The sequence below is a fragment of the Prevotella sp. HJM029 genome (assembly GCF_000599605.1).
Lineage (GTDB): Bacteria > Bacteroidota > Bacteroidia > Bacteroidales > Bacteroidaceae > Prevotella.
Map to the genome: position 1 here is coordinate 30927 of NZ_KK082661.1, position 44988 is coordinate 75914.

General features: G+C 43.1%; 35 protein-coding genes, 1 tRNA gene and 4 pseudogenes. 17 read left to right on the forward strand and 23 right to left on the reverse strand.

What is annotated here, in order from left to right; genetic code table 11:
- Window positions 1–56 precede the first annotated feature (56 nt).
- The 5 genes from X919_RS0107390 to X919_RS0107410 form a co-directional block, all read right to left on the reverse strand.
- Window positions 57–509 carry a DUF1896 domain-containing protein gene (locus X919_RS0107390; protein WP_007366531.1) on the reverse strand — a complete coding sequence of 151 codons (453 nt, stop codon included), beginning with the start codon at window positions 507–509 and terminating at the stop codon, window positions 57–59.
- Between the two features lie 238 nt (window positions 510–747).
- On the reverse strand, window positions 748–2838 hold the full coding sequence (locus X919_RS0107395) for a type IA DNA topoisomerase (RefSeq protein WP_007366532.1): 2091 nt from the start codon (window positions 2836–2838) through the stop codon (window positions 748–750).
- 59 nt (window positions 2839–2897) lie between these two features.
- Complete coding sequence (locus X919_RS0107400) at window positions 2898–4475, reverse strand: DUF3945 domain-containing protein (RefSeq protein WP_007366533.1); 1578 nt, start codon at window positions 4473–4475, stop codon at window positions 2898–2900.
- Between the two features lie 19 nt (window positions 4476–4494).
- Window positions 4495–4845, reverse strand: coding sequence for a helix-turn-helix domain-containing protein (locus X919_RS0107405; protein WP_007366534.1), 351 nt, complete (start codon window positions 4843–4845; stop codon window positions 4495–4497).
- A gap of 3 nt (window positions 4846–4848) precedes the next feature.
- Window positions 4849–5241, reverse strand: coding sequence for a helix-turn-helix domain-containing protein (locus X919_RS0107410; RefSeq protein WP_014224631.1), 393 nt, complete (start codon window positions 5239–5241; stop codon window positions 4849–4851).
- Between the two features lie 250 nt (window positions 5242–5491).
- Between X919_RS0107410 and X919_RS0107415 the strand changes: the two genes are divergently transcribed.
- Window positions 5492–5785: a helix-turn-helix domain-containing protein gene (locus X919_RS0107415; protein ID WP_007366536.1), complete on the forward strand. Its 294-nt coding sequence runs from the start codon at window positions 5492–5494 to the stop codon at window positions 5783–5785.
- A 39-nt stretch (window positions 5786–5824) separates the two neighbouring features.
- Window positions 5825–6130 carry a helix-turn-helix domain-containing protein gene (locus X919_RS0107420; protein ID WP_014224629.1) on the forward strand — a complete coding sequence of 102 codons (306 nt, stop codon included), beginning with the start codon at window positions 5825–5827 and terminating at the stop codon, window positions 6128–6130.
- Between the two features lie 91 nt (window positions 6131–6221).
- On the opposite strand, the gene X919_RS0107425 is transcribed toward X919_RS0107420, so the two are convergent.
- Both X919_RS0107425 and X919_RS0107430 read right to left on the reverse strand, forming a co-directional pair.
- Window positions 6222–6584 (reverse strand): hypothetical protein, encoded by a 363-nt coding sequence (locus X919_RS0107425; protein ID WP_007366538.1) that lies wholly within the window; start codon window positions 6582–6584, stop codon window positions 6222–6224.
- A 13-nt stretch (window positions 6585–6597) separates the two neighbouring features.
- The gene (locus tag X919_RS0107430; RefSeq protein WP_007366539.1) at window positions 6598–7833 is read right to left on the reverse strand and encodes a site-specific integrase; all 1236 of its coding nucleotides are present in this window, start codon (window positions 7831–7833) and stop codon (window positions 6598–6600) included.
- 328 nt (window positions 7834–8161) lie between these two features.
- Here X919_RS0107430 and X919_RS17240 point away from each other — a divergent pair.
- Both X919_RS17240 and X919_RS15080 read left to right on the forward strand, forming a co-directional pair.
- A pseudogene (locus X919_RS17240) lies at window positions 8162–8227 on the forward strand (hypothetical protein); the annotation flags it as partial.
- A 9-nt stretch (window positions 8228–8236) separates the two neighbouring features.
- Complete coding sequence (locus X919_RS15080; RefSeq protein WP_253270114.1) at window positions 8237–8527, forward strand: ATP-binding protein; 291 nt, start codon at window positions 8237–8239, stop codon at window positions 8525–8527.
- A gap of 23 nt (window positions 8528–8550) precedes the next feature.
- Here X919_RS15080 and X919_RS15085 read toward each other — a convergent pair whose 3' ends face one another.
- Together X919_RS15085 and X919_RS17245 are read right to left on the reverse strand one after the other, a co-directional pair.
- A complete protein-coding gene (locus tag X919_RS15085; protein WP_253270108.1) occupies window positions 8551–10668 on the reverse strand; it encodes a S8 family serine peptidase in 2118 nt (705 codons plus the stop codon).
- A 12-nt stretch (window positions 10669–10680) separates the two neighbouring features.
- Window positions 10681–11136, reverse strand: a complete 456-nt coding sequence (locus tag X919_RS17245; protein WP_253270109.1) for a hypothetical protein — start codon at window positions 11134–11136, stop codon at window positions 10681–10683.
- A 554-nt stretch (window positions 11137–11690) separates the two neighbouring features.
- Between X919_RS17245 and X919_RS0107445 the strand changes: the two genes are divergently transcribed.
- The 8 genes from X919_RS0107445 (at window position 11691) to X919_RS0107480 (ending at window position 26515) form a co-directional block, all read left to right on the forward strand.
- Window positions 11691–12914 carry a site-specific integrase gene (locus tag X919_RS0107445; RefSeq protein WP_028899573.1) on the forward strand — a complete coding sequence of 408 codons (1224 nt, stop codon included), beginning with the start codon at window positions 11691–11693 and terminating at the stop codon, window positions 12912–12914.
- Window positions 12915–13277: 363 nt separating this feature from the next.
- Window positions 13278–15779 (forward strand): phosphoadenosine phosphosulfate reductase domain-containing protein, encoded by a 2502-nt coding sequence (locus X919_RS0107450; protein WP_028899574.1) that lies wholly within the window; start codon window positions 13278–13280, stop codon window positions 15777–15779.
- A 218-nt stretch (window positions 15780–15997) separates the two neighbouring features.
- Complete coding sequence (locus tag X919_RS17250; protein WP_253270110.1) at window positions 15998–16216, forward strand: hypothetical protein; 219 nt, start codon at window positions 15998–16000, stop codon at window positions 16214–16216.
- A gap of 16 nt (window positions 16217–16232) precedes the next feature.
- Entirely contained in the window at window positions 16233–19634 is a 3402-nt protein-coding gene (locus X919_RS0107460; protein ID WP_028899576.1) for a hypothetical protein, read from the forward strand.
- Between the two features lie 16 nt (window positions 19635–19650).
- Window positions 19651–22047 carry a BREX-4 system phosphatase PglZ gene (pglZ, locus tag X919_RS0107465; RefSeq protein ID WP_253270111.1) on the forward strand — a complete coding sequence of 799 codons (2397 nt, stop codon included), beginning with the start codon at window positions 19651–19653 and terminating at the stop codon, window positions 22045–22047.
- A gap of 13 nt (window positions 22048–22060) precedes the next feature.
- On the forward strand, window positions 22061–23524 hold the full coding sequence (gene brxL, locus X919_RS0107470; RefSeq protein ID WP_028899578.1) for a BREX system Lon protease-like protein BrxL: 1464 nt from the start codon (window positions 22061–22063) through the stop codon (window positions 23522–23524).
- Between the two features lie 3 nt (window positions 23525–23527).
- Window positions 23528–24994, forward strand: coding sequence for a DNA-directed RNA polymerase subunit alpha C-terminal domain-containing protein (locus tag X919_RS0107475; RefSeq protein WP_028899579.1), 1467 nt, complete (start codon window positions 23528–23530; stop codon window positions 24992–24994).
- Between the two features lie 63 nt (window positions 24995–25057).
- The gene (locus X919_RS0107480) at window positions 25058–26515 is read left to right on the forward strand and encodes an RNA-binding domain-containing protein (RefSeq protein ID WP_028899580.1); all 1458 of its coding nucleotides are present in this window, start codon (window positions 25058–25060) and stop codon (window positions 26513–26515) included.
- Between the two features lie 58 nt (window positions 26516–26573).
- Here the strand turns inward: X919_RS0107480 and X919_RS0107485 are convergent, their stop codons facing one another.
- From X919_RS0107485 to X919_RS16100, 3 genes and pseudogenes are all read right to left on the reverse strand, one after another.
- Window positions 26574–27221 carry a hypothetical protein gene (locus tag X919_RS0107485; RefSeq protein WP_028899581.1) on the reverse strand — a complete coding sequence of 216 codons (648 nt, stop codon included), beginning with the start codon at window positions 27219–27221 and terminating at the stop codon, window positions 26574–26576.
- A gap of 2 nt (window positions 27222–27223) precedes the next feature.
- A pseudogene (locus tag X919_RS15090) lies at window positions 27224–27895 on the reverse strand (relaxase/mobilization nuclease domain-containing protein); the annotation flags it as partial.
- A 281-nt stretch (window positions 27896–28176) separates the two neighbouring features.
- Window positions 28177–28635: pseudogene (locus tag X919_RS16100) on the reverse strand (DUF6078 family protein).
- Between the two features lie 416 nt (window positions 28636–29051).
- On the opposite strand from X919_RS16100, the gene X919_RS0107500 reads away from it, so the two are divergent.
- The 3 genes from X919_RS0107500 to X919_RS0107510 are packed head-to-tail and all read left to right on the forward strand — an operon-like array spanning window position 29052 to window position 30225.
- The gene (locus tag X919_RS0107500) at window positions 29052–29333 is read left to right on the forward strand and encodes a hypothetical protein (protein ID WP_028899583.1); all 282 of its coding nucleotides are present in this window, start codon (window positions 29052–29054) and stop codon (window positions 29331–29333) included.
- Between the two features lie 25 nt (window positions 29334–29358).
- A complete protein-coding gene (locus tag X919_RS0107505) occupies window positions 29359–29619 on the forward strand; it encodes a hypothetical protein (protein ID WP_028899584.1) in 261 nt (86 codons plus the stop codon).
- Between the two features lie 42 nt (window positions 29620–29661).
- Window positions 29662–30225, forward strand: a complete 564-nt coding sequence (locus tag X919_RS0107510; protein WP_253270112.1) for a hypothetical protein — start codon at window positions 29662–29664, stop codon at window positions 30223–30225.
- Here X919_RS0107510 and X919_RS15095 read toward each other — a convergent pair.
- The 4 genes and pseudogenes from X919_RS15095 to X919_RS0107535 all read right to left on the reverse strand — a co-directional run.
- Window positions 30226–30654: pseudogene (locus X919_RS15095) on the reverse strand (hypothetical protein); the annotation flags it as partial. It abuts the gene before it with no gap.
- A 4-nt stretch (window positions 30655–30658) separates the two neighbouring features.
- The gene (locus tag X919_RS0107525; RefSeq protein ID WP_028899587.1) at window positions 30659–30952 is read right to left on the reverse strand and encodes a helix-turn-helix domain-containing protein; all 294 of its coding nucleotides are present in this window, start codon (window positions 30950–30952) and stop codon (window positions 30659–30661) included.
- A 124-nt stretch (window positions 30953–31076) separates the two neighbouring features.
- Window positions 31077–31997: a hypothetical protein gene (locus X919_RS0107530; RefSeq protein WP_028899588.1), complete on the reverse strand. Its 921-nt coding sequence runs from the start codon at window positions 31995–31997 to the stop codon at window positions 31077–31079.
- A gap of 233 nt (window positions 31998–32230) precedes the next feature.
- A tRNA-Leu gene (locus tag X919_RS0107535) sits at window positions 32231–32315 on the reverse strand.
- Between the two features lie 744 nt (window positions 32316–33059).
- Between X919_RS0107535 and X919_RS0107540 the strand changes: the two genes are divergently transcribed.
- The gene (locus tag X919_RS0107540) at window positions 33060–34181 is read left to right on the forward strand and encodes a mannose-1-phosphate guanylyltransferase (protein ID WP_081759440.1); all 1122 of its coding nucleotides are present in this window, start codon (window positions 33060–33062) and stop codon (window positions 34179–34181) included.
- A gap of 245 nt (window positions 34182–34426) precedes the next feature.
- On the opposite strand, the gene rnr is transcribed toward X919_RS0107540, so the two are convergent.
- Window positions 34427–36622 (reverse strand): ribonuclease R, encoded by a 2196-nt coding sequence (gene rnr / locus X919_RS0107545; protein WP_028899590.1) that lies wholly within the window; start codon window positions 36620–36622, stop codon window positions 34427–34429.
- 151 nt (window positions 36623–36773) lie between these two features.
- On the opposite strand from rnr, the gene X919_RS0107550 reads away from it, so the two are divergent.
- The gene (locus X919_RS0107550; protein WP_028899591.1) at window positions 36774–36983 is read left to right on the forward strand and encodes a hypothetical protein; all 210 of its coding nucleotides are present in this window, start codon (window positions 36774–36776) and stop codon (window positions 36981–36983) included.
- 845 nt (window positions 36984–37828) lie between these two features.
- On the opposite strand, the gene X919_RS0107555 is transcribed toward X919_RS0107550, so the two are convergent.
- The 6 genes from X919_RS0107555 to X919_RS0107580 form a co-directional block, all read right to left on the reverse strand.
- The gene (locus X919_RS0107555; RefSeq protein WP_028899592.1) at window positions 37829–40432 is read right to left on the reverse strand and encodes a transglutaminase-like domain-containing protein; all 2604 of its coding nucleotides are present in this window, start codon (window positions 40430–40432) and stop codon (window positions 37829–37831) included.
- A gap of 61 nt (window positions 40433–40493) precedes the next feature.
- On the reverse strand, window positions 40494–41255 hold the full coding sequence (locus X919_RS0107560) for a copper homeostasis protein CutC (RefSeq protein ID WP_028899593.1): 762 nt from the start codon (window positions 41253–41255) through the stop codon (window positions 40494–40496).
- Between the two features lie 303 nt (window positions 41256–41558).
- Complete coding sequence (locus X919_RS0107565; protein WP_028899594.1) at window positions 41559–42638, reverse strand: relaxase/mobilization nuclease domain-containing protein; 1080 nt, start codon at window positions 42636–42638, stop codon at window positions 41559–41561.
- Window positions 42622–43053 carry a plasmid mobilization protein gene (locus X919_RS0107570; RefSeq protein WP_028899595.1) on the reverse strand — a complete coding sequence of 144 codons (432 nt, stop codon included), beginning with the start codon at window positions 43051–43053 and terminating at the stop codon, window positions 42622–42624. Before X919_RS0107570 ends, X919_RS0107565 begins: the two co-directional genes overlap by 17 nt.
- A gap of 361 nt (window positions 43054–43414) precedes the next feature.
- The gene (locus X919_RS0107575) at window positions 43415–43876 is read right to left on the reverse strand and encodes a DUF3408 domain-containing protein (protein ID WP_028899596.1); all 462 of its coding nucleotides are present in this window, start codon (window positions 43874–43876) and stop codon (window positions 43415–43417) included.
- Window positions 43877–43880: 4 nt separating this feature from the next.
- Window positions 43881–44837 (reverse strand): toprim domain-containing protein, encoded by a 957-nt coding sequence (locus X919_RS0107580; protein WP_028899597.1) that lies wholly within the window; start codon window positions 44835–44837, stop codon window positions 43881–43883.
- Window positions 44838–44988: the final 151 nt, after the last annotated feature.

The window sequence follows — 44988 nt, forward strand, 5'->3', positions numbered from 1 at the left end:
CAAGGATGAATGCCGTCCGTATCGCCTCGATGTTGTCCCGCAGCCGTTGTTTGCGGTTAAACGCCATATTCCCCGATATAAAGGACGGCGGCTCCCGTCAGCTCCGTGTAGAGCAGGTCGTATTCGGGCGACAGGGCGAAATTGTCGTCCGAAAGGTCATAGGCGGAGAATACGTTGCCGACCGGCGGCAGCAACTTTCGGATGAAGGCTTCGCGTTTCTTTCCCGGCACTTCGTCGGCAAACTCGTTTTCCACGACTTCGCGGAGGATGGCGTACTTGGAATAGCGAAGCCCCCGCAGGAGCGTGTCCATCGCCAACTCCTGCGCCCCTTCGGGCGGATAGCCTTCGAGCCGCGCACGCTCATACGTTTCGGCGGCACGGTCGGCACGCTCCCGGATGAAGGCATCGTCGGAAGCCTGTTCAAACCTGTTCGTGCGGAGGTAGTCCAGCAGGTACAGACCGTAATAGGAAAAGTCGGTCTGACCCTCGTTTTTCTTCTTGTTGTTCATTACTTTGGAATTTAGTGGATTGATAATGACGGGGATAGTCGTCTGAAAAGGAGAAAGAAAAGGCACTCGGTATCCCTCCGAGTGCCACCACTAAATCCAAAGTATGAGTGTAATCCGGTATCGAAGAACAATTCATTACTCTGAACAAGTGGCAAAGGTAGTGCAAATCGAAGACAATACGAAATAAACCCGTTTATTTCTATTGTTGAGGTGCAGCCTACTTTCTCAAAAGTTAATACTATTTCTTCCGTCCTGAAAATTTCCTGCTCGTGTTCCTTTCGGGGAACACGAAAGTCGTGTTATAGTCCCCGTCAAAGGCGACTATGGCGTCGAAGCTCTTGCCCTGCTTGCTCTTGAAGCCTTTGAGCAGCTTCGTATGCCCGTCGGTGAGCAGGTCTTTGATCTCGTCATCGGAAAGGGTGCGGTTCGCTTTCAGGCGGAACACGGGCAGCCCGCACTCCGCGTTGTCGCAGCGTACCACCTTGCCGTAGAACTGCATGCTGCCCGTCCCGCACTTGGGACACTTGCAGCCGGAATCCCTGCGGGCGAACAGTTTGTCGCACGAGAGCAGTTCGGAGGTGATTTCGCGTGTGTACGCCTCTATCTCCCTGCGGAAGGTTTCGGCGGGCATTTCCCCGCGCTCGATGCGTGCCAGATTCTTCTCCCATTCGCCCGTCATGGTTACGTCGGCGATGCGCATCGTCTTCACGACCGAATAGAGGGCAAGCCCTTTTTCAGTCGGCACAAGCGATTTCTTGCAGCGTTCCATGTAGCCGCGCTTGAAGAGCGTTTCGATAATCGCCGCACGGGTGGCGGGCGTGCCGATGCCGCAGTCCTTCAACGCCTGACGGAGTGCATCGTCCTCTATGTCCTTGCCCGCCGTTTCCATTGCCGACAACAGTGTCGCTTCTGTATGCAGCGGCTTGGGTTTGGTCTTTCCCTCCGTGATGGAGCAGCCTTTCAGCGTCAGCGTGTCGCCTTCCCGCCAATCGGGGATGGAGGTTTCTTCCTTGTCCTCCACGCTATAGACGGCACGCCATCCGGCTTGCCTGATGACGCTGCCTTTCACCGTGAACTCCACTCCGGCACACTCCGCCGTGACGGTGGCGGTGTCCTTGACGCATTTTTCGGAGAAAGCCTCGATCATGCGTCCGGCAACCATCTGATAGACGGTGCTGTCCTCTTTGGAGAGGAATAGTGGCTTCTCGCCCGTGACGAGCAGGGCGTGGTGGTCCGTCACCTTGCCGCCGTCCACGCTTCTGCGTGTCGGGACGCATTTCGGCTGCACCTTGCCTTTCCATTCGGGCAAAGCCCCGATGAAGGCGAGCAGCTTGGGGATTTCGGCGAACACGTCTTCGGGTATGTAGCGGCTTCCGGTTCGCGGATAGGTGATGAGCTTCTTCTCGTAAAGCTTCTGCGCGATTTCAAGCGTCTGTTCCGCCGTGAAGCCGTGCTTGGCGTTGGCTTCCTTCTGGAGCGTCGTCAGGTCGTACAGCAGCGGTGTTTCCTCCGTCTTCTCCTTGCGTTCGGCTTTCGTGACGGTGGCTGTGCCTGCCGACTTCACCTTATTATATAGTTCCGTCGCAGGCTCTTTCTCTTTCCACTTTTCGGAAGAGGAAAACTTCACCGTTCCTTCATCGCAGCCGTCCGTTGCGATATGGAGCTGCCAGAAGGCTTCGGGCGTGAAGCGGCGGTTCTCCCAATAGCGTGCGCACACCATCGCCAACGTGGGTGTCTGCACCCGCCCGATGGAGTACGTGCCGTGTCCGGCGGCGATGGAGAGTGCCTGCGTGCCGTTGATGCCCACGAGCCAGTCTGATTCGCTCCGCGCTTTGGCGGCAAGATAGAGGTTGTCGTATTTGCCGCCCGCTTCGAGGTTGCGCAGTCCCTCGCGGATAGCCTTGTCGGTAAGCGAGCTTATCCAGAGGCGGACGAACGGGGTGGTGCATCCGGTATAATGGTAGAGGTAGCGGAAGATAAGCTCACCCTCGCGCCCTGCATCGGTCGCCACGATGATCTGTTCGCTTTCCTTGAATAGCCGGGCAACGGTCTTGATCTGCGCCACCACGCCGCTGTCGGGCTTGTAGCCCTTCTCCGTCTTTACCTGACGGGGGACGAGCGTGAAGGTGTCGGGAATGACGGGCAGATTGTCACGGACGAAACCGCGTATGCCGTAGCCGTCGGGCATGGCAAGCTGCACAAGGTGTCCGAACGCCCAAGTCACGGCGTAGCCGCCTCCCTCGAAATATCCTTCCTCTCTCTTTGTCGCGCCCACGATACGGGCGATCTCACGTGCCACAGACGGCTTTTCTGCAATGATTGTCTTCATATTCTTCTGTCGTTTTGAATTTTACAAATGTTACTTCGGATTTAGTGGCGGACACGGGATTACATCTTCATGCCCTTGTTGTTTCTTTTCTGCTGCTGTTGCTGTGCGGTGTCCTTCGGGGCGGTCTGTCCCTTCCGCAACGGCTCTTTCAGGTTCTTGGTAGCCTCGTTGGTCTTGCCCTCGCTGTTCACCGCCACCTGCGTGCGGCTCTCGTTGGAAGGGGCGACCTTCTGCGCGTTGTCGGGGTTGGTGTCGTAGCGGTACGGGCGTCCCTTCTCCGGGTTGAACTTGATGTACATCGTGGCGTGGAAGCCCTGCTTGTCGGTCACGTTCTCTAATTTCACGGCTTTGCCAGCCACGTAGTCGGCTTTCTGCTGTTCGGTGAAGTCCACGCCGCTCCATTTGCTGATGGGGCGGATGCTGCCGTCGGCGTTCGTCCACGTGTTGCGGCGTTGCTCCTTGTTCGTGCCTCCGGCATTCTCCGTACCCTGCGCCTGTCCCTGTGCGGGGGTGTTCTTCGTTTCCTGCGTCCGGGCGGTACGGGGCGACCTGCCGGTTCCCGGCACGAACTCCACGCCGCGCTGCTCCACGTTCACTTGCAGGGTGGTGACGAACTTCCTGCCGTCCTTGCGCTCGATGAGCTTGTCGCGCACGGGCAGCCCGGCACGCAGCATGTCCTGCTCCTGCTTGGTGATTTCCGTCTTGCCGATGCGTTCCGGTATGCGCACCTTGTTCGTCGGGACATCCGTGATTTCGTTCGTCTTGCGGTCAATACTGACGAACGAGGGGATGATCTCGCCCGTTTCCCTGTCCACGAGGTCCACGACCCTGCCGAGGTTGCCTGTTTCGCGCAGGTTCTTCCGGTCGTCGTCGGAGAACTTGTGTTCCTTGTACTCGTCGAGCTTCTGCTCCTTGCGGATGAAGTGCGGCACAAGGCTGACATTGCCCTCGCCGTCCTTCTTGAAGGAGAGGCGGGCGTCCAGCTCGAAAGCCTCTCCGCCGAAATTGGGCGACACCCTCACCAAGTCGGACTTGCCGTAGTTGAGCATTCTGTTAAGGTCGCCCGACTTTTCAAGGTCGTCGCGCTTCACGCCCCATTTCTCCTCCAACTCCTGCCAGTTGATCTTGCTCTCGTCGATGGGCTGGTAGCCCCGGTTGCCCTGCGTCTGCTGCGGGCTTTCCTGATTCTGTTCGTTTTTCTGTTCCATCTCTTCCTGTTTTTTAGGTTCGTCATCTTGTTTCTGTTCCGGTTGTTCCTGCTTTTCGGCGGACTGCTCCTCCTGTACTTTCTTTTCGTAGCCGGAGGTGTCCACCTTGTGGGGCGCAAGCAGTTCCTTGTTGCCGTCGGGGTCTTTCAGCAAGTCCTTGATAACCTCCAGCAGCTTGTCGGCTTGGTCCGCCGCGACACGGTAGAAACCGAAGCGGCTGGGTTCCTTGCACTGCCGGAAGAAGTTCTTGAAGAAGTTGTCCAGCACGTCGCCGTGCCGGTCGAATTGCAGGAAACTCTGCGCGTTCTCCGCTTTCGCGGGGATGCGCTTGGGGGAGCCGTCGGCGTTCAGCCCGGCTACCACGCTGATTTCGCCCGTCTTCTCGTCACGGACAACCAGCACGTCCTTTTCGTCTTTTTTCTTTGCCATCTGAAAAATGTTTTAATGGTTATTTTTGAAAGAAATTATGGATACGGGCCTTGTAGAAGGCTATATCTTCCTTGCGGAAGTCCTTTACATGTTCGGAGAGGAACGTCAGCACGTCCGCCTCGCTGTAATAGGTCTTTTTGCCGAGCGTCTTGTAAGGCAGCGCGCCGATGCTGCGGTAGCGTTGCAGGGTGCGCTTGCTGATTTGGAGCAGCATGCACAGGTCTTGGTTGTCGAAAAGCCTGATCCCGTTCATCGGGTTCGGGGCTTTGCCGGACGGCTGCATGGAGAGCAGCATCTCGTCCTGACGGTCGAGCCGTTCCATCACCTTCTGCATCCAGTTCTCGAAATTGTTGCGGGTAAGCAGTTCCATGTCCTACGTCCTCCTTCCTTTGGGTCTGCCGCCCGTGCGCAGCGTGTGGTTGCGTTTCAGCTGTTCCGGTGTCGCGGCTTCGCCCGTGACGGTGCTGTCTTCGAGCAGGCGGTCTATTTCAGACTGCCGGTAGCGGCACTTGCCGCGCAGCACGACATAGGCGATGCGCTGTTCGCTGCGCATGCGCTGGAGGGTGCGGCAACTCACGTTCAGCAGGTGCGCCGCCTCGCGGGTGGTGAGCAGCCTGTCGGGGGATTCTTCCTTCCTACCGCCGGAAACGGCACGCACGTGTGCCGCTATCTCGGCTATCTGTTCCGTCAATGCGGTGAAGGCGGAACTTTCCATCGTTATCACTTTCATATTCAGTCCTTTCTTTTGGTTTATTTGCATGAACATAGGCTGCGCCTCGGCATACCGTTCAAGCGAGCTTGACGTGCTGCGCTCGGCTTGCGCTATGTTTCTGCGACAAAATTCGGCAATAAACCAAAGGGGCTTTAACAGCTCACTACGTGGCTCACGTAAGATTTTTACGGATAATGGCTCCGTAACCCGGACAGACGACGCAACAAGCTGCCTTTTAGTGGGAAACGGCACGTGTTCAAGGCGGCTTCGTTACCTTTGCGGCAAACTCTGAAATGTTTTGCTTATGGAAATAGTATCTATCGAGAAAAAGACCTTCGAGATGATGGTGGCGTCCTTCAACGCCCTCGCGGAGAAGGTAGCCGCCCTGAGGCGCAGGAGCGACGGCGGGCGGATGGAAAGGTGGCTCACGGGCGAGGAGGTCTGCGGGCAGTTGAGGATCAGCCCGCGCACGTTGCAGACCTTGCGTGACAGGCGGCTTATCGGCTACTCGCAGATTAACCGCAGGTTCTATTACAAGCCGGAGGAGGTCAAAAAGCTCATTCCGCTTGTCGGCACGCTCTATCCCTGCGGGAAATGATTTGATTTTTATTATTCACAACCCACTGAATCCGAAATGATGATGAACGAGAACAATGAAGTGTTTACAATGGAGGACGAGCCGCTTGCCTCCGTCGTGCAGAACATGCGCAAAGGCTCGAAATGGCTCTCCGCCTTTCTGGAAAGTTACCGCCCGCCGTTGGACGGGGAACGTTACCTGACGGACAGGGAGGTGGCGGAACTGCTCCGTGTCAGCCGCCGCACCTTGCAGGAGTACCGCAACAACAGGGTGCTGCCCTTTATCCTTTTGGGAGGGAAGGTGCTTTACCCCGAATCGGGGTTGCGTGAGCTGCTGGAGGCGAACTACCGCAAGCCGATGGAATAAGGCGGCTGCATGAAAAAAAAGGAAACGGGCAACTCCTTCACGGGGCTGTCCGTTTCCTTTTTATTCTTATTATTATATGTCTTCTGCGTTTTCAGCAATACCCGGCTTTTCCGTTCTGTATGAACATCACGTATGCCTGCCGCTTTTCCTTCGAGAGTGCTTTCTCTACCAGCCACGTGCGGAACACGTGTGCATGGTAGGTGTTCAGCCGGAAGGCAACGGGGATGATGATTTCAAGCGAGTAAACATCCGCGTGCAGCCCGTTTTCAAGCCGCATGTAGCGGCACACCTCGTAGTCGTTCAGCACGTCCGGCTTGCGGACGGCTCTGATGGCGGCGTTCACAGCCGGGACGCCCGTGTGGAACAGTCCGGCGATTTCTGTGGCGGTCATCCATATCTCGTTACCGGTTACGCTGACCGTGTTGTCCTCTATGATGATGGTTCCTCGTGTCATGGCTTCTCTGTTTTTAGATGGTGCAACATGAAAATTCCTCGATGCCGTTCAACCTTGCGGCAAGGTTCTCCATGTCTTGGTTGAGCTTCTCTTTGGTGATTTTCGCGTATATCTGCGTCGTCTTTATGCTCTTGTGTCCCAGCATGGAACTCACCGTTTCGATGGGTACGCCGTTGGAGAGGAACACCGTCGTGGCTGCCGTGTGGCGGCTCTGATGCCACGTGATATGCTTGGTGATACCGCAACGCTTGGCGACGGAACGGATTCCGGCAAGGCACGTGTTGTAGTGGGGAACGGGGAAAATCCTGCCGTTCCCGCACAGACCCCGGTATTTGTCGATGATGCGCTTTGCGATGTCGAGCAGGCGGATATTGGACACCACGCCCGTCTTCTGGCGGTTGATGTTTATCCACTCGTGTTCGTCGAAGTAGGTATGGATGTTCTCTTCCGTCAGGTTGCGCATGTCGGCGAACGACAAGCCCGTGAAGGCGCAGAACAGGTAGAGGTCGCGGTAAAGCTCCTGCTTGGCGTTTTTCAGCCTGCCCTCCATCAGCAGCCGGATTTCCTCTTTCGTCAGGAAACTGCGTGTCGTTTCCTCCTTCTTGATTTCATACTCCCGGAACGGGTCGCGTGTGAGCCACTCGTTGTTGATGGCGATGAACACCATCGTCCGCAAGGGGCAGACATACAGCCACACGGTATTGGTGCAGCAGTGCTTGTCCGTGCGTAGGAACATCTCGAAGTCGGAGATGAAAGCGGGCGTAAGCTCTTTCAGCGCGATGTCCTTCACGCGGTAGCGGATGGTGAGGAATTCTTGCAGGTGCTTGTAAACGGTCTTGTACTTCAGGAGCGTGCCTTTGGCTTTCATGCCAGCCTCCACCTGTTTCTCGTAGTCCTCGTTGTGCTGGCGGAACACCTGCATCAGCGTGTGGTAGCGGTGTTCCAGTCCGAGAAAGGCGTTCTTGACCTTCTCCGCCGTGACGAAATTGTCACGCTCCATGATTTCCTGATAATGTCTGTTGATGCGCACACGCATCTTGTCGAGCATGCGGTTCGTTTCGAGTGCCGCCGTGCTTCTGCCCGTGACACGTCCCCCTTTGGTGTCCCACAGCTTGGGATCGACGGTCAGTTTGCAACTGAACTGCGTCTGGCTGCCGTCCACCGTGATGCGTCCCATGACGGGTACTGTCCCGTCCTTTTTCACTACCTGACGTTTGAGGTAGTAGATTACTGAAAATGTACTCTTCATCGTCCTTAATTTTTTTAGGTTCAAAATTAGTCGGTGAAGAGTCCGTCGCCGGTACGCAAAACGGGGAGGAACGGCGCAATCTTTTTCCGTAACCGGATTTGTTGCGTGGGTTGTCAATAACTCACTAATCCTTAACGCCTTGTTTCGTTATCCGTGTCCGTTTGTCGCCTTTTCGGGCATGGTTACGGACAAGTAACGTAGCGGCGTCCTGATTTGGCTTTAGGGGTGATTGCGATGGCTTCACGAATAATCGGAAGCACAACTGAAACCCTTGTAACTCAATTCTATCACTATATCTTTCCGCATTTCACTTTTTTGTAGTAACTTTGTGTCATCAATATTACAGTTGTTTGATTTCATCAGTCAAGACACAATCATCATAGCTGCTACTAATCAATTACAGATGATTGACGAAGCACTTATTAGGAGATTTGATTTGACAATTAAAATAGATTTGCCAACCCCCATACAGGTGCATTCCCTTGTTCAATATACGATTAAAGATCGGTTCAAATTTGACAATGAAAAGGCTAAAGAGGAAATTATTAACAAAGAATGCAACAATTTATCCTACTACGTTATTAAACAAGCCTTGCTTAATGCTATTAAGCGGAATGTATTAGATGGATATGATAACAATGTTATCCGAACAGATATTTGGAAAAAACTCTTACACGACAAAAGGATTGGTTAATACCAATCCTTTTGTCGTGTAGACTATACTTCAGCTTGAAGAGTAGCCTGAGCAATAGCTTCTACAGTATTCTCCTGTTCTAGGTTGTCGTATAGACTATTGCCATCTATTTCAACAGAATGATTCTGTTCAATTGTCAAAACGAATGAGAAAGGGTGGTCTGTTCCAACTAAAAAATCACGTCCTGTACAACGAAAAATAATTGATATCTGGTTGCAAACCTTTTCAATTTCGTCACGACTTACATTTAAAATCTTTTTCTGTACATTTGAAAATATTTTGCTAGACGCTGGGTAAAAATCATCAGACCATGCTCCAACACTAGACTTTATAGCCATTCTATCATTATTGTCAGATGCTCTTTGTCTTGCATACTCTTCTGCATTCTTTCTTGGATCATCATGGTTCATGCTGTTTCCCAAATTGAAGGCAATATGAAATGGGCAATAAGATAAAGCATCGCCCCGTTTAGGATTGAACTTATAGCAGAGAGTAGCAGTTAAAGTTAGCAATGTACCTTTCTTTGAGTATTGGAGTAAATAACTTGGGATATTCAGATTTATGACCTTATGACTATCGAAATCTATTCTATCTTCAATAACAAATGTACAACGATTATCAGTAGAATCTAAACATTTGGAAATATTGGGGACACCATGACCTGAAATATACTTTGATAATCGCTCTGAACTGTATTTCTTGGACAAACGAGACTTCTCGTTGCGATCTACATTTGGGTAAGAATTATTATCTAAAGCTTTTAAATTATCAATTGTTCTATCAAGATAATACGTTTTTATCGGGTCGGAACTATTAATCATCAGAGCCTTCACGGATTGCATGCTAAGGTTAGGATACTTACGAACAATTTTAGCTGCAATATTAGCTGCTAATGGAGCAGCATAGCTTGTTCCAGAGTTCTGTTCTATTTTCAAGCCAACTCCACCCCGTCTCGGCGATAAGACCAGCATTCTTGATGCAACATCCAATTGATCACCACCAGGCATAACGATATCAGGCTTGAAGAGATTCTTATTTCTTTGGTTGTTCTTGAAGCGAGTTCCATTAATCAAAGAATTATAATCCATGTAATATTTACGAGAATAAAATGCAGGGAGTTCCTTGCTCAAACTCAATCCATGACTCCTCTGGCTTGCATTATAGTTTTCAGCGATAGCACCAACTGACATGTTATTCATACTTTCACTAGGCTCGCAGAGATTCATGCATTCACCATCATGGCATTCAGTTTCCTCCAGTGTTATAAATGGGTTATAATAATGATTAGGATACTGCAAAAATTGTTTTACCTTTTCACTTGTTCCTAGTTCAGCAGCAACATTCTGCATTTCTTCAATATCTTCTACACTAAGGTTTCCAACAGAAATGAAAATCAAAAGATCATATTCAAAAGCTAATTCGTCAAGTATATATGCGTAAGTAGAAATATTCTGATTGTATAGCTTCCCACGGACTGACATGGAGAGATTGAAGATGCGAACACCGTATTCTTGATTAGCCTTAATAATAGCATCTTTTATATCGGCTATATTTAAAGATCCAGTTTCACCTCTCTGAACTTTTATAGAAAAAATTTTTGCGTCAACATTGATGGTATCAGCATTAATATCTTGGTAGAAGTTATTTCCAAATGCAGCCAATGTCGCAACCGTAGTACCATGAGTTGAATCTGACATTAAATCAATCTCATAAGGATGCTGTTCTTCCTTGCTGGTCAAATCAAAGCCATGTTGCTCTAATATTGGATCTAGTACGGCTAATTTCTGAACGCCCGTATCAATTACACCAATAGTGGGTGCACCTTCTAGCAAATTCAAAGTTGCATCTGGCACTTGCTCTAATTCTCCAAAGGCATTAGGACGTACACGGATGTTATACAAAGATTGAATTGTTTGTATAATATCAAAATTATCCAATAGAACATCCAAGTCATCTTGTCTTATGAAATCGATCTGATATATTCCAACTCCTATCTTTCTGTATGTTATATCCTTTCTATCTAGGTATACTTCCATAGCCTCCTCTATATCCTGTTGTTTGTTCAACATTCTTGATGAATTTTCCACCAACTCAAGAAGCACATCATTGGCATCTCCATCTATAACAAAAGAATACTTCATAGAATTACTATCCTAATAGCTAAAATCAGCGATCAAAGTTAAGGGCTTATACTCCGTGCTTTCGTCATTATCTTCTGCAGAAAAGGAATTGATTTGAGTTATAAATACATTATTAAATCGGTTTACATCAGCTATAGCGAACAGGACCGTCTGATTCATATTGGAGTAATTAAGTTCTGATAAACCATAAACCTCACAATATTCTTTTATCAAAGCACTATCAGCAATTTTCAAAAAGTTAATCGATAGCATATCGAAATGATCAACGTTTATTTCTTGTGACCTTAAGTTATGACGATTTTCCATAGCTCGCTCAAATTCAGCACGACAACGAAGAAGTTTCTCTCTCTGCTGATGATAGTTCTTAACTTCTCCTGAAGTTTCTTCCTCATTATTTCTACCTCGTGTTCGTTTAAATTCTGGGCAAGTGCCAAATTCATTCTTTAAAAACAGATGACTTTTACTCATTGTACAGAGAATTTTAATATTTACAAACTATTCTTATACACAAAATTAGTAATAAGTATTGAAAATACCATATAATATATAATTAATTTAAGGTGAGACCAATGTAATAGTGACATCTGATTATTAGGAATAATGATCCATATAGTGGACTAATGGTTAGCACTATTCTTGGCTCACATAATATATTAAAAATATAAGATGGCTAGCTTTGTGTGGTTGAATGGGAACAATTTGGGAACATTTGCAAAACAAGAAAAAGCTAAGTATTGAATAATCAATTACTTAGCTTTTTGCTTAGTACCCAGACCCGGTACAATGCCGTGAAAACAAGAGAAACCAAAAGAATATATTATATTGATAATCAGCTATTTGCAATTTTCTTATATTTGGTGATTTTGCCCTTTTTTGTCTGTTTTTTGTTAGATAGTACACTTTTAGTACACTTTGATATTTCAAACTTTTTAGTATCTTTGCAAAATAAGAAAACATCTGAAAATAAACGAGTTAATGATTTTACACGGTTTGATACTCATTCAGGTACATAACTATCAACTATGGCAAAATTAGAAAATAAAGCAAAGGAAAACCCGAAATTGGAGCAAAATACGCTTTCTGACGGTCGGATAAGTCTTTATCTTGAGTATTATCTTGGTAGAGAAGAAACGCCTGTTTTGGATGATAATGGTAATCCTGTTTTGTATGAAACAGGAAAGATGGCAGGCAAACCCAAAGTACACATCAAGCATAACAGAAGAAAAGAGAATTTGCAGTTGTACTTGATAGCCAAGCCTCGCACTCCAGAAGAACGCCAACAAAATAAGGAAACACTTGCATTAGCAGCAAAGATCCGTGCTGAGCGTGAACAGGAATTTAAAGAAAGCATGCTCGGATATCGTTTGAAGAAGGATAGAAATATTAATTTCTTAGACTACTACCAAGCGTACATAGACAGTTATACCAAGAAAGACCTGCGAATGATAAAAATAGCCTTGAATCGTTTTAAGGATTTTCTGAAAGAGCAATACCCACTCTATGAGCTTAGCATTAAACCTGACTTGATAACCAAAGATATGATGGAACACTTTGTTGAATATTTGCAATCACGAAGTGTTGGTGAAGGAGCAAAGAGTATTTACCAGCGTTTCAAGAAAGTGGTGCGTTATGCTATCGACCACGAAGTGATGTTGAAAGACCCTTGCAAGGGGGTGGTTTGCAAAGTAGATGAGCAGATTTTGCGCAAAGATGTGTTGTCAATGGATGAGATACAATCACTGATTCAATGCCATTATGATAATGAAAATCCCAATGTCAGGCGAGCCTTTATCTTCTGTCTGTATTGTGGGCTACGCTTCTGCGATGTGAAAGACTTGACTTACAAGAACATAGATTACACTAATCGTCTTTTGAAATTTGAGCAGAACAAAACTAAAGGGCATTCAGCACATAGTGGTGTGGTCATTCCTCTGAATGATGGATTATTGTCATTGGTTGGTGAGGCACCTGACGATTTGAATACCTCCATATTCAATCTTCCATCTTATGAGAGTTGCTGCAAATCTGTAAAGCGATGGGTGAAACGTGCTGGCATTAACAAACACATCAGTTGGCATTGTGCTCGCCATAGCTTTGCCGTGAACATACTCAATAATGGGGCTAACATCAAAACTGTCGCTAGCCTATTGGGGCATAGCGGATTGAAGCATACCGAGAAATATACTCGAGCGGTGGATAAGTTGAAGTTGGAGGCAATCAATAGTTTGCCAGAATTGAAAATATAGGCACTTGACTTATATGGTTAGTCATAGTCTTTTATAATTATCATCGGGCACATATAATAAGAAAAATACTGATTTACTGATATTATTAGCTAAACAATGCCGTATTGTGCATTTTCTTCAATAAAATTGTGTATTTTTGTATCTTTATTATAAACTATCCATTATGGAGTAAAGTATCAATCGCATAAAAGTAGTACTTGAAAGGAGAAAGAAAAGAATTAATAATTAGTTAGTAGAACAATTGTGGTGTGTACCAACTATAGTCTCTATATGGTATGCAAATGTTTAACAATAACGATTATAGGGTCTTATCTCAAAATAGCAAAACTACTAAATGTCGAACTGAAAGAATGAAAGAAAATAATGTATAAAATAACTTGGGATAAAGAAACTGGAGGTGTATTACTCCATTCACGTATTGTGGATGGAACACTTGGCATATCTCCACGCCCTGTATTCTGGGAAGAACTTGATTTGCTTAAACTCAACGAATTAGGATGGAAATATCCTCATACAGAAGAACCTCTGTTGTGGGCTATAAACAAGCAATATTGGTATCAAGGTGAATTAATGTTTGAGGCTAAAGGTGCAAATGTTTACGATGCAGCTACAATTATCTTCCAGCCTGGAAAGGATAATGTTGAGTTGAATCCCATTGATGTAAAAAAGATGTTGAAGCGCAACGCTGAATTTATGTTTTTGCTGGAGAGTGAGGCTATAGAGTTTATTCGCGAAACATTCATTCAGTATGCAGGTGCACGGAAAAGTGTAGCCAAAGTTGCTGCTAATCAGCTTGACTATGAAACTCTCGCAAAACGTATGGAAGCCAAAATTAAAAAAAAGATGGCCATTGTGCGTGAAGATTGTGATAGTTTCGAGATTATGCCACTTGATACTGCAGAGAAACAAGGTAAAAAAGTATTCCATACTACGAAGATTGATAAGTTTCTTGCTTCTTTCTCTGGAGGTAAAGACTCTCAAGTTGTGTTAGACCTTTGCACACGTGCAATACCAAGCACAGAGTTTGAAGTTATTTATTCAGATACTGGATATGAATTGCCACCATCGTTAGATTTGTATCAGCAGGTGCAAGACCATTACCATAAACTCTTCCCAGACTTAAAGTTCTCGCTAACTCGTAACCATGAAAGTGTGCTGAACTATTGGGATAAGATTGGAACACCAAGCGATAAGCATCGTTGGTGTTGTTCAATTATGAAAACAGCACCATTGTACCGTTCCCTTAAAATAGAGGGGACAAATAAGCAAGCTAAAGCCCTCGCTTTTGAAGGAGTAAGAGCTGAAGAGAGTGTTATGAGAAGTAACTATGAACGTATTGGCAAAGGGGTTAAGCATGACACCGTAATCAATGCTCGTCCGATCTTAAATTGGAATACTACAGAGATCTTTCTTTACCTTTTTGCTCACGATTTACCCCTTAATGAGGCTTATCGGTTTGGGAAACCAAGGGTGGGATGTTTAATCTGTCCATTCTCTTCTCCATGGGATGATATGATAGTGAATAAACGATATAAACAAGATTTAAAACCTTTCTTATCACGCTTGGTAAACATATCAAAGCAACGTCATATCCCAAATTTGGAAGAATACATCAAAGAACATAAATGGAAGTTGCGAGCAAGTGGGAATGATATTGGTTCAAAAACAAAAGTCCTCTTTCCAAAACAGTTTCCTACATTTGTAGCAAATGTTTCCAATGCTCAGAAAACCATAGAACATTGGCTTCCTGTTTTGTGTGAATATAATATAATGGGAGAGGGGAATAAAAAGTTTGGAGAATTACGCTTTGATAAGACTGTCTATCGTTTTGACATTACGTATAACACAGAACATGACTATACATTCATCTTACATGAGGTGCAAAATCCTAAATTGGTGCAACTTATTAAAAGAATTATTTATAAAAGTGCCTTCTGCATAAACTGCGAAGGGTGTGAAGTAGAATGCCCTACTGGAGCACTTTCTGTTTACCCTGAGATTAAAATTGATAAATCGAAATGTATTCATTGTCATAAATGTCTGTTATTTCATGATCAAGGATGCATTGTTGCAAATTCTTTAATTATGACAACTTCAACAAATACAAAAGGTGGAGGTATCTCGAAAATAGGTACTTTCGGAATCCATAGTGAGTGGCTACAAGAATTTCTTTCTGACCCAGATGGTTTTTGGACAAGCAATTCTTTGGGAAACAAACAAGAACAGAGTTTTAAAGCATGGCTGATAGATGCTGAAATGATTGACCAAAAGAAAAATCTCACACCATTTGGTGATTTTTGTACAAAGCATCGCGAAAATGAGCTTGACTTAATTTGGGAACTCATTTGGATAAATTTTGCATATAGTTCTGTTCTTACAAATTGGTTTATCAACACTATAAATCCAGATCAACAATTCACGAAAGCACTACTTGATGAGTTAGCTTTGAATGAATTTGATGGTACGAAGAGTACTATAACTTATGCCATAGGGGGCTTCATGCAAATATTTAAATATTCTCCAATTGGTGATTTTCTTAGCCAAGGACAATCGCATGATGGTAAGAATTATTTTCGTGGACGACATGAAGGACTTTCAGAAGTGGCACTTGCTTATTCTATATATAAGTATGCTACTTCCAAGGGTATTAGATCTTTACGTATCTCAGACTTCTATGTTGAAGACTGTCAAACAGGACCTGTGAAAGAATTTGCAATATCCAAGCTTACGTTTACAAAATTGCTTCGTCAATTAAATTCTGCTTCAAATCGAGTACTTATAGCAGAATTAAATATGGGTCTTGATAGCATTACACTAAGAGAAGATTTAAGCTCAATGGATATACTCAAACAACTGGTTTTGTAAATATGGTCTCTCACTTAAAAACTGAATATTACAAAAATTTGCTCCGTTCTATGATAGTCTATAGGCGTAAAGGTAAGACAAATCTTGCCAAACCTATCTTCATGCTATCTATCTTATACGGAATAAAAGATAGGAGTATAATTGGTAATCGTATTAGATTGACAGAACCCCTGGTTAATACTTATAAAGCTTTCTTCAAGAAATATAGCCAACAGCCTATGACATCACCTATTTATCCTTACTGCTATTTGAAAGGAGAAGAATTCTATTATCTTATAGGTAGCCATTACCCTAAGACCCCCTCAGCGAAATCCCTTCGTGAGAATGTAGAGTATGCAAGTTTAGATGATGATTTGTGGCAGCTTTTACAAGACGAAGGCGCAAGAAACGAGATAAAGGAAGCCATCATTAGTTACTTTATAGAGCCAATCAAATAATTAAAATAATATACGTATGCCATATAGTAAAATAGTGACGCTTAGACAAATGCGTCCCGCCTATAATATTAAGGAGGAGAGCAATGGAGAATGGAAATTTTTTATTGCTAACGATCAGTTTAACGAAGTTTTGCAAAAAGTAATCAGTGCCGTACGCAACAACGATGCAGATAACCATAAGTCGATCTGGATTGCTGGAACATACGGTACAGGAAAGAGCCATGCCGGTGCTGTTATTCAACATCTGTTGTGTGACCCCATAGAAGATATTCGTGAATATGTGGAGGATGAATATAAGAAAGAAAAGTATGATATTTTGCGCAACAGCCTACTACAACTACGAGAGAAGAAGCGTCTTTTTCCCGTAAATATGTATGGCTATCAGAACATTGCTCATGAGGAGGACCTATCCCTCCAAATGCAACGTGAAATAAAACGTGCACTTTCAGCAGCAAAGATTGATATCACAGTACAGACAGACTTTGATATGTATGTTCAACATGTTGAGAATCAACCACAATTTTGGGAAAATCTTATTGAACAGAGTGCTCAGCTTGCAAGTGTAGCCCCTGATACTAATAAGCTGAAGCAACGTCTGAGAGCCGCTGATACAGATGTGCTTGAAAGTGTACGCCAAGCTTTGCGTATAGGAGGTTATGATATTCGTTTACAGAGCAATAATCTTAAGCAATGGATATTTGAGGTGCAAAATGCCCTTCGAGAGAAAACTGATTACAATGGTTTATTGATTATTTGGGATGAATTTACTGAAGTAATGACTTCAAGTATAGGAACCCGTTTGTTAGTACAACTTCAGGAACTTGCAGAGGCTATGATGAATGCAGAGAATGACTCTTACTTCTTGTTTATATCTCATCCTTCTGCACTAAATACGCTTAAAGAAGAAGAACGCGAAAAAACCAAAGGACGCTATCACTATATAATCTACAATATGGAACCAGTTTCGGCATTCAAAATTATGTCGAAAAAGTTTGAGATTGTAAATTATACCTTGTACATGATGCGTCAGGATCGTTTCTTTAACATCCATCCAGAATTATTGGAGATGTTCAGCACCACCAGTACTGATACAGAACAGACGATAGAAAATATAAAAAATTTATTTCCACTACATCCAGCAACAGCAAATCTTGCAACTTATTATGCTCGTGAAGCAGGATCCAGCAGTAGAAGTGTATTTGAATTTCTGGCTAGTGATGCCGTGCACGAGTTCCTTGATGATGACGAAGCCTATAAGGCAGAGCAAACTATTACAGCTGATTATCTATGGGACTATGTACAAGAATTCTTTGAAAGCGATAGTACTAAATTTGGTGCCGTTACTGAAAGATATAATAGTCACCACTTAGCTGTAGAAAGTCAAGGTGATTGTTATTTGAAGGTTTTCAAAGGTATCCTATTACTTAATGCTCTTAACAATATAGCCAACAACGATACAGTTACACCTAGTGAAGAGAATATCAATAATCTTTTCTCTGGAACAAAGGTACAAGACTATCTGTCTACCATTCTTGATTTTTTTAATGATAAAAGCATTATTCAGCGCCAGCCAAACGGCAATTTTTCCATTCTATTCACAGCCCTGCCAGGAGATGAAATACAGAAGATAAAGCAAGAATTAAAAACTTCGAGTTTCTTATTTACCGATCAAGTAATTAAGTTCGGTAGTACAGCCTCCAATATTTTTATACGAAATTTATCACAAGTGGCACGCCCATATGCATTCCATTTTTTTGGCATACAGGGTAATGAGTATACCCTAATGAATCAAATCGCAAATGCGAAGAAACAGACGCAGCCCTATGAAGTTTTTCTCGCTATTATGGTAGCTCGCAACAATCAAGAACTTTTGCTTTTGAAAGAGATTGCAGAGAAAAATTGCAAGGATGACCGCTTCACTACCATTTCTTTTGTCGTTATTGAGGCAATTATGGGTGATAAAGAATATGAACGTTTCATCGAATACCAAGCAAATGCCCAGTGCGCACAAAGTCATGGCTTACCTCAGCAGCATCAGACATATGTCAAGCAGGCTGCTGAAATGATACAGCAATGGGTTAATAAGATGCGTAGCAACATTATGACATTCTATCTCAATGGTGATAGTATGACCATTGTTGGTAGCAAGATGACCAGCACAATCAATGGCAGTATTGCACCGAGTATTTTCACGAGCGGTCCTGAATCATTAGAAACCATACGAACAAAATTTAGCGCAACTTACTGGAAAAAAGCATCTGTGAAGGCTACAGTTGATGCCGTGTTAAGTTACAATACGAAGCAAGATATTATAGATAAGTGTGGAGGTCCCGCTCGCCATGTGGAGTTCTTGTTACAAGACAGCGTAGATGATAACTTGCAATGGAAGGACACCATTTCTCCCAATCATCCGCTGAAGAAAGTCTGTGACTATGTGGATGAATGGCTCAGTGGTCGCCATACTAGCAAGAATCAAAGCTTTAATCTTGGTGATAAGCTCGTAGGCTTAACAGAAGCACCTTTTGGACTCTTCCAGAGTTATGCGCCAATGGCAATGGTAGCCTTCGCCATGCGCAAGTATGTCAATATTATCTTTGATACTAACGGCAAACAGCGTACTGCTCAGCATCTTGTAGAGGATGTTGTCGAATTATTCAAAGCATGGGAAAATGGTAAGACAAGCAACAAACTGAATTTTATATTCGAGAGTAAGGAAGCTGGTCGAGTTTGCAAGAGTCTTATTAGAATGTTCAACTTGAATAAACTGAAGGGCTATTCCGACATCAGTAGTCTGAAAGATGCTCGCTGGGCTGTACTTCATGTGTATTGTAAGGAGAAAGGCTATCCACTTTGGTCATTAAAAAATATCGAAGAATGTTCTCCAGAAATAAAGGAGTTCATTGACAATCTTATGCATGTAGTGAGTGATCCCGAAAGCATGAAGAATCCAAGTTTGCTAGAAAACACAATCAATGGATACGATACATTAAAAACAGACTTTGGTAATTTACTCATACCATCTGCAAACAACTTCCAAAAAGGCTTTGTCAAATATATGCAGAGTATAGACAACGTAAATGTAATGGATGAAGAAGTGGAAGAAGCACTAAAATATCTCCACGAGCATTTGGAAAGTGAAGTTGGACTGTGGACAGAGGAAGAAGTGAAAGACAAATTGAAAGATTGGCGTATATCTAAAGTTACGCCTATTGTTCAACCCGCATCAACTTCTAATCCTTCTACCATTATAGATGAATCTTCTGTAGATATACCTACTGTTAATTCTGAAGAGTTAAAAAAGAAGCGTAATAAAGCTATCAACCGTATAAACAATAGTGAAGATCTGCGTCAAGCTATTGAAAATATGATTACCGAAGAAGATAGTTTCGTTATAGATATATTGTTGAGATATGTATAAGGAACCGTTCAGAGAAATGGATGCCCTCAAGACATATATTGAGGAGGATAAACAGGCGAAAGGTATTGATGCTTTTACGCTTGATAGATATCCAATACGATTTGTACTGTTTGATAATTTTCGAGACTGTTATGACTTTGTGGATTTCCTACAAATAGAACAAGGTATACATGTTGAAAGTGTTGATCATTGGATAGATACCAACTATCCTGACTTACTCATTACCCATGTGGAACTTTCCTCTCGTATAGCTGAGCATATAAAGAAAAAAAGTCCTAACGACTGTGTGATTGCCCCTTTCTCTGAGTTAGCACGATTTTATGACAATGAAGATAAAAAGTCTTTTGATGCTTTAATAAAAACTATTAAAGCAATTGAGGCGACACCAAAAGCTCAGGAAAAGCACCAACGTGTTTATATTCCACTTGTCGGTCTTGAAGGTAAAATGGATACCTTCAAGAATGACAGCCAAATCAATATTTGGAGATTGATATCAGAGACTAAAAACCTAACATATAAACTCATTCTTACAAAAAACACAGACTTTGGTGTAAGTGGTCTGAATGCTAATTATACCATTGTAAACAATATCCAAGAATGGTTGAATATATGGAAAGATAGTAAGAAACAAATATCACCACAAATAATTTGCAAATCAAAGGCTATTTTTGCTAATGCTCGGTATGCACAGCCAGACAATGCCTTCTCTTATCAAGTTTGCAGTAATGCATACCAATTTTTGACGGTAGGTTTAAATCTTGAATTTGGTGGTATTGAGCCATTAGAAAGTGATGGGGATAATTGGAATAAATTGGCAGAGAGTATTGATGTTAGTAATGGCTTCAATTTTGGTAAATATGTTAAACAATACTTTGGCATAAATAACATAGAAACATATAAGGACTTCATTCGCCTATGGTTTGACAATCCTTATGTATTCAACCGTTGGCTTTTAACACGCTTCTATATTAGTAAAGAAAATGGTGAAGGTTATTTATGCAGATGCCTTAATGCCACCCCTTCCTATGGTACAAATGATCTGATAGAGAAAATAGCAGGGGACATAACGGAAATTGATGCAGAAATGGAAGTACGAAAATACTGCCTTACCTATGCTGCCCAAAAGAATATTCAACTGTCGGATGCTGCAGAAAATATGATAGCAAAATCTTTACAAACTTTGCCTACAAAGATAGGTTATTCAGGCACTTTAAGATATTTTACGGGAATCACACACAAAGAAAAAGAATTTGCAGTAAGTTGGTTGAGTCAAGACCTTATTGCGCCTAGCGACATCGCAACTTTCTTCCCAGATCTTTACACCTATATGACTGAAGGTATTGGAGTTGTAACAGGAGTCCCAGACTGGGTGAATCCATACATTGAGCAATATAAGAAAGCTAAGATCGCCAATCGATACACAACCGATATCGAACAATTTATAAATAAACTTAACAGCTCAGAGTCTTCATTTGATATGTGGTACAATTCTTTCTGTTCCACATATACCTTACTACAAAACCGTGGAGACATTGAAGTCTTTTATTGGATTGACGGATTGGGGGTCGATTGGATTCCTCTAATTAAAAGCATAATTGCAGAGAGAAAAGACCAGCAGATTTTCCTCAACGAAATAAGAATAGCTCGTTCCCTTCTTCCTACTAAGACCGAGATAAATAAGAAAGATTTACAGCGCCTTCTTCCTCAGGGTGTTCAATTGGAGAAGTACGGAGACCTTGACACATTGGCTCATCGCTCTGATAATATAAGCCCATTTACAATTATCAAAGAGATAGATGTTGTACGAAGAAGCATTGAAGAAATTTTGCAGAAATACATAGGTAAGAAGATTGCGATTATTTCTGATCATGGTCTGACCTATTTATCGCAATTGCTTAATGGTAAAAATATGCCTAGTGTTGATAGCGATCATCACGGACGCATTGCCATTCGCAAAAAGGCGGAATCTACTATGGATAGTAGCTATTTCCGTTTGGAGGATAATAAAACTTTGTGTGCACTAAAGCATGAATCGCTTTGCGCCAAAATACCATCGGGACAAGGTATTCATGGTGGCTGTACACCAGAAGAGGTACTAGTACCAATTTTTATCATTTCAAGTGCACCTGCGGCAACCAACTGGTCGTTCAATCTACTCACTTATGAAATAAGTGGCTCAAATCCACGCGTACAATTTGAAATTAAAAATATGCCGTCAGCTGATGTTCCTTACGTGCTTTATAATGGAGCGAAATATAATGTTCATCATCTGAATGGCGATACATATGAAACAGAGGATATAATGTTAGATGCCAATGTTTCAGATTTCACGCTTCAACTTGGAGGAGTTGTTCGCCCAATGAAGATTAAGGTAACAACAGGCGTTCAAGAAGAAGAACTGTTCGACTTTTAATAAATAAATATTTATGAAAGAAGAAATTTGCAACAAGATAAGACAGCATTTTTCGGCAATGTCTATTTACAAAGATCCTGCATCAACAGGTAGTCTTTTTGCTGGCCGAAACCTTCCTGCGTTTGTTAAGGATTTTCTGTTGAAACGTTATCTGAACATTCAAACTGGCGAAGTTGATAGAATGGCACTCACTCAGTTTTTAGATAAAGTTATTCCAGCAAAACAAGGCAGTGTTAAAGACAGACTGCAAAGTGGCGAAGAAGTTACGCTTTTGGCTCGTTTTGTGGTGTATATTGACATTGTAAAGAATGAGCGTCAATTTGCCATTCCTGATTATGGCATCAAGCAACGTGAGGGGCTAATTCCAGAATATGTCTATTCTCGCAACTCTGGCGAATTTGTTGAGGGTGAGAAATGGGGTATTATCAAACTTTGTCTACTACCAGACGATGATGGAAAAAAAAACCATATTCAAATGGTAGATTATAAACCGTTCAAGCCTTATAGTTCTGTGGATATCTCCTATCTTGCAGAGGCACGCCACTATTTCACTACTTTAGAATGGATTGATGTATTGTTGTCCGCCATGGAGTATGACCCTAATGGTTTCATATCACTAACCCAAAAATTGGAGTTCCTTACCCGTTTGCTCATTTTCATAGAACCACGTCTGAATGTGATAGAATTGGCTCCTAAAGGAACTGGGAAAAGCTATGTATTTGGCAATCTTTCTAAGTATGGCTGGCTGGTAAGTGGTGGTAAGGTGACACGTGCTAAGTTATTTTTTGACAAAACAAAACAGCAGAATGGTATTATCAAAAACCATGACTTTACAGTATTCGATGAAATACAGACTATCGTTTTTCAAGAGCCTGCTGAGATTCAAGCTGCTCTAAAATCATATTTGGAAAGTGGTAAGACTACTATTGATAATAATGAGTTCTCTTCGGAGTGTGGCTTGATGCTTATGGGAAACATTCCTCTGTCTGCTCAACACATGCCTGTGTCGCCTTTTTATTTCAACAACCTGCCAGAGAATTTCCGTGAGTCGGCTTTGCTCGACCGCTTTCACTGCTTTATTGAAGGCTGGCTTCTTCCGCGAGTGGACAAAAGCATGATTTTCAAAGGATGGACTATCAATGTGGAATACTTTTCTGAGATTCTCCATACAATGCGTACACAGAATACCTATGGATTATTGTTCGATCGACTCGTCCGCTTTGAAGAAAAAGCCGATGTGCGAGATAGTAATGCCGTGAAGCGTATCGCTACAGCTTATATGAAACTGCTATTCCCGCACTGGCAGCGTACCGAGGATGTAAATGAGGAAGAATTTAAGATGTATTGTCTTGACCCAGCGGTACATCGTCGTGGCATCGTAAAGGAACAATGTCATAACATCGATCCTGAGTTTAAGAGTCGAATGCCACACGTTGAAGTTGTACAAAAAGGTTTCACCGAAAACAAGTTTTTTTAATCGATGGTTGTCTATTATATAAATAAAGTAAGCGATAATCTGAGAACATATACCTTTCCTTTTAAGGAAGGTGATATTTGTATGCTCCATGAAGGAGATATTGTAAAAACGGTTTATATCGATAGCGAGGTGGAAGATAATTCTATCTTTCGAGACTTCCGTTATGTTGACACAAAATCTTTGAGGAGTTATCACTTTCCAAATACAGACACCATTCTTTGTGCCCCATATGGGAGAAGCAAGGCAAAAGGCGATAAAGCTCTTGTTTCGCTCCTGCTGACAGATTGTAATGGAGAATGGCTTACTGACTTCCTAAACGACACGCAGGCTATTCTGGAGGGTACACGTGACTACTGGGACCTAACAGTTCTTTGTCGATTAACGAGAGAAGAAGATATAGACATCGTTTTTGAAACTCCTATAGAAAAGTCATTTATAAACAGGATGCCGAAGCTGGTATACCTACCTGAAACCGATAATTTTAGAATTTACTCCGAAGAACTTAACTTGTCTGTTGGTGACTATTGTTTTTGTCATATAGCCAATGGCATTGTATTGATTCAAATAGATAAGGAATCCAATATAATAGACAATGTATCAGATTTCAGATTGATAGAAAGTGTCAAAGAACCAGAAATCATGTTGCCATTGGGTACAACAATCCTCTACGATAACACAAGTGTCAGAGAAGACAAGTTTTTGTCTCGTTTTGATAGTATAGTTAAGCAACCTGTATCCAAATCCATTTTATTTTGTGCTCTTAATGATTTACCTTTGTCTGAAGACGAAGATGTTAAGGATTATTTAGATGGCAAAGATGAAAGTGACATTTTTTCTGAAAACAAGTATTTGTCTTCTCTTTTCCTTGAGATTATAGGAATCTTCGAAAAAAAAATAGAGCAAAGAAACTATTCCATCTTACAAGATCTTGTTAACGGGGTTCCTAGAAGTGAAGTTGCCAAGAAGAATAATCTTACACAAGAAAGGATACGACAACTATATAAGAAAATACTGGAAGAGATTAAGTTTATTCTTATAAATGAAGTTCATGAGAATGAGCAATTACGTAAGGACAATGCGCAACTACATGCACAGGCTCAACTCTATATAGAGGAAATACAGCGATTAAGAAGCGTAGTAAAGGATGAAAGTTTGAGAGAGACTAAAAATCAAGTTGTAGATATCAACTCCCATGTTGCGGAATTACTTAATACTCCAGTCCAAAATCTAAATCTTTCAGTAAGAGCTATCAATGTACTGAATGTTATAGGTATCTCCACTTTTGGTGAAATACCCAAGATTAATGCAGCAGCTACCCTACTTAATGTGAGAAACAGCGGAAGGAAAACAGTACATGATATAGAAGTTTTCATTGGCAAGTTTGGCCTTCAATTAGGAATGGCTTACAGTGAAATAGTCAATACATTGATGAATGTTGACTTAAGCAAGATCTCCCATTTTCTCAAATAAGGATTATGGCTTTAATTGTTGCATGCTTTTTGATGTCTATCATAATAGCAAAAATAAAAATATATGGAGATACAAGAAATACAGACTCGCAAGGAAGATCAGACTTTTGATTGCAAAAGCATTCAAATTGATCCGAAAGCATTAGCTATTACCATTGTGGCGTTTGCTAATGCTGACGGTGGTGATATCGCTATCGGTGTGTCTGACAAGACAAGGAAGATAGAAGGAGTTGACCAGCATACGGAAAAGTTGAATGAGTTACTTCGTGTGCCCTTAGACTTCTGTAATCCTTCTGTGTCTATTACCAGCGACTTGTTACCATGCACGGATAAAGATGGAAACGAAAATCATATTTTATTGATGCATATTCCTGCAAGTTCTGAACTACATACTAATCAGGCAGATGAAGCCTTTATGCGTGTTGGCGACAAAAGCAGGAGGCTGTCTTTTGAAGAGCGCATACAGTTGATGTACGATAAGGGAGAACGCTACTATGAAGATACGGCTGTGTATGGTGCTATGGTTGATGACATTGATATGGCTGCTGTAGAAAGATATACAGAATTGATTGGTTATACCAAGTCTGCCAATCAATATCTACATGAGAATAATGGCTTCATAACTACCAATGCCAAGGGAGAGGAGCAAGTTAGTGTAGCTTGTATCCTGTTGTTTGGTAAATATCCTCAAAAGTTCTTTCCTCGTGGGCGTACTCGCTTTATCCGTTATAAAGGTACAGAAGAGAGAGTGGGCGCAGAAATGAACGTGATTAAGGACGTAACTTTTGAAGGAACGATGCTTGATCAGGTGAAAGCCACGATAGCTTATCTTGAAACCCAAGTAGAGGAACACACTTTTCTTGGACAGCATGGGCAGTTTGTAACCAATAGGGATTACCCAAAGTTTGTGATTCAAGAAATGGTTGTCAATGCTTGTTGCCATCGTGCCTACAATATCAAGGGTACGGAAATCCAAATTAAGATGTTTGATAATCGCTTGGTATTTGAGTCACCGGGCAGATTGCCAGGAACGGTTAAGCCCTCTAACATTCGTCATACACACTTCTCACGCAATCCGAAAATTGCTCAATTCTTAAAAGCATACGACTATGTAAAAGAGTTTGGAGAGGGTGTGGATCGTGTATGCAGGGAGTTGGAAGCTAATGGTACACCACATCTATCTTTCCGTCTTGATGATTTTATTCTGAAGATTACAGTGCCGAAGGTGACAGAAAGGGTGATAGAAAAGGATGTCAACGTGACAGAAAAGGTGATAAAAACTCATCAAGAGGTGATAGAGAAGGTGATAGAAAAAGCGGTGGTGCTCAATGAAAAATTAACAGAAAATCGTATTTCTATCATCAAGCTAATAATAGAGAATCCATATATTTCTAAATCGGAACTTTCCAAACATGTGGGAATCAGTGAAAATTCTATATCTCGTAACATAGAAGCTATGCGTGATAAATACCTTCGCCGTGTCGGTCCCAATAAAGGCGGCTTTTGGGAAATCATAGACTAATATGCAGCGCACAAGCCCAACCAAACGAGAACTTAGGTTGGGCTTGCTTCATATAGGATTATTTCAATTTCTTTTGCATCAAGCTATCTGCCTTTTGCTTCAAATCCATATCGTAACCATCGGCTTTCTCCTTGATTAGCTTGATTGTCTTTTCATTGCGATGAATGTCAAATACATCGTTAAGCCATAGGATTTCCTTAGGGCTGCAACCTCGCCATACTCTAATGATACGAAATTTCAAGGCATCATCTTTGTATTGCTGTTTGCTTTGCCATAAGAAATAATTACCGACCAAAGAAACAAAACAGAGGACAGACACTGCCACCACGGTAGTAAAAACTTTCGATGACTTGATGTCAAAACTGTGTCTATGGATGTGCTCTTGTTGCTTTGGCTGTTCTTTCTGTTCCTGCCACTCGTGCAACATGGTCAGGACGTTTGCCACCAATTTGTCCATAGATTTAGCCTCCTCGTCTTTGATGCGCACTTGCACACCAATGTACTCGTTGAGCACATCTTTTGTCCGCTGCTCATACTGATTGAGTAATTCTTGTTCCTGTTGTTCGTCACGTTGTACAGGTGTAGATGGAACAGGGAGAGAAACAGAACCGTTCTCCTTTTCTTTCAGTTCCTTTAGTTCCCTGTAAATTGTCTCCAGTTTGTTTTTGATTTCCTCAAAGAGGACAAATGTATTATTATCAGCCATAGTTATAAATGTATTTTACGTTTTTTCTTTTTCTTCTTTTTATCGAATGTGTTGTAAACCTCCGCAGGGACAGTACCATGAGTTTGAAACAAATCCAATCCTCCTTCTATGAGGTTGTTGGTAATTTCGCTCGTAACACTTGCAACATTGGATATGAGGTTTAGCGTTCCTTGCATCTGCTGTCCGTGTTCTCTGTTATTCTGTTGCAGGGCAAAGTCTATCTTGGAATAGCTGAAACTTCTGTCCACCTTTGAACCGTTGAAAAGATAACCGTTCTTTTCAAAGATGATACCCTGAACATCCTGTGAGTTGCCTTTGTACTTGAAACGGACATCAATATCTTGTCGTTTCAAATGAGCAAGGAGAGTTTTCCAATCTCTGCACCGAGCTATTTCTGCTTTCAATGCCTGATAGATTTCATATTTGGTCTTATCGGGTTCTTTCAGACGATGCTCCTTGACTTTCTCCTTGCCACCGGCAAAGTATAAACCGTATTTGGCGGTCAGTTCCTTGCAAATCTTCTCGCTCCTGAGTCTGTCGTTACGGTCAGAAATAGTCTTACCTTTATTGTCTATCCGATTGAAAGCGATATGGACATGCGGATGTTCCTTATCGAAATGGCGACCGATGATGTACTGCGTATCTTTTATTCCCATCTTCTCCATATATTCACGAGTAACTCATGCCTTCAACAGTCTTCACCAATATGTTTATATACAACAGTCCATATACTGTATACGATGCTCTCCGCGGCCTATATCCGCGGAATTATACACGTTTGTATAATTTACTATACAAATCTGTATAATTAGTTATACACGCCTGTATAATTACTTATACAAACGTGTATAATACGGAAAGGCTTATATAAACAATACTGTATGGCTGATATGAGTAATACTGTATGGCTTATATGAATGAAGGAAGAGGCATAAGGGAGAGGCTGGGGTGAGGCCTACTTGTAGTGCTTCATACGCATGAGTGCAGGGTAATGTTCTTCATAGCGGTCGAACTCGATGCTTTGGCCGTCGTATCCCCTTTCGGTAAAGGCTTCTCGGATGTCCTGTTGCTCTTCCTCGGTGATGGCGCGGAGTTGCTCCTTGACGTGGTAATAGGTGGCCGAGCCGAAGCATTACATGACGCCCAGTCGGACGCCGCGCAGGTCGGCGGCGCACACGTTGTCGAAGATGCGGGAGATGCCCCATGCGTAGCGTTCTCGGCGGTCGGGCATGAAGAGCGGGCACGACCGGTTGCCTGTTATCACGTTGGGATTGGTTATCATATAACAATCTCGTGTGTTCTTCGCGAGCATCTTGTGGGCGGTGTGGCGCAGGCATTCGTTTGCCCGTTCGCAATGTTCGCCGCTGCAATGGGCGAAGTCGGCATCTAATTGGGTGTATTCTTCGAGGGTCATCATGTTGTTGTTTTAAATGGTTTGTTCTGACAGAATACAAAGATAACAATTGTTTTTGTATATTGCAATTTTTGAATGAGATAGCACTATTTTGCTGAAAAATGTTACCTTTCGGATAACCTTTCAAGATAAATTTATTATCTTTGCATTGTGTCCTTTTTAAAGGCACATGACATCGTTGGAAAAGAAGAAGCGTTATGCTTATCTTGTAAGTTGAAAACCTGAGAAACTTTCAAATGTGTACAGGGATAGCATAGTGGTTCTCACGCTATAGCGTGGGTTACTAGTACTACATTTGTACACAGGGTTTTCGCAGGACCTTCAACTTAGAACGTGGGCATAGTCAGTTCCACGCTTCTGCATTTTATAAATCGCCCTTATGGGACTGGAGGACGAAAACAAACTAAACAATAATAATGATTACAGTTCAACAAGCGAAAGAAGTTATTGAGAAGATGGAGAATTCATTCAGCTCTCATGATTTTATTCAAAAGTTCAATGCTATGGAGGAAGATGAATATGTAGGGAAACTTTCAACAAAATCTTCTTCACATCACCAAAAAGTACATTCTGAAATTGGTCGCTTCTTATCTGCCCATATGGATGAATTGGGTATAGAGAAAGACGAACGGGATTTGTCGAAGAATGTACATGGAAATGAAACCATAGTGCAATTTTGGAAAAAGACGAAATCATAATCTAACTCGCTAGAAATAAAACAAAATGGATACATTCTTTACTATAATAGTCTTTGCGATAATCATTATCGCAGTAGAAGTCTTTCTTTATTGGGATAGTTTTCGGGAAGTCGAATCGGTAGAAGACTTTATGAGTCTTATAAGACAAGCGACAATTAAACTATTCGAAAAGATAGCAAGCTTTATTTTTCAGAAGGTATTACTATGGCTTATTATTTTCAGTGCGGTTTTCTGTGCAGTTCATTATAAAGAAATTTTTATTTTTAGCCGTCTGCTGAATCCGTGATTTTATCGTATTAGGTAGAAGCACAACAATGTATTTTAAGTAATGGCGAAAATTGTAAAATGCCCAATATGTGGCAGCTTTAATGACATTGAGGAATCGAACACCTGTTCGGAATGTGGTAACAGACTGAGACCAAGGGGATTGTTTCAAGTATTTTTATACATGATTGCCCCACCTCTTAATTCCATTCTCGGTCCCGTCGGGCACGTTATAGTGAATATCTTGAGTAAGTTGGGTTGTTTAGGAACTCTTATTTTGGGGGCTATCTTAGCTTATTGCATCCATAAATATGTCTCCAATATATCGAAAGGAGAAAGTAAGAAAAATGCGATTGAACTGAATGAGAAGCGTAATTATCAAGATGACGCTACAGTCGAGGAACAACAACCAGTTTTAATGCAGGAAACGACACCCGAGGAAAACGAGAACACAAAGGAAGAAGAGGATGTTGTACCATCAGATGACAATAGAGACGAAGAGGTGGAAGTAAATAGCGTCGATAAAGAAGTTGGAACACCTAAGGAAAATGTGGACGAAATAAGTTCAGATCAATTGATAAAGGCTAATAAGAAGATACATGAGAATGATGTACAAGAAGTGGAATAGCTTTAATTTACCAAGCTGAGTATTTTTCTCTATCTTGTATTCATCTGGCACCATCAGGAGGATGGGGAGTTTCTGCACAGGTTGAAGATAGAGCAACTGCAAGTAGTCCATACCCAACTCGTATGGTTCCCCGAATATATGCCTTATCAGGGATTCAATGTGTGGGAACTCTCCTTTCTTTGGCTGGTGTCCTATCGGTTCGTAGAGATTAAGGAACTTGTCAACCACTGGTTGATAGTTCACGTGGTTAGGAACAGTGCAGAAACCATCGTACTTCGGGACGGTGGCAATGAAGTCCTTGCCATAGTCCTACCGTAGCGTTTCATTGTTCCATATGATACGCTTCTTGACAAAACCGCCATTGATGCGTGGCTGGTTCACAATCTTGTATAAGGTTGTGCCAACACGAATAAAATTCTCGTTTTCCATAGCCTTACTTCTGCATTAAAGGTTTGTTACCCATAATATACCGCTGGGCTTCTTGTGTTATCTGTGCAGTGGTTTTGATAGGATTCTGCCGTAGCCACGCTTCAAGTTCTGCCTTCTCAAAATAAAGCATTTTACCTTGTGGCTTGTAATGAGGTATCAGATTTCCCGATGTGAGTTTGTAGAGATAACTCTTTGAGAGGTTCAAGAACCTGCTGGCTTCTTCAAAACTCAGCACGTTCTTATTCATGAATACCATTTGTTCGAGTTCTTCAACTCGGGTTTCTAATGTCTTGTTCATATTGAAAACATTTTGAATTAAACAATATGAAGGTGCACCTTCGTTAATTATTTGTTAACGAGGGCAAAATTAGAAACGATAAAAGTAAATGGTGTTGAGCTATGTTTGAGGTCTCAACCTATGCTCAACCTTTTTTCAGTTGTTTGAGATATTTATCAATGGTTTCCCATCCTTTCGGTTGCTTCATATTGATTTGGTCTGTTGCAGAGGAAAGGTCGGTGCGTATCAGTGGCGTATCTTTTGTTTTCCCCAAGACAAGTTCATTACGAGCAATCGCAGATTGCCATTCATCAGTAATGAACCCTCGAAGATTAAGACTTTGCATGAGATATGCCAGCTGGCGATTGTTGTTTGATTTCAGAACACCTTTTAGCTTACAAGCAAAGAAGTCTTTGAGTATCTTAGGAGATATGCAAGTTGTAAATAATTGAATTTCGTTGATGCAAGCGGTAAGAATCTCTATTTGCTCATCTGTAAAATCAGATTGAAATGGATTTGTTCCTTTACCAACGATGACAGATTTCTTTTTCTGCTCACATGGTTCATCGTTTATCAAGACTGAAGAGCGAGACCGATCGGTTTGTACCTCTGTCAATTCAATTCGTTCTATTTCTGCCATGAGATATTTTGCGTATCGTTCATATAGAATTGCATCAACAAGATACGAGAACATCGGCAGAACATCATTATATAAGGTGTGTGTCTCAATGTAATTCGTATATTCAAACGAAGATACAGAGAATGAGGCATATTTCTGTTTTTGTTCTTTGGTCAGTGATTCAAAGAAAGTGCTTTCCCACAAAAAGTTATCATCTGTGTAATATTGCTCTACACATGCAAGGGCAGGATGATACAGATAAATAGAAGAAAGATCGTCTGTTATTCGGATATATTCTTTTTGTAAAATCTCTTTAAATTGCATATTGCTTACACAGCTCTTTTTCCTCAGAATATTTCCAATGAGCACATTGTAGGTCTGGGTAATACAGTAGTTTAATATTCGTTGAATACTGTCAAGCTGTATCTTTACACTATCATTTTCCATTTGTAATTTCTAAAGTGGGTATCTTTTGCAAAGATAAGGCATTCATTGAAGAAATAGACAAGAAAAGGAAACAAACAGAATAAAAGGGAAAACTTGTCGTTAATTAAATATAAAACTGAGTATTGAAAAACTATAAAAGTACACTTTTCTCATGACATTGTTATATAGTACACTTTTAGTACACACTGAAAAAAGAAAAATCCCTTGTAAATCAGCGGTTTGCAAGGAATTTGTGGTACCCAGACCCGGGCTCGAACCGGGATGCCTTGCGGCACTGGTGTTTGAGACCAGCGCGTCTACCTATTCCGCCATCTGGGCTTTTTTCAAAACCGATGCAAAGGTACATATATTTTTTTAACTTGCAAAAGATTTCACATAAACTTGCGAAAAATCTCATATATACTTGCGAAAGATTTCACATAAAAGTACTTATTCGAATAAGATTCGAGTAAAAGCTAAGTAAAATTTCGAGTAAAACCCGAATAAGATTCGGGTAAGATCCGAATGAAATTCGAATAAAATTGCAAGTAAGGTGATGGATATTCATTAAAATTGCAGCTTTTTCTTGCACATATCAATTTAAATACTTATATTCGTTGGCAGCGTAACGCCCATGCCTGAAAGGGAAAAATCCCACCACTACGACTGCAAAAGGTGGTGGAAAGCTGGAGAACAAAAGCGCTTCATGCCCCTATGCTCCATTCATGGCGCAGTAAAGGGAGGCGGAAATGCAAAGACAGCAGGCACCATCAGGCCTGGAATTAGGTTCTTCGCAACACGAGAGGGGTCGGAAAGGAAGACTTCGAGCAAGTAATTACCCCCTTTGGAGCAGGATTGCCACACACTAAAATTGTTAAAACAAATGATAACAGCATTTAATAAATCAATGACACTACCAATAATTGTCACGCACTAAGGTTGTTAAAACAAATGACAACAGTATTCAAATCAATGACACTACCAATAATTGTCACACACTAAGTTGTTAAAACAAATGGCGACAGCATTTAATAAATCAATGACACTACCCGTAATTGCCACACACTAAAATTGTTAAAACAAATGACAACAGCATTTAAATCAATGACACCACCCGTAAATCGCGAACATTACTTCTGCGTTATCCTCGCAGGAGGGAAAGGAAGAAGACTGTGGCCTTGCAGCCGTGAGCACCATCCTAAGCAGTTTGTTGATTTCTTTGGCACAGGAAAGACGCAGCTTCAACAAACCTATGACCGCATGAAGCGGATGCTTCCACAGGTCAATATCTACATCAACACAAACGAAAGCTATCGCCATTTGGTAGAAGAGCAACTGCCCGAAGTGGCACCAGATCACATCATGGTCGAACCTATCTATCGCAACACGGCACCCAGTGTGGCATGGGCAACCCATCGCATTGCACGTGTTTGCCCACAAGCCTGCCTGCTGATGGTGCCCGCCGACCAAACCGTTGTGCACGAAGACATCTTCGAAAAAGACGTGATGGAGGCCTTCGCGTTTGTCGAACAGCACGCCGGTCTGCTCACCATGGCCATCAAACCCACGCGCCCCGAGCCTGGATATGGTTATATTCAGATGGGAGAACGCAGCGGTGTCGGCGATATTTACCAAGTAAAAACCTTCACCGAAAAGCCCGATCGCAACTTTGCCCAGCTCTTTTTAGATAGCGGCGAATGGTTTTGGAACACGGGAATGTTCGTCTCTCGCTTATCCTTTTTACAAGAGAGTCTATCCAAACTCCTCCCACCCGTGCTGCGTGAGCTTGACGAAATGCACCCCCATTGGACGCTTGATGACGAAGAAAATTATGTGAAACAATATTTCTCGCGCTACCCCAACCTATCCATCGACTTTGGAATACTTGAAAAATCCGAACAAGTATATTTCAAGAATTGCACCTTTGGCTGGGCAGATTTAGGCACATGGCATGGCATCTACGAAGCCATCAGCGATGAAACGACGGACAATATCTGCCTCGATTCGGCTGTCATTTTCGACGAAGCCCACCACAACATTGTCAAACTGCCCCACCACCGTTTGGCTATTATCCACGGATTAGAAGACTATATTGTAGCCGAAGAAGACAATGTGCTACTCATTTGCAAAAAAGAAGATTCATCTTCGCGCATCCGAAAATACATCACTGAAGTGGAATTACAGAAAGGGAAAGACTTTGTATAGCACATGTACATTTAAAATCACACACAAAATAATTTACAAAAAGAGCGAGAAGAGCGCCCTACTCCCATCCGTAACAAACGACATTGACCGACATGCTTGCAGCCATCTTTTTTACAGGCAAGCCCCCTTGCGCCGCAGCCTCAAGCTAAAGTTCCCATAAACACATACATATTACCCACAAAAATGCGCTACTTTACCGCACAATTACGATGCAATCATGCGGTAAAGTGCCGCATTTTACTGCACTATTCCACAATAGAGAAATCCAATTGCCGTTTCTCTAAGTTCGCTCCTGCCACTTGAATCTCTATCGCATCGCCTAATTGATAGCGATGATGATGCCGCCTTCCGCGCAAACAGAAGTTGCGTTCGTCGAACTCATAATAATCATCGCTCAGGTCACGCATGGGAATCATGCCCTCACAATGGTTCTCATCAATCTCCGCATAGATGCCATAACTGGTAATTCCGCTGATATGTGCGGCAAACGTCTCGCCCACTTTATCGGCCATAAACTCTACCATCTTATATTTAATAGAGTCGCGTTCGGCATTCTGTGCCACCAATTCCATCTCCGAACAATGCTCACAAAGCTCCTCATAATGCTTCTCATTCGCACTCCTTCCACCTTGGGCATAGCGCGTAAGCAGGCGATGAACCATCGTGTCGGGGTATCTTCTAATCGGACTTGTGAAATGCGTGTAATAGTCGAATGCCAAACCAAAGTGGCCAATATTGTGCACACTGTATTTCGCTTTCATCATGGCTCTGAGCGCAACCGTTTGAATCATCTTCGCTTCAGGTTTGCCTTCGGTCTCGTCCATCAGCTTATTCAAGCTGCGAGCCATCGCTCCTTTTGTGCCTTCGGTTTTCACTTTGTAACCAAATTTCACAATAAATTGACGCAAGGTCTCCATCTTTTGCGGGTCAGGATTATCGTGCACACGATAGGGAAGCGTCTTTGCTTTCCGCCCCTTCTTGGCCTTTCCGATGCTCTCGGCCACGGTTTTGTTGGCCAACAGCATAAACTCTTCAATCAACTTGTTGGCATCGTGCGACCGTTTAAAATAGCAACGTGTGGGCTTTCCCTTTTCGTCAACATCGAAATGCAGTTCTTCGCGGTCAAACTTCACTGCGCCATGCTCAAAACGTTTCTTGCGCAACGCCTTGGCTAAACGGTCGAGTGTGATGAGCTGTTCCGCATTTTCGCCCTTGTATTCCCCATTCTTAGGCACAGGAGCAGGCTCACCCGTGCCATCAACCACACCATTTTCTTCTAACAACTGCTGCACCTCCTCGTAGGCATAGCGGCGCTTGCTGCGAATAATAGTGTGCACAATGCGGTAGGTTTTCACATTGGCTTCGTCGTCAAGTGTGAAGATTACGCTATAAGCCAGTTTGTCTTCGTCGGGACGCAGCGAGCAAATGAAGTTGCAAAGGCGCTCGGGAAGCATCGGAATGGTGCGGTCTACCAAATAAATACTCGTCGCACGCTTCACCGCTTCTTTATCAATCACGCTCCCTTCCGTCACGTAATGGCTCACATCGGCAATGTGAACCCCCACCTGCCACAGCCCTTTGTCGAGCTTTTCGATGGAAAGAGCATCGTCAAAATCTTTCGCATCGTGGGGATCAATGGTGCAAGTGAACGCCGACCTAAAGTCTTCCCGCTCGGCAACATCCTGTGGTGTAATCTCTCCTGTTATCTTGTTAGCGGCCTCTTCCACCGCTTTTGGGTAGACATAGGGCAGTCCATATTGCGCCAAAATGGTGTTCATCTCGGTGTCGTTATCGCCTGTCTGACCAATCACATCCACCACTTCGCCCACCAAATTCTTGTGTTCGGCGTCGGGCCATTGCGTGATTTTCACAATCGCTTTGTCGTTGGTTTTTCCACCTTTCAGCTTGCGTTTCGGAATGATAATGTCGCTTGCAAAGATGTTTTCGGGCGTGATGAGATAGGCAAAGTCCTTGCCTACACGCAGTTTTCCAACGAACTGATCTTTCTTTCTTTGCAAGATTTCAATCACTTGTGCCTCCTTGATGTGATGTTGTCGACGCGCCATGAAACTCACTTTCACACGATCTCCATTGGTAGCCCATAACGAATTGCGCTCTGAAACGAAAATAGGTGTTCCACCATCGTCGGGCAAAAAGGTATTCTTACCATTTGCTTTACGCAGGAATGTCCCTTCTTGCACCTGTCCTTTGGTATTGAGTTTATAGGAACTATCAGTCACTTTCACCAGAAAATCATCCCACGCCATCTCTTCAATCATGTCGATGGCCAACATTTTCAGGGGGTGTGTATCAAGTTTCAACGCACGGAAAATCTCCCTAAAGCTTAATGGTCGATTACCCTGTGACGAGAAAAACGTTTGCAATCGCTCCTGCAACTGCTTTCTGCTCATGCGCTTTCCGCCTTTTTTCCCTTTTCCCATATTCTTATTTTTTTGTTTCGTTTCTCCATACAAAGGAACAAAAAAGAAACGACAAAAACAATCTTTGTATCATCTTTTCCATCCTTTTTCCGTATATTTGTTCCCAAAAAGCTGAGGACTCCTCAGGTCTTCACATCAATAGTTACATCATATGACATTAGAATTTACTCCAGAAGCCATTGCCGAATATCGGAGACAGGTGCGTGAACACATGTTACTTGCACGCAAACCCAATGGCGAACCTTACCTCGATGAGAAGGAAGTTGACCAACGTCTGCGCACATTCACTGACGATGAACTGACTTTTGGTATGCCTTTTAATACGCCAGAAGAGACCGCTTCCATGCTCATTGAAGAATAAACTTCAACTCATCGCTTGCATAGCCATCCTCTTATTTAAAGGAACTCCTTCGCATAGGCTGGAGAAACAAAAAAAAATCGGCAGTAAATCACTCACTCCCGACCTCAACAGGTGAGCCAATCTCTGGCTCAACCTTTGCTTTTTACTAATCTAAAAACCTAAACCTAATAACTAAAAACCAAAAACCTAAATGTGTAATCCTTACTAAACAATCTTTTGCTCCTAAGAGTCTACCTATTGAGTGTCGCCAGAAAGCAAATGTTTTAAATCACATATTGTTTTCTTTTGACGATGCAAAGATACTATAGTTTTCATCATATGTCGCAAGAAAATATCGACTATTCTACCAAAAACACTATATTTTTGATGTAAATCAAAATCACACTCTCCATAATAAGCCTTTCATACTACACATTATAAAAAACTACAGTCTGTTAAACCTCCCATAAAAATAGGTCTGAACAAAGATTTAAATTTTGGACAAAGCGTCTTTTTTAGTAAAATATTTTGCATTGTAAGTGATTTTCTTTACCTTTGCAATCGTTTGAGAAAACAATATATCTACAAGTTAATTTTTTTTATCAAGTTAAATTATTAGTCGTGTAATCAAAAAAGAGGTTGTACATTTGGGGTAACATTTTTAGGAATTAAATTTTAGACATTATATATATTTTAAAGACAACTTCCACCATTGGATGGTCGGAACAAGATAAAATCCCAGTAATCCGTATAGCGAATTACTGGGATTTTTCTTTGCATCTTACCAGCATAGAGCCCTATGCTAAATGAGAAATAGGTGTAAGTGGGAATACCATCAATGATCTTTATATCCCCACTCCACAGCATTATAGTTTTCCAATCACCTTGGTTAGCTGCTCACCCAAGCCAATAGTGTAACCTTGTGAAAGGAAAACTACACGGTTAAAGGTGTCGGCAATGATGAAGATGGGCAACTGATTGCGCTGCGCAAGCTTCATTTGTGTGGCGATTTCTTCGCGTATTGCGCCCGTCTTATCGATGCCAAAGATGGTGTTTTTAGGCAGAAGTCCAAACTCATTCTTCTGTTGTTCAAACTTCTTTGCCGCTGCCTCGTCGGTGAACAGCAGCACAAAGGGGCGTCCCCATTGGTCTAATTTGGCTTTCATCTTGGCAATATCGTGCAACGCATGATTGGTAGGTTCCTGACCAACGCCTAAGATTCCCAACACATAATAGCCGCGTCCCGTTTGACTCAAGATAGAAACTTCCTTGCCTTCGTGGATGAAAAGGTTCTCGCTATTGAAACTTCCAAACACCTTTACGCCCTCGTCTTGCTGACGAACGATGAGCTTCACCTGCGTGGTGTCGCCCGCTTCGATGCGGAAGAACTGATTATGTGCCAACACACTCCCATCGGCCATGCGCTGTCCTGATACCAAAAGATAAGTGCCTTCATCAAGGGTTGTGCCGTTCTTAAACACATTATGCCAGGAAATGCCGCCGCCCATATCCACTTGTCCTTCATCGAAATTCATGAGATAGGTCTGTCCATTGATGATTTTACTAATTGTGAAATAGCTGTAATACTTCGGATCGTCCAAGAAAGGCACGGGCTTAAAGTCGAGTTTCAGCGTCCCCGTCTTGGCCACTTGCTGCTCTTCGGCATCGAAATCAACATCCACCCACTGATGATCCTTCTTATATTGCACCTTCCACGACACGTAATCCATGCGCGCTTCGATGTTCAAGCTGCGCGCAACATCCACAAAAAAGATGTCGCGACTGCGCGAATCGGTGAGCCTACTCTCCCAAACACTGATGGGAGTTTGCGGAATACGCATGGCTCTTGTGTCGGGATTGAGCTTGATGTGCTGCCTAATCCACGCCACCAACTGCGCGGGATCATGTTGGAAACGCACCACCTCTTCCGGCGTAAAGGCTTTCGTTTCGAAGAATTGTTTGAAGGGTTTGAGAATCATTTCATACTCCACCCGAGGCGAAAGTTGGTTGCTTTTGGCCTGCATGTTGTCGTCAAGAATGACCATTGGCATATCGCGCAGATCCTTATCGGTGAGGGTATTGAGCAAATCAAGTGCCCGTTGCGACTGCTGGGCATACTTCTCTACGAAAGCTTTGATGGTTCTCCAGTTGCCACGAGCCTTTATAATATAAGGTATAGCATCGGGGATGGGGAAGTTTTTCAGCGTCTCTGCCGTTGGGAACGTAGCCACATAGGCATTGCGCAGTGAGTCTTCGTAGGCCAAACGCACGGCATTTGCAGCGCGCAACGCCTCGGGAACATCGGGCAAAAGCGCCTGCTCCTTGGGCGGAACAATGTCCAAGTCTTGCGCCTGAGGCACGTGTTGCGCATCGTAAGCGAGCTTGATGGTGAGCTGTTTATCTTTACCAAACGTCGCTTTCACATAGCCAAAGCGCCCGTTTTTCGATGCCCACACCAACATATCTCCTTTGCCTGCCGAGAGAAAAGTCATGCCTTGTGCATTCGTATATTTCGATGCGGCGGTGTAATATTCGGCATAATTATAGATTTTGAAATCCACTTTCGCATCGGCTACGGCCTTTCCTTGGGGCGTAACCACACGGAAAGCAATCTTTCCCGTGCTGCCATAGTTGTCGATGAGGTTGATTTCGGTGAAGTTATTCGTGCGCAACATCACCTCTTCGGGACCATTATAGTCGCCAAAGGCACGGGTGTGCATGAGCATTGCGCGCGAGGCCGGGGCATTAAACCAACCCAAATTCAACACGGGTTCGGGCTCACAAGCGCCTAAGAAATACCATTTGCCGTCGGCCCAAGCCTCAACCCACGCATGATTATCGTCGGTATGTGCCCAGCGGGGCGTATAGACTTGCCGCGCAGGAATACCCACTGCGCGCAAAGCTGCCACGGTAAAGGTGCTCTCTTCGCCGCAACGTCCGCGCGCAGTCATGATGGATTGCAACGGAGAAGAGGTGCGCCCGTCGGATGGTTCATAGGTGACTTTCTCGTGACACCAATGATTTACCTCCAAAATGGCATCGCGCATCGACAGTCCTTTCACGCGCGGTTTCAACTCATTCATGAAGATTGCACGCGAACTATCTAAGGGTTCGTTGTTCACACGCATGGGCAACACGAAATGACGGAACAGCAGTTCGGGCACCCTTTTGCCCCAAGAAAACTCGTGCTGTGTGCGCAAAGCCGACCGCACATTGCCCAGATGATAGGCCGTGGGATAATCGGTTGCATCGGCCACAGGCATATAAGCATAGAGAAAGTGCAAGGCTTCTTGCTCTTGTGGCGTGGCATGCAAACCGTCCAAACGATAGAATTTCTCGCCGATGAGTTTCATTTTTGCCTGAAAGGCCGCATCCACTTTGGCACGATAGGCGGCATCGGCGATGAAATGTTGCGCTGTTGCCAGCAAGGAAACAAGGCACAAGGCCAGGATTAGTAGACTTTTTTTCATTATTTTATTTTTATTGTTCTTACATTTTCTGTTGGTGAGAAAAGCCCCGTCGGGACAGCTTTCATTCGCCATCTGCCAGCAAAGCAGCGATGGTGTGGCCCACCCGGCGCGCCGTTGTCTGCATGATGCAATCCTCTTGTGCACCGGCTGCGCCCATGCTTACCGCCGCATTCAGCAGCTTTGCGCGCGAAGGTTGGGGCTCACGTGCCGAGAAATGAAAGGCCATGACCTGCGTTTCGCGCCTTATTTTGGCAATGTTTTGCTCGTTCACCCCACATCCGGCCATGATGATGATGCGCCCCTTTGCCCAAGCATGGAGTTGAGAGAGCAACGCAATGCCCTGCTCGGCGGTGGGTTGTTGCCCCGAGGTGAGCACGCGTTGAAAACCTAAATTGCAAATTTCTTCCAAGGCTTCCCGGGGCAAACGGCAGCGATCGAAGGCACGGTGGAACGTCACCGAGAACCCTTTTGCATGCGACAAGAGGAAACGATTGGCCTCCTTATCGACGTCGCCTTGGGGTGTCAGACAGCCAAAAACCACACCGTCGACGCCTAATTGCCGGCAGATGTCGATGTCGATGGCCATGCGTTGCAGCTCATCGGGCGTGTAAACAAAATCTCCTCCCCTATTCCTGATGATGACATGCAGCCGCGTTGTGGTGAGCTTCTCACGCGCCATCTTGATTTCTCCATACGAAGGTGTGGTGCCCCCTTCGGGTATTCCCATGCACAACTCCACGCGATCGGCACCGCCTTCCTGCGCAGCAAGACAGCTTTCCACGCTGTTGGCACAAACCTCTATTTCAACATCATTTCGTTTCATCGTTGGTTTCTACGGCTAAAATGGTAGCTTTTACGCGGTAAAAGCTTGTGAATTACTACTTAAGATGATTTCTAAAATGTATCTAATTGAAAATAAATAAGTTACCTCGCTGTAAAAACTAAACAGGTAACGATTTGGAAACGAGCGAAGTACTATTAATCGCATATTTCTACATCAACAAAGAACGCTTGTTATTCTATTTGCAAAGATAATCATTTACTTTGAATAACAAGCGTTTTTGATAAGATTTTCGCTCTTTTGCTCCATCTGTTGTTTGGAAAGATTGAAAAATAAGGAGAATGATTATATTCCTCTTCCTCGCTTCTTCTTTTTCTTGGCTTGATTTCTGAGTTTATGTTGCCAAGCCATCTCTGCATAATCATCACCGTGTGTCTGTGGATTGATAAGTCCACCTGCCCCCGAAATCATTTCTTCGGCTGCATTCAAGGCGGTGCTTGCTACATTTCCTACGGCTTGTGCAATGGCTGAACTTTCGTTTGTTTTTGTAGGCGGTATGTATGAACGACTGGGAGGAACAAGTTGATAGCCTGTGTCTGATTGAACTTTATTTTTTGTAGTCTTGTCTGCTATTGTGTGAGCTTTTGTTATCGTCTCCTTTGTTTCGGCTTTATTGGCTATCTCAAAGTTCTTTTGCAAAGAGTGGTATCCGAACTCTCTGCCGATTTCGGAAGCCTTGAATGTCTGGCCACAGTAGGAGAACTTCAAACCATAGACTTTTCCCTGTTTGTTCTTCATGCGCTCTATGATAATGTTGTTCTTGTTCAATTCGTAGAGAAACATGGAGTGCCCTGATATGCCACCGCCTTTATATTTATCCAACAAGGCATAACAGATTTGCTGTACTTCTTTCTTTGTTTGCTCTCTCGTAGGATTGGCTTTTGCTTTCTGATGCTTCCTTTCCGCCCTGACCTCCTTTGCGATAGTCAAGCCTTTCGAGCGACTTATTTCCTCCGCCACTCTTGCTGCCCTGTTGCTTACAAAGGTGGTGTCATAGACCTCCCCATACAGGCTGATGCGGTTGGCAATGATATGGATATGTCTGTTGTCGGTGTCCTTGTGTGTTACCGCCACCCATTGATGGTTGTCAAGTCCCATTTGTTTGGCAAACAGATGGGCTATCCGCATAAGTTCAGATACGGGCAGTTTCTTCTCGTCTTGTGGTGCTATACCGATTTCGATGCGGAGGAACTTGTTCCTGCAACGTGTATTGTAATCGTTCACCATCTTCATTTCCTCGTAAATTTCTTTTGGTGTCGTTCCACAGAGATTGTGAAAGAGAAGTGTTTTACCGAGTTTTCCCTCTCTGAAAATATATTCCAGCGCATTGCTGCCATGCGCAATTGCTCTACATTTTCCTATCATTCTCCATTAGATTTAAGAGTTTAATTGCTCTTTCCTCAATGCGGTATTTGGGATTGAAGAAACGCTTAAATGCCTCCCTTGCCAGATAAGAAAGACTTTGAGTAATCAGTACCCACGCATCATCCTTTACCTTGATAAGGTTGGAAATATGTGAGAAGAAGTAGGCAGTTCGTCTGAGTAGCTCGATGGCTTCCCTTTCATTGTCGGTCATCTTAGGGACGGCAATTACTTCACCATTCAGGAGTATCTCACGGCAGTAGTCTGAGAACTTCCGCCCTGTACTTCCCGACTTTGACTTGATACGTTGCTTTTCCTCTAAAGTACATCTTACCTTGATGAACTCCGTCTTGTTCATCCTCGCTTCTTCCTTACCTCGTTGCTGCCACTTGGCAGTCTTTCTATTATATCTGCTCATATAAGTTTCTTTGAAAGTTAATCATCGTAGATGATTTGTTATTGCTTAATTTCTAAACACTGACCGATGAGAACGGAGTGATTACGGTCTAATCTCCCCGACAATTAAACGAGGGGAGCAAGCGCAGTTTGTGGGTACAAACTGACGTCTTGCAATGTCAGCTAACGAAACGTTTACGCATAAAGCGTTTTGCCGTCCAAAAACGAATGCCGTGCATTCAGTATCTAACTGCGTTCGTGGTATTCCCTCCGTTCAATGTATTCAGCAAAAAACTGTTATCGGTACTACCCTAAAACGGTCGAGGATTTTGAGTGAAAGGAACGTTCCTTTTTCTGAAAACCGTCAACCCTTTTCTTACGGCTTACAGTCTTCTCCATTTCTCTATGTCTTCACCATATTCCTCTATATGTTGGCGGATAATGTTTTCTACGAAACTTGAAAGGTTGCTGCCCCTATCGCCTAATCTGCGTACGATGAAGTCCGCACGTTCCTGTGTCTCCCTGCTCAGATAGACCGCTTTTCTCTCACTTAGCTTTGTCGGAACAAGGAACGCTTGCTTGTATGCTTCGAGTGTCTCCTTTCTCATCTTGGCACTGATGCGTCGTTGAATAGTTGCATGCTCTGTATGCAGTACAGGCTCGGATGGCGTGGCATGCTCTATGGCATGTTCTGTTTCTTGTTGTTTTTGCTCTTGAATAGTTTTCATTCCCTTTTCCCGGAATTCAGAGACAGATTGTTCACTTGAATTTTCAGCTTGGCTCATACCAAAAGTTTTTCCTATGAAACGATCTATTTCTTCCATATTTCTTCTTTCCTTTTTCATCACTCTATCTTATTTTAAGTTTGACTTGTTTTATTTTGTTGCTTGTATTTTGAGATTTCTCATGCTCACGGACACGGCTGACATGATACTCGTTGAGGTCTTTGAAGTCTTTATAATACACAGCCATATCTTCTACCTTAAAACCTGCGTTTACAAATTCCTGTACTGCTTTTCGCCCTGTATCGTCATTATCAAGAAAAGCACGAACAGAGGTTATATTTCTTTTGTTCAGGTAGTGAATACTTCTTGCTTCATTACTCACAGAATTCATCACGAGACATTGGTTGGTTACTTCCCCTTTCATTGAAAGAAAAGAGAGAAAGTCCATAAAGCCTTCAAACAGGCAGACGGGTTGTGCCCTGTCCTCAAATATCGGAGTGATGTCTTTGGGGGCAATCGTTCCTTTGAATATTTTGTTGTCCCGAAGTTCATAACCACCCGAAGAATTGGCAAAGCCGATGGTTTCATGTCTTCTTCCCCTTACCTCGTAGCTGATACATTTGAGAAAGGGTGTTGCCTTTTCTAAATCAATACAGCGTTCCTTTTTGAGATACTCCTGCAGGTGCGGCGGCAAGGTGTCTGATATGCTTGTCAGTCTCCTTGTACCGCTTGCTATTGTATTTTCTGTTTGCTTTGGGCTGATGGATGTTTCTCTCTTTGGAGAGCTGGAGCTGGGCACTATATACTCTGAAGTGTTCTGCTCCAAACGGCAGATGGCTTCCGAGAGCGTGCAGCCTTCCAAGCGCATACAAAGGTCGATGATACTTCCACCCCTGCCTTCGGCATAGTCTATCCAAAGGTTCTTTTCCCTGTCCACCTTGAAACTCGGATGAGTTTCCTCCCTGAGTGGTGAGCGATACATGACATAGGTAGATGTTTTACGGACAGGCCTAATGCCTTTCCTTTCGAGATATTCCACGATGGAATATCGTTTGATTAGTGATAAATCTTCTTTTTTCATTGTTTTGATACTTTAATGGGTTGAATGATAATTATTTATGCTTGTCTGTTTTATGGTTTTACCGTTTCCAAAGTTTTTCCCCTCCAAACTTTTTCATCTTTCTTCTTACTACATATTATTTTGTGATAAGTAATTGATAATCAGTATTACT

Coding starts and splice junctions, on each gene's coding strand:
- X919_RS0107390 (WP_007366531.1), bottom strand. CDS start 509: ATGAACAACAAGAAGAAAAACGAGGGTCAGACCGACTTTTCCTATTAC.
- X919_RS0107395 (WP_007366532.1), bottom strand. CDS start 2,838: ATGAAGACAATCATTGCAGAAAAGCCGTCTGTGGCACGTGAGATCGCC.
- X919_RS0107400 (WP_007366533.1), bottom strand. CDS start 4,475: ATGGCAAAGAAAAAAGACGAAAAGGACGTGCTGGTTGTCCGTGACGAG.
- X919_RS0107405 (WP_007366534.1), bottom strand. CDS start 4,845: ATGGAACTGCTTACCCGCAACAATTTCGAGAACTGGATGCAGAAGGTG.
- X919_RS0107410 (WP_014224631.1), bottom strand. CDS start 5,241: ATGTTCATGCAAATAAACCAAAAGAAAGGACTGAATATGAAAGTGATA.
- X919_RS0107415 (WP_007366536.1), top strand. CDS start 5,492: ATGGAAATAGTATCTATCGAGAAAAAGACCTTCGAGATGATGGTGGCG.
- X919_RS0107420 (WP_014224629.1), top strand. CDS start 5,825: ATGATGAACGAGAACAATGAAGTGTTTACAATGGAGGACGAGCCGCTT.
- X919_RS0107425 (WP_007366538.1), bottom strand. CDS start 6,584: ATGACACGAGGAACCATCATCATAGAGGACAACACGGTCAGCGTAACC.
- X919_RS0107430 (WP_007366539.1), bottom strand. CDS start 7,833: ATGAAGAGTACATTTTCAGTAATCTACTACCTCAAACGTCAGGTAGTG.
- X919_RS15080 (WP_253270114.1), top strand. CDS start 8,237: ATGATTGACGAAGCACTTATTAGGAGATTTGATTTGACAATTAAAATA.
- X919_RS15085 (WP_253270108.1), bottom strand. CDS start 10,668: ATGAAGTATTCTTTTGTTATAGATGGAGATGCCAATGATGTGCTTCTT.
- X919_RS17245 (WP_253270109.1), bottom strand. CDS start 11,136: ATGAGTAAAAGTCATCTGTTTTTAAAGAATGAATTTGGCACTTGCCCA.
- X919_RS0107445 (WP_028899573.1), top strand. CDS start 11,691: ATGGCAAAATTAGAAAATAAAGCAAAGGAAAACCCGAAATTGGAGCAA.
- X919_RS0107450 (WP_028899574.1), top strand. CDS start 13,278: ATGTATAAAATAACTTGGGATAAAGAAACTGGAGGTGTATTACTCCAT.
- X919_RS17250 (WP_253270110.1), top strand. CDS start 15,998: ATGACATCACCTATTTATCCTTACTGCTATTTGAAAGGAGAAGAATTC.
- X919_RS0107460 (WP_028899576.1), top strand. CDS start 16,233: ATGCCATATAGTAAAATAGTGACGCTTAGACAAATGCGTCCCGCCTAT.
- pglZ (WP_253270111.1), top strand. CDS start 19,651: ATGGATGCCCTCAAGACATATATTGAGGAGGATAAACAGGCGAAAGGT.
- brxL (WP_028899578.1), top strand. CDS start 22,061: ATGAAAGAAGAAATTTGCAACAAGATAAGACAGCATTTTTCGGCAATG.
- X919_RS0107475 (WP_028899579.1), top strand. CDS start 23,528: ATGGTTGTCTATTATATAAATAAAGTAAGCGATAATCTGAGAACATAT.
- X919_RS0107480 (WP_028899580.1), top strand. CDS start 25,058: ATGGAGATACAAGAAATACAGACTCGCAAGGAAGATCAGACTTTTGAT.
- X919_RS0107485 (WP_028899581.1), bottom strand. CDS start 27,221: ATGGCTGATAATAATACATTTGTCCTCTTTGAGGAAATCAAAAACAAA.
- X919_RS0107500 (WP_028899583.1), top strand. CDS start 29,052: ATGATTACAGTTCAACAAGCGAAAGAAGTTATTGAGAAGATGGAGAAT.
- X919_RS0107505 (WP_028899584.1), top strand. CDS start 29,359: ATGGATACATTCTTTACTATAATAGTCTTTGCGATAATCATTATCGCA.
- X919_RS0107510 (WP_253270112.1), top strand. CDS start 29,662: ATGGCGAAAATTGTAAAATGCCCAATATGTGGCAGCTTTAATGACATT.
- X919_RS0107525 (WP_028899587.1), bottom strand. CDS start 30,952: ATGAACAAGACATTAGAAACCCGAGTTGAAGAACTCGAACAAATGGTA.
- X919_RS0107530 (WP_028899588.1), bottom strand. CDS start 31,997: ATGGAAAATGATAGTGTAAAGATACAGCTTGACAGTATTCAACGAATA.
- X919_RS0107540 (WP_081759440.1), top strand. CDS start 33,060: ATGACAACAGCATTTAAATCAATGACACCACCCGTAAATCGCGAACAT.
- rnr (WP_028899590.1), bottom strand. CDS start 36,622: ATGGGAAAAGGGAAAAAAGGCGGAAAGCGCATGAGCAGAAAGCAGTTG.
- X919_RS0107550 (WP_028899591.1), top strand. CDS start 36,774: ATGACATTAGAATTTACTCCAGAAGCCATTGCCGAATATCGGAGACAG.
- X919_RS0107555 (WP_028899592.1), bottom strand. CDS start 40,432: ATGAAAAAAAGTCTACTAATCCTGGCCTTGTGCCTTGTTTCCTTGCTG.
- X919_RS0107560 (WP_028899593.1), bottom strand. CDS start 41,255: ATGAAACGAAATGATGTTGAAATAGAGGTTTGTGCCAACAGCGTGGAA.
- X919_RS0107565 (WP_028899594.1), bottom strand. CDS start 42,638: ATGATAGGAAAATGTAGAGCAATTGCGCATGGCAGCAATGCGCTGGAA.
- X919_RS0107570 (WP_028899595.1), bottom strand. CDS start 43,053: ATGAGCAGATATAATAGAAAGACTGCCAAGTGGCAGCAACGAGGTAAG.
- X919_RS0107575 (WP_028899596.1), bottom strand. CDS start 43,876: ATGAAAAAGGAAAGAAGAAATATGGAAGAAATAGATCGTTTCATAGGA.
- X919_RS0107580 (WP_028899597.1), bottom strand. CDS start 44,837: ATGAAAAAAGAAGATTTATCACTAATCAAACGATATTCCATCGTGGAA.